This is a genomic window from Paenibacillus sp. JT22N12 (assembly GCF_056269365.1).
The window spans coordinates 576,715-634,385 of record NZ_JBWDNU010000002.1 but is presented as its reverse complement, the minus strand read 5'-3'; the positions used below and the strand labels follow the sequence as shown (position 1 = coordinate 634,385).

The following is a 57,671-nucleotide window of genomic DNA, read 5'->3' as shown; positions in this document are numbered from 1 at the left end:
ATCGTACTGGCTGGTTAGGCTCAAGACACTGATCGTTAGTATCGAAAATATTGGCATAAACGGGAGAAAAAGTACCGGGAACCCCCTGAGGGCCTTGAGGTCCAGGAATTCCCTGCTCGCCTGGAGCTCCGGGAGCGCCTGGGGTCCCCAGGACATTGTTTATGATATTTTCGATATTTTGGATTAATACATTGATTTGATTAATCTCTTGCTGTGGATTCTCTAAAATGTTCACGATATTGCTTAGTTCTATTACCATTTGTTCGAGATGTACGACAAGATTCATAGGCGGTGGTGGGCCCGGCCTCAGAATAGTTAAGGACAACTCCAAAATGACAATAAGTCGCGTTTTTTTGCAAATCTTTGATCTTCTTACAAGTCTATTTAATCGGCGCATTTGAAATCTTAATCGGCGTATGTTTTCCTCATCTTGATCCAGAACAACGGGCGGAATAATTTCTGCATTTTGCTTCAAAATATCTGAAAGCAGCTGAATTTCTTTTGTAGTTAATACATTTTTACAATTTTTCTTTTTTTTGCAGCAGCGGCTTACCATAACATATTTGCGTTTTTTTCCGTTTACAGCAGATGCTCTCTTCATTTTCTTTGTATTTTTACATTCTTTTCTCTCTGGGGTTGAACTCAATTGGACCACTCCTCAAGCTTGGATGACAACATAATATGGGAGGTAGTCATACATGCTCTATGCTAACGTCTTGACTATGAAAAAATAGGCAGATTAATAGGCAGCTGCCAATTGTAAATCTCTCAAAAAATAGTAATAGGTTTATATATTTAGACATCATGAAAGAAGCCTTCCCCACTTAAGAACGGCACGAAGGCTGCCGATATGGTCGATCACCTGATGAGTCAAAATAACCGTATTCAGCTTGTCGAAATTGACACCGGCCCGGCCGATCTCTGTTCGGACGGAGGATGGAAGAGCCACAATTCGCATACTTAAAACAGATCTTGACATTAACACTAGTGTCAAACTTTAGAATATCCAATGAACGAAACTATTTTGACAGGAGGCATTTCCAATGAAAAGAAATGAACAAAGCGGGGAAAGAAACAGCTGGAGTGAAGGAGCCCTGAGGGTAACGACCGCAGGCACCGAAAGCACAAGGGTTACGGTTATCGGCTTGGGTCCGATGGGGCAGGCGCTGACCCAGGCCTTTCTAAAAAACGGCCATCCTGTGACCATATGGAACCGGACAGCCGGGAAGGCAGACCGTCTTGTTATGCAGGGTGCTGTGCTGGCAGATACCGTTCATGACGCTATCGCTGCGAGCCCGCTTGTCATCATCTGTGTGCTGGACTACAACGCGGTTCACGCGATTCTCAGCCCCGCTGAAAATGTCCTTAAGGGACAGACTCTGGTAAACCTTACTGCCGATTCTCCTGAACGCTCACGCCAAATGGCCGCCTGGGCTGCCGGGCATGGAATCAGCTATCTTGACGGAGCGATCATGACTCCAACGCCGACCATTGGTACGCCTGCTGCCGTTATTCTGTACAGCGGACCAGAGTCCGTCTATCAAACCCATCAACCCTTGCTGGCGAGCTTGGGCGGCACGGCCTCTTATCTTGGCGCAGATCCGAGCCGGGCAGCGGCATATGATGTAGCCCTGCTCGACTTCTTCTGGACAACCATGACCGGCTATGCCCATGCGCTCACCCTCGCGGGCGCCGAGAACATTGCCCCTGGAGAATTTGCGGCTTATGCCCAGGGAATCATGGCCATTATGCCTGATATAATGAATTACTCGGCAAAACATGTAGAAGAAGGACACTATCCGGGCGACAAGTCGAACATCGCATCGGCCGCGGCAGGTATGGAGCATATTATCCATGCGGCGCAGCATCACGGGATGGATATCAGCGTTCTGAGCGCTGCCAGGGCCGTTGCGCTGCGTGCCGTCGATGCAGGCTACGGAGCTGACGATTTCTCGCGCTTGACGGAACTGTTACGGAAACCGACTGTGTAGCCGGCCGCTGAAAAACAGGCTCCAGACCTTCATATGGACCGGAGCCTGTCATTATTTTGAAGCTCCCATATGCTCCATTACTTTCAATCTTTGTTTTTCGCGCATTGTTGAGGTTTGTCTTTCCAGCCGCTCTTTTACGACTTCCAATCCGCTAATTTGTCTGTTGATTTGATCCAGCTTCGTTTGATAGGCGTCCAGCATCTCTTCACAAAATTCGTAATCGTCAGGAGTGCTGACCTCGCCTTTCAATATGTCCTCGATTTGCTCCGTTGTCAGCCCCAGACCCAAATAGAGCTGGATGATTCGTATACGCTCAATGGCAGATTCGTCGAACTCCCGATAATCATTGTCAAGACGGTCAGCGGCGATTAATTTTTTCTTCTCATAATGCCTGATGGATCGGGTGCTTGCACCTGTCCTTTCAGACAATTCGCTTATTTTCACTTAAACAGCCTCCTTCTACTTCGCCTGAAATAATAAATCGTATCAATGCTCTGCTTCTGACATCAGCACTTCAGTTTCCCGTGATGAATATTTGCCGTCTCCACCTGGATCGTAGTATGTTCAATATGAAATTTATCCTCCAGCACATGGATGGCATTTTGCAAAATGTCCTGACTGTCCTTCCGGTCCTCAATCAGAACGTGGCAGCTCAGCGAATCAAAACCGGAAGTAATGGTCCAGATGTGGAGGTCATGCACATCCTTAACCCCATCGATTGCGAGCAGCGTTTCTCTAACTTCGGATTGATCGATAGCAGTCGGGGTTCCTTCCATTAATATGTGAAGCGTATGGCTGATAACCCCCCATGCGCTTTTCAGGATCAGCACGGCTACAAGAATTGATATGATCGGATCTGCAATGTACCACTTGAATGCCATCATCAGAACTCCCGCCACAATCGCGCCCACGGAGCCCAAAGCATCGCCGAGCACATGAATATAAGCGCTGCGGAGATTGACGTTGTTCTTCACATCTCCTGAACGCATCAGCGCAAAGGCGCTTCCGACATTCGCGAGGAGCCCGATTGCCGCGATAAGCATCATGGATCCGCTTGCCACTGTCGGCGGGCTGCCAAAGCGCTGGATGGCTTCCCATACGATAAAGGCCGCAATGACAAACAGTGCAACACCATTGAAAAGCGCAGCCAGTATTTCAAAGCGGTGGAAGCCAAATGTCCGCTTCGAAGACGAGGGTCGCGCGGCAAACCACAGCGCAACCAGGCTTAGCGCAAGGGCACTGGCATCGCTGAGCATATGACCTGAATCGGACAAAAGCGCCAGGCTGTTCGTAACAAGTCCCCCGAAAAACTCCAAAAACATGATGCCGACCGTAATGGACAGCGCGATCGCAAGTCCTTTTTTATTGCCTGCTCTGGCGTGGTTGTGATGGTGGCCGTGATGTCCATGGTCATGGTCATGGCCATGATGATCATGCGCATGGTGGGAATGGCTGTGCATGGCAGTCGTCTCCTTTGTAAAAGTTCAAATGATCGCAGTGTTTTTGTTATTCATTACATATGAGCATGTATTCATATAATATTATGCTATTATTTCCCTCAGTGTGTCAAGTACTGTATATTTAGAAGAACTAGCAGCAGCCGTCTTTTGGCGGCACCGCATATGCTTCAGCAATATAAGCAAAAAACACCGCCGTCGCGATGTCTTTTCAGGGCGGTACTCATCATCGTCATCGATATGCTTTAAAAGGCTCTATAATAGGATTTCATCAATCTTACGTGCTAGCATTCCAGCACCTTTACCGATATTGCCGATTATATGAGCATGTATTTTTTCTTTCGCATATACGGATGATTGCATGATGACTCCGGGATCGCTGCCCATAACATAATATTTGAAAACAGCATTATCATATATTGATATCCATACACCATATCCATAATACGTGTGCTCGTCTTCTTTTACATGAGGCGTCAGTAATATAGGAGTATATTCAGAGGATAGCAGCTGATTATTCATCAATGCCTCCCAAAACTTGACCAAATCATAAACCGTAGTAAATGCTCCCCCATCAGGTCCGCCTTTAATTGGAACTGAATAAATATTAGTCCTCCATGTTTGATCATAATCTATATACCCGATTGCCGTTCGTTCAGGCAGCTGATCCATTCTAAAATATCCCGAGTCCAGCATCCCGCACTGTTGAAATATATTCTTCTCAACATACGTTGTGAAATCCATCCCCGTCATGTTCTCAACAACCAGACCTAGTAATATATATCCTGCATTACTATATGAAAAGTGATCGCCAGAAGAAAACTTCATGGGTCCATTCTGGAACAAAGGCAAAAAATCCTGAGGCGATTGAATGCTGTACATCGGCAATACCTTCCATAATTCCTCATAATCATTCATAACCTCTTCATCAAAATAATCCGGTATTCCTGAAGTATGGGTTAATAAATGGTGTATGGTAATGTTCGGATCAAAATTTGGAAAAGGGATATGAATGCAATCTCTCAAATGTGAATCAAAAGATAAAACTCCATCCTGGACAAGCTGACAAATCGCTACAGCAGTAAAGATTTTACACCCTGATGCCATCCCGAACCTTGTATTCATTGTATTTTGGATTTGCTCGGACCGGTTCGCATATCCAAATCGCTGTTCAAAGACTTTTGTTTTATCCCGGATCAATACTGTTCCTGAGAATGGCAGGGTTTCATTATGCTTCTTCAGAATTTCTTCTATTTTCGAAAAATTCATGGAACCTCTCCTTTCATTTATGTGCTGCTCACACATCTGCAGGACAAACCAGTCCATCTATCATACTTTTCATTATAATCTGGCTGCCCACAAATTGGTAAATATGAATTATAATTGAGTAAGGCCCGGCTTCCCGCCATAAATCGATTTTTAAACGGCTGAGTGCCAATTTTTATTTATATTTAATATTTCAATGTTACACTCTTACTGTAAAGTGATGCCGTCACCACCTGATAATTGTAAAATACCAAGGAGGAATCATTGATCATGAAAATCGTTGTAGCAGGCGGAGACGGATTTTGCGGATGGCCGACGGCCCTTTATCTATCGGCCAAGGGGCATGAGGTTACGATCATCGACAATCTGAGCCGCCGCAAATGGGACGAGGAGCTCCGCGTAGATTCGCTGACGCCGATTGCACCGATCGAGAAGCGTATTGCCCGTTGGGAAGAGCTGACGGGCCGTTCGATCGGGCTTTATGTCGGCGATTTGAATCATTACGATTTTCTCAGAACAGTGCTGCTTCAGACGAGGCCTGACGCTTTCGTTCATTTTGCGGAGCAGCGTTCCGCCCCCTATTCCATGATTGACCGGGAACATGCGGTGTTCACCCAGGTGAACAATGTAGTGGGCACCTTAAATGTGATTTATGCGATTAAAGAAATAGTACCGGATTGTCATATTATTAAATTAGGCACAATGGGAGAATACGGAACGCCGAACATCGATATCGAGGAAGGCTTCATCAAAATTACCCATAACGGGCGTGAGGATCTTCTTCCTTATCCGAAGCAGCCCGGCTCCATGTACCATCTCTCCAAGGTCCATGACAGCCACAATCTTATGTTTGCCTGCAAAGTGTGGGGACTGCGGGCCACCGATCTGAATCAGGGCGTCGTGTACGGTCTGCATACCGATGAGACCCTGCTTGATCCGCTGCTTGCCAACCGCCTGGATTATGACGGGGTATTCGGCACGGCCCTTAACCGTTTTCTAATTCAAGCGTCCATCGGGCACAATCTGACCGTATACGGAAAAGGCGGCCAGACGCGGGGATTCCTCAACATCAGGGATACCGTTCGATGCATTGAGCTTGCCGCGGAGAATCCGGCCGACACCGGGGAGTTCCGGGTATTCAATCAATTCACGGAGGAATTCTCCGTCCTGGAGCTTGCCGAGATGGTCCGCAGAGTTGCGCAGGATGAGGGAATCCATGTTCAGGTTGCGCATCTTATGAACCCCCGCGTGGAGAAGGAAGATCACTACTATTTCGCCAAGAACACCAGGCTGAAGGATTTGGGACTGGAGCCGCATCTGCTGTCGGATGAAGTGCTGCGGGGAATTCTGAGGACCGCCTTGGAGCATAAGGACCGCATTCTGGTCGATCATATTCTGCCGAAGGTGACCTGGAACTAAAGATAGGGAGTCTATGCCGATGAAAATCGTCATTATTACCGAAACGTTTCTTCCCTCTACGGACGGTATCGTTACCCGCTTGTGCGCGACGATCCGCTGGCTGCGGGAAAACGGGCATGACATCACCGTTATTGCGCCGGACCTGGGCGTCTATGATTTTGAGGGAGTCCGCGTGGAAGGGATTCCGGCGCGATATTTCTTTCTCTACCGGAGTAAAAAATTGGCGATGCCAAGCCGCAAGGTAGGCCGTCTTCTGCGCGAGCTTCAGCCGGATCTGGTCCATGTGGTCAATCCCGCCGTGCTGGGCGTAGCGGGAATTTATTACGGCCGCCGGCATCGTCTGCCTATGATTGCCTCCTATCATACTCAAATTCCGAAATACGCGGATTACTACCGTCTGCCTTTCTTGAAGCCCGTCTTATGGTGGTGGTTCCGGACGCTTCATAACCGCGCCCATCTCAATCTGTGCACCTCTCAATCCGTGCTGGACGAGCTGACCGCCAAAGGCTTCCGCAGCGTTCAGCTGTGGAAGCGGGGCGTCAGCGCGGATGAATTCGGCCCTGACCACCATAATCATGATATGCGGGATTTATTATCGAATGGACAGCCCGGAAAGACCATCCTGCTTTATGTAGGACGTCTCGCGGCGGAGAAAGAGATCGAGCGCATTCGTGAGGTTCTGGAATCTTCACCCCGGTATTGCCTGGCTCTCGTCGGAGACGGCCCCCACCGGGCTTCTCTGGAAGCTTATTTTCAGGGAACGAATACGACCTTTACAGGATTCATGCATGGTGAGCAACTGTCTCAGGCTTATGCCTCTTCAGATATGTTCATCTTCCCATCCACAACCGAGACGCTGGGACTTGTGATTCTGGAGGCCATGGCTTCCGGACTGCCGGTTATCGCAGGAATTAGCGGACCAACGTGCGAACAGATCGAGGATGGGATGACAGGACTGCTCTACGATACCGGGCGTCCGGGAGGGCTTACTGAAGCGGTATCCAGAGCGGCGGACCCGGAACTTCGTGAACGGATCTCCGGCAGCGCCCGCAATGCGGCGCGCCGTTTCGGCTGGTCCGAGCCTTCTGCTCAGCTGTTGAATTACTACCAGCATGTCTTGAAAGAGCAGAAAGAAACAGCCGGAAATGCCGGCCGCAGGGAGCTTGCCGACGAGGATGCCTAGCTGCTGAGTGCAATGGCAGTCTGATCTCTAAGCCTTTTGCAGATACAGCGTGTTCAGCCGAAATCCCTGCGGCACACCGCACACAAAAAACAGAGCAGCCAAAATCCGGCTTGCTCTGTTTTTTTAATCCCTTATATTCAGCTCGCCGTATTCTGCAGATTAAGCTGTTTTCTGTAGACAACCCTCGAAATTGTTATGCTGATTTCATACAGCAGGAATAGAGGGATGATTACGATAATATCCGACAGGATATCGGGAGGGGTGATGGTAACGCCTACGATCAAGAGAATAAAGTAGGCCATCTTTCTGGCCTTGGCCAGGCGCTCGGGATTAAGGATGCCGAGCTTAGTCAGAAACATCACAGCTGCCGGCATCTCAAAGAGCAGGCCGAATGGAAGAGTCATATGGATCATAAATCTGAAATATTTCTCAGCCGTATACATGGTGTCAAAATCCGCCTTAGCCATTTCATTCATGAAATGCAGCACCATGGGAAACAAAATGAAATACCCGAAGCTAAGACCAATGATAAACAGCAGGCTGATGCCCGGAATAAACCATAACGTTGAGCGCTGGATATTGGGCGGGATCGCGGGCTGGAGAAATTTCCAGGTCTGGTAGGCTGCTACAGGCAGGGAGATAGCAATGGCTGCAACGCATGTAATCATCAGATAAACCCAGATTACGTCGGATGGACCAAGCACCACCAGCTTCTGATCCAGATTTCTGACCAGCCACTGGTAGATATCCCGGACATAGATGAACGCTGCTGCCATAGCTGCGAGGAATGTGATCGCCGTCCGGATCAAGCGGGAACGCAGCTCCTCCAGGTGCCCGATTACATTCAGATCGTTTGGATTGCGCATTTATTTATTCTGCGGTACAGAAGGCTGCACCGGATCGGCATCCCTCTGTTTCTCGTCTTCTTCCCCGCCAACCAGATTCCGTGTCGCTCCTTTAAATTCGCTCAGCGTGCGACCGAAGGCGCGGCCAAGCTCGGGTAGCTTGGATGGTCCGAAGATAATAAGCGCGATAATTAGAATCAGGACCAAACCGCCAATACCAATGTTTCCGAAAGGCATGTTATCCCATCTCCTTCACATTATTTCCCAAGCTTGAAGCCGCTTATCGCCACCACAGCAGCGCGGGCCTTGGGGTCGCCGCTGCGATGCGGCCAGCGGCTTGTCGGCTTCTGCAAATCTTTCGTTTCTTCTCCAGGATGCTGGATAGACAGAAACAGGGTCTGCTCGTCCGGCGTGAAGAATGGACCTGTCATTTCGCTTTCCACTGGAGCGGAGGCGAATTGAAGCGCAATGCCTTTGCTTGGACCTGAAGTCGGAATGACGAACAGGCCGTTGTTCATAAAGGATTTGTATACGCCTTTGTTTTGGCTGGTACTGGAAATGTCGGTTACCACCCAGAGATCCCCGTCTGAATCGAATACCAGGTTGTCCGGCGAGCTGAAGCCCGATTGTCTGCCGCCGGCGGCAAAGATCTCGAAATCAAAGTCAAGCGCGCCAAGATCGTTGTTCGCTTCGAAAATTCTGGTGATGTGACCATGTATGTTGCCATGATTATCATTATTCGTGTGTGCGATAAACACCGTGTTATCGAACGGAGAAATTTCGATATCCTCGGGACGGTCCGTCGGCGTTCCCCCTACCAGCAGAGACGCTTCCTGGCACAAGGTAACGACATCGCCTTGCGTTTTGAATTTTGCCTGGACATCTGCTTTGCCTTCAGCTGCTTTTAATACCCCATCCAGCGTGATAGGAATCCATTTGCCCGTTTTCAGGTTGGCGACATATAGAGTGCCGGATTCCAGAAGAGCGGAGTTAGATCGGCCTTTGGATTTATCGAATTTGCCTTTGCTGATGAATTTGTAAACGCAGGCGTCTTTCACATCGTCTCCCATATATACGACTACACGTCCGTCTGCCGCAAGCCCCATCGCGGTATTCTCATGATTGAACCTGCCGAGGGCCGTATGCTTCTTCAGATATGTTTTGTCGAAGGGATCGATCTCAACAACCCATCCGTAGTGAGTCGAGGGCAGCTTGGACACTTCGGCGGTATCCGCATAGTTCTCTTCGCAGGAAAGTGCCGTGTTCCAAAGCGTTACGCCGCCGGAGCAGTTCGCGAACGTGCCCTGCGCGGTTGTCGCGCCGCCAAGCGCCGCTGTACCCCTGGCCGGTCCGGTCAATTCAAATTTGGTGAAGCCATTGATGCGGCGGGCATGCTTGGACTTGGTATCCATCTTCCACGTTCCGTTCTCATCGCGGTAAATTTCGATGACAGACATTCCCTGGTAATAGAGGTTCTTCTGTACTTGATCGGCTGTCATCTTGCCGTCTTTGATCAGGCCGATGCTAAATACACCCGTATACTCGTGGTTGTTCACCAGAAGGCCGCGCACATTCGAGCCTTCCAACGGGAAGAAGGCATTGTAATCGGAGCCGTCACCGAATTTTTCGCCAGCCGGGTTGATGACATCGTCCATGGCAGCGATTACATCGTATTTAAAGCCTTGGGGAAGAATCAATTTGTCTTCTTTGGAAGGAGCGATCGGCTCAAAGTAACCGCTGACCTTATTTGTTTTGAATCCGAAGAGATGGCTGGCGGACGAAGATGCGGCATTTACTTTGCTATCCAGTGTCCCGAGTCCCGTTGATGCAACTGCCAGAGCCGCTGCTCCTTTTCCAACATAGGATAAGAATGTTTTACGGTCGATATTAGTATTCAACGCATTCACTCCTCCAAAGAATTGATTAGACCTAAGTAAAACTATACTGCTGCTTTGTAAGAGGAAGGTTATCTCCATGTGGTAAATATGTAAATGTTTGGCTGGATAATCGCGTAAAATGGGCCAGGAGATCCGGAAAAATTAAAAACCACTGGCGTTCAAATCCACCAGCGGTCCTCAAGGGCGTAATCTATACATCATTCACTCGATTTTATAAGCTTTATGAACGGACCTTATCGGATATTTATTGGTGATTTTTGCCCGAAGGAAGGGAATCACCCACCGGTCGAATCCGAGCTCTGCCGCGTTCGAAGACGCCGCAAGAATCAGGATTTCCAATAGAACCATTTGCGGCCCTGTGCTTGTAGTTCCCGAAAACAGATAAGAGAAGTTCATAACTATCCCCATTAACGCGGCAATTGAAGTAAACATGCCAATTATTAATCCAAGCCCGACTAAAAATTCTCCCCAAGGAACCAGAAGATTAAATAGACCCGCATTCGGGATTGCAAAATAATTCAGAAAATCAGCCCACCATGGCTGTACGGCGGGGTTATCACCGTTCGAATGATTGACGGCGGCTCTTAGAAATCCGGTTGCGTCAAATTTCCCGCCGGAGATCTTGTCCCATCCGGAAGCTAACCACTGCCAGCCAAGATATATTCGAATAATGGTCAAAAGACAGGAAGCAGTAACACTTTCTCTCCAAAATTTAATAATCATACCAAAACCTCCTCGCATGTTATCATAATTGGCTGTTCCCTGCGCATACCGCGTTAAGTCGACCCGTTAAGCAGCCCTTATCTAGGTAAACGACATAAATACAAAAGCGGTTTGATCGGGAGAAAACTCCCCTATTTTAAGCAAAGGGGATTGTTATTCCATTATTCCTGGTAAACACTCCATTTCTTCGTGAATAATAAGACCCGGTTTATCACAATTTTACCAATTATTAACGTTAAATTGATTCCATCAACCGATGCTAGAGATGATCAGAATGAGTTTAATGGAGTGGCAGGAGATCTTTCCGCTGGACAGCTTTATGCTTTGTGAAGCACCAAAAAAGGCAAGAACCGGAATGACAGCGATGAATGGGTACCGCTGGACAAGGAGCAGGTTTAGAAGGATGCGCGTTCGGCGGCGGCAAAGCTTCATGCGCGGCTTGGCTGTTCGCCTTTGCTTTTTCGTTAACCGAATTCTTGTAAAGTATCTATATTGGGACAAAAAAAATGACAAGCCGGATCGTTGGATTCGACTTGCCATTATGAATTGGAGTACTGTCTTATTGATCCTGATTCATCAAGGCATTTGCGTCGCGAAGCAATACATTGGCCGCATCGACGGTAATATGCTTGTTTTTTTGCGCTTGAACATGTGAGATGAAGCTGTCGAGAGAACCGTGCTCCAGCTGCTTCAGCAAACTGTTTTCGATGCCGCCATTGTTAATCCATCCGGTATCGGCGAATCGCGTCACCAGCTCTTTCATGGAGGCGATGCTGGCTGCCGTCTGGAACTCGACCGAAGCATGCGATGTATTGCCGGCTAGATCGGTTGCCGTTACAGTCATAGTGTGCGCGCCAAGCGGCAGCGTGTACAGTTGAATCGGCGTTTCCTGCGGTACAGTTTGACCATCCACCGTAACTGTCGTAAGGGTGGTATCAACCCCGGCCGACGCATCGGTCACATTAAATTGCAGCGTCAGCTCGTCGGAATCAGCGTAAGCCTTGTTTCCGGGTGCCACTATCCGGATCTCCGGGGGAGCCGTATCCTGGATCGCTTCCGCGGATAAGCTCGCTTCCCCATAGCTGTCGGCCTGCTTCCAGTTATCCATCGTGCCGCTCCACATGAGAACGCCGGTGCGGCCGCTGCCTGTATCGTCGTCATTCGCACCGATATCAAAGCCTATTTTCATATTCGCGCCCGGCGTCACGCCGAAGGTGCTCCACGGGATCGCCATTTCGGCGGTATAGCCCGTATCCGTGATGCTGGACTTCGCTATTACGCCATCGCTGATTCTCCACGAGGTAACCGTCGTGTCCCCGGGTCCGACGGCCAATTGACTGTCCTTGGCGTTGTCCCAGCCGTTTCTCCCGTTGGCCATGTCCACGTAAACCTCCACGCCGTCGTTGCCGAAGGCATCCTGACCGGAAATAACGCTGGCATCCGTTACATCAGCTCCGACATACAGGTATTGATCGTCCCACAGCAGCCCATACTTCAGCGTATTATTCGAATCTCCGGGCAGGGTAGCGTCGTGAATGGACCGGGTTACGCTGTCAGCCAGCGCGCCCGCCCAGCTCGCATCATCCAGCTTCCCGTCCAGTTCCGGCGCCGCGGACGTCCGGTGCGCGGAAGTCTGCAGCGGCTCGTTGTACGCAACATGCAGGAGCTTGGAGTCGGTGTGTCCGCTGCCGTCGTCCGCAGCAACAGATATTTCATTGTTGCCGGGAGCGAGTGTCACCTGTGCGCTGAATTTGCCCGCGCTGACAGCCTCCGTAAGCGCTGCGCCTCCATTCACTTGAAGCTGCACCGACTGCGCATGGGTAACGCTGCCCGAAATCGTATAGGAATTGTGAGTAACAGTCCCATCCGCCTGATCGAGCGTAATGACCGGATTCGCCGCGTCTGCCGGGTCAACAGGCCATGTTACATGGCTAAACTGCGCGGTGGTGTACTTGTTATACTGATCGTCGGTGCCCCCGACGGCAAACAAGCCTGCCGTCAGCTCCGGCGAAACGGGGTCCGCCCAGCCCCAGAAGTCTCCCTGCGTGAATGGCGTCCAGTTCACGCCGTCTTCAGAGGAATAAGTGGCGATGCTCCATGGATTCGGTCCTCTTGTTATTTTCATCCATACCGGTAGAGTTACCGGCTGTGAGGCAACATTGTCGGAATAGTCGCCGCCCTTGCGGAAACGTCCCACCAGTTGGCCGTCCTGCACGAAAATATTGGCGTAAGCGGCATTCAGGGCGGTGCTCGTCCGAATCTGGATACCGGCCATGCCGTTCGGATTCTCCACCGTCATCGAATCCAGCTTGGCCACGATTGAGAAATTGCCCTTCAGCCCCATCTCGTACGTATAGCGCATCGCGTCTGGCGCCGACCAGAAATTGTAGCCCGAGCCTCTTAGCGTATACACGCCGCTGCTGTCAACCGTCGTACTGCCCGCATTCGCGGTTAATATATCCTGACTGATAATACCTGATGCCGACTGGAAGTTCGCGGTAATCGTCTTGTCCGCATCCATTGTAATATCGGCCGGATTCGCCGTTCCCGTCAAGTCGCCGGTCCACCCGGTGAAAATATAGCTGCTTTGGGCAGTTGCCGTCAGCGTGACGGTACTGCCTTCCGTGTAATTGCCCGTTGCCGGACCCGCGGTGCCGCCTTCGGTCGCGTTCAGCGTAAGCGTATGGGTCGGGATTAGAGAGAAATTGGCCGTGATCGTTTTGTTCCCGTCCATCCCAACCGTTGCCGGACTTTGCATTCCCGTCAGATCACCGCTCCAGCCGTCGAATACATAACCGCTGTCAGGCAAAGCCTCCAGGGTTACCTGTTCCCCTTGCTCGTAGGCCGCTTTCTGGGGGCTTTGCAGCACCTGCCCGCCGCTTGCATCCACATCAAGCGTATAGGTCGGGGCTGCTTCGTAATGAGCCGTGACCGACTTGTCCCCATCCATCGTAAGGACAGCCGGATTGTCCGATCCGCCAAGATCGCCGCTCCAGCCCGTGAAGCGGTAGCCGCTGTCCGGAACTGCGCGAACCGTTACCGCTGCGCCCTCGTTATAAACGCCCCCCGGAGGGTCAAAAATGAGGGTGCCATGATCGCCGCCGCCGGCAAGCGTATGAGTCGGCACCGCGGTAAATTCCGCCGTAATCATTTTATCCGCATCCATGGTGACTGCCAGCGGGTTGGCCGTGCCCGCCGCGTCCCCGCTCCAGCCGGTAAATTTGTAGCCAAGATCCGGCGCAGCGCTCAGGCTGAGCGGAGTTCCTTCCACGTACGATCCACCGGATGGGCTGATCCTGCCGTGCTCCGCCGCCGTCGTCAGCGTATGCAGCGTCGTGGGAATGAGAGGCAGAATCGATGCCGCATTCCGCGTCGCAATAAGGGTGACAAATTCATTGGTCGTATTCCAGGTGTCGGTGTAGCGGTACAGGGCCGGATAATCGGACAGAGCGGGGTACTGGTTGTTCACCCGCGCGCTGTTCCAGGCATCGTTGAAGTAGCTCGGGAATTTGCCGTCCTGCAGATCGGCGTTCGGAATTCCCGGAACCATCTCCTTCCAGCCGTCACTGCCCGCTTTATACTGCGTCCACTCGTATTGCGAAATTTCATGCGTCAGCCAGTGCGGGCTGCGCTGCGGATTGCCGAGCCCGCTGATGTAGGAGTTGCTGAGCGGGTTGGAACCGAGCAGGTAGTTCCAGGTCTTCACGATCTGATCCCGGTATTTGTCATCATGGCTTACGCCGTATGCCATCATCATCGGGAAGGCAATCTGGCTGCCCGAGAAATACCAGCCGACCTGTGAATACGTATCGTCGACCATCGGTACGCCGTACGGCTGATCATGCGACGCGCTCATCGCCGTATCCGCCCAGTCCAGAATCGCGTTGTACGCGTTCTGCCGGACCGTCGCGCTCAGATTCGTATCTTCGTAGAGGGAAAGGAACACTTCCATCCACGGTCCTTCATTGACCCAGCCCCACTTCTTCTGGGCCGAGCCGAGCGGGGAAGCAGGCATCTCGCTCGTAATCCAGTCCAGATACTTGGACTCTCCCGTAATTTTGTGCAGGTTGGCTGCCGCAATCAGCATTTCGTCCGACCAGGTATGCGGACCTTCGTCCGTAAAATGATCATCCTCCGGCTTCCAAAAGCTCGCGTCGTCCTTATGGGTTTCGAACGCATTGAACGCCCGAAGGGCCGCCTGCTTGTAGCCTTCCATCCTGTCAGGGAAATACTGCTGCATGAGCGGCGAATTGTAGGCCATCGCCAGAGCGCCCGCACCATAAAGCGTCTCCGCCTTCAGCGGACCGTGGGTCACATCGAAGAAGATTCGGCCTGTCTGGCCTTCAGGCGGCGTTCCCTGCTCGTAACCGTCGCTCGCCGGATGGATATACGCGGCAAGAGCGCCGTCCTTGGCCGTGTTCATCACCGCTTTGTCCAGAAAATCCAGCTCGTAGACCAGTTCGTCCAGATAATCGGGGATTCCGTTGCCTGACTCGGGAATTTCCAGAGATTCCCCCTGCGCCTCAATCTGATCGGGGAACAGATTAGCCGACGAGAGCATGGTACTGACCGTAGCGGCTACATTCCACGGATATTTGCCTCTGTCTCCGGCATCCATATGTCCGCCTGTCAAGTCGACATGCTGCCCTGTCGCTTCGTCGATAGCATCGTCCAGATGTGCGGCGGGGCGGTTCCAATGCGTGACATTCGGGTCGTCCAGCCCGTGATCGCCGTCGCGCTGCATCGTAATGCCGCGCGTCAGTGTATAGCCGATGGCATCCTTGTAAATCGAGCTGCTGATCTTAAAGGAATAGGAGCTGCCGACGCCCGGGATATACAAATGGTATTGTCCTTCCGCATTGAAGGAAGAAAAATCGAGCGAATAGAGATCGCTTTTTCCCCATTTCTCATCCGCTCCCGCTTCGTCGAAATGAACGCTCCCGGTGTAGACCGCAGCGCCAGTGCTTTCGTCGATCACCTGGTACGCCGGCGTGTCCGCGAAGCTGATCGAGCCTTGTCCCGTCCACCAGGACAGATACGCCACCTTCGGGCCGTCCGTGATATATCCGACCTGGTTCACATGAATGACGTCATTAGGCACGGAAGGATCGAAGGTTGTCGTCATGGGTTCAACATCGACTACGGCCGGATTGACCGTTACCGTGTAGGTCTTGTCTTCCTTCAGCTTTTTGGAAGCAGGGAGCTTCAGATAGATCCGGTAAATCTCGTTCAGGTGAGCGACATTGGAGCTGCCAAGCGAGTCGCTGTAGGGGCCGTCCTCCGGAAAATATCTGTTGTTGACGAGAATCGGTGCAACCGGAACGGAAAAATCCGGATCGTCGCTGCTCGTAATGGAATAATGGCCCGTATTCGAAACATCGCTCGCATTGTATGGCTTCTCACGCAAATAAAGCTGTATCCAGCCTGAATCGACGACGCTTGCCTGCGCGGCGGTCAGCACCTTCTCCACCATACCGCGTTCGTTCAATGCGAATGCCTGACCGGCCATTGCCGATGAAAAGACCGCGATCAGGGTAAGGATTACCAATAATCGCTTGTACCTTCTGCGCATTAACGGATACATAATATAAGTTTCCCTCCTTCAATATAGTGCCACGGCAGCCGGCTCTTCCCTCTTCGCTGCAAACCCTCTTCTTACGCTGTCTGCTGTAACTCCGCTGCCTGAACATGAACAAGCGACCTTACGTTTCAACGATGATAGGGCGTTCTTCATCACCTCCCCGGCGAGTAATCTGCTCCATGAATATCCTCCCCGGCAGGGAGAATTCCGGTTACTTGGGATGGATATAGACGGTCTCCTGCCCTCCATCCCATTTCACCACAAGCTCCAGAGCAACATTGGCGGCTGCCGTAAATTGCGGCCGCTCCGATCCCGAGGCGCGTTTCGAACAGGACAAATCAATCAGACCCTCGCTCCCGAAGGGATATTGCGACACGCCGTGAGCCTCCAGCAACCGGATGTCCCACACGAGTCTGGCTTGGCCGGCATCGGGCTGAAGGCCAAAAATATATTCAAACAGGACGGCGATAGGCGGCAGCCCTCCCCATCCAACGAAATCCGGTTTTGCCGGATTTCCCGGCGCCGCTTGCTCAGGCGCATAATTTTCCCATAGGGTTCCTGTCGTCTTGAATACGTCCACGACCTGATCGAGATGGTTCCGGGCGATCTCCTGCGCAAGCGTCTCATAGCCGGATTGGCGAAGGCCCCGCAGCACCATATAATTCGTCGGCGTCCATACGGCTCCCACCCAGTAATCGCCGGCCGGATTGTACGCCGGATGATCCGCTGACAATGAAGGCACACGATGCGGCCGGTTGAACGCAAGAGGATCGGCAAGATGCCGGATAAAACGATCCAGTCTGTTAAGCGGGACGATTTCGGCCAGCAGCGCCCAATACGCGCCGATATTTTTCAAGCCGGTGAGCTTCCCATCCGGCTGTTTGTCGTAATAATATGCGGTGCTCTCATCCCACAAGCAATCATTGACATAATCGGCCAAACGAACCGACTCACCGGCTATGTCCTGAATGTCCTGTTCTCTTCCAAGTACAGACGCCATGGATATCAGCAGCTTCGCGGCAAAAAGCTGAAACAGGCAGCTGTCGCACCAGACCAGATGGTAGTGGAAGAAGTTGTCCTTCTCCAGACTTGCGCTCCCCGGGAGTCTCGGCAAATTATCGGCGGAGCCCGACCAGCCATTGGCCCAATAAGTGCCGTCGGGCCAGGTCCGGTAATTTCTCAGCCAGCGGTGATAAGCGACCAGAACGGGAAATACAGCAGCCAGGCGTTCAACATCCGACGTAGTCCGAAAATATTCCCACTCGGCCCAGGGCATGACATTAGGTCCCGTGCTGGACGGATCGAAGCGGTGAAATACGTCCGTTCCATCCTCCTCCCGAATTTGCCGGCAGATGAAACCGTCAGGATGCTGCTTGGCATAGAAGTTGTCCAGGGTACGCTGAAAGTCAAACACGCGCCGCCCGTAAGCAGCAAACAGGACAATAAAGCTGCTGTCGTACATAAACAGATCATCATTAAATGCGGTATCGATATAATTCGCTATGAATCCGTTGTCCTCATTCGCCTGACGGAGATGCCCGAACGCGAGTTCCCAGGCTTTCCAATACGTCCTGATTGCGTCCTCATGTCCTTCCCAGAATGGCTGGGGCAGTTTGGAGGCTGAATCCGCGAATAAGGGAAGCTCATTGTGCCCCAACCTCATCCGCAGAAACCGATTTTCATTGACCAGCTCACTTGTGACGTACCTGTCATAATAATTCACGGCTACCGGAGCCTCCTTCAGAGGTTACTTTCTTCAGCAGTTGGCTTTGTTCCCTATCTATTAAAATTTTAAATCCAGCAGATTATCCATTCAATTCAAATATCCATCGAAAGATTATGGTAAGTATGACAGTTGATTCAAGCAGATGGTGATTGATATAAGCATTTTTGATACATAACTATATAAAATGAAAACCGGGGCCGAACCATCATGGTCCAGTTGGTGTATTCAAGGCTCGTCAATAAAAAAATACGACTGAACAAAAGTTCAGCCGTTGTTGGTTCAATTCCTGTTTAAAGTCCCTTTTTCAAAAAACACCGTTCCCCAAGAGACTGGAACAGCCTCCCCTTGCAGAGCTTCTAGGCGTTCAATTTCCTTTCAATCTCCAGGCTTCTGAAAGCAGTTCGCCGTTTATGCCCGCAGCAGCCAATGATCCCATTGATGCCGCCGTAATCGCCTGATACAGCTCCGTAGCCGCGTCGCCGGCACTATAGACACCCGGCACGTTTGTTTTGCCTGAGGCATCGACGATGATCGTCCCCGCTTCCGTGGCCTGACAACCCAATGCTTGCGGCAAGTCGGATCCGGGAACGAGCACAGGCGCAAAGAATATTCCTTTGCATGGAACGTCATTGCCATCCTCCAGCATGACCCGCTTCACCATACCATCGCTGGATTCGATATGCTTGATCGGCGAGTCAAATACGGGAATCTGATGCTGCATAAGCTCCTCGCGTTGTTCATCCGTCCATTCATCAGGTCCATTGGTGCAAATTGAAAATTGATTCGTCCATCCCGATAACATTTTAGCCGAATGCAGCGCCCTGGCACCCTTGACAATCAGCACAAGCGGCTGGTCTCGCAATTCCCAACCATCGCAATAAGGGCAGACAAAGGCACTTTTGCCATATACCTCTGTTAACCCGTCAATTTCGGGAGAGAGGTCCTTCATGCCTGAGGCAAAAAGCAGTTTTTTGCTCCGATAAGCTGCTCCCTGGGCCGTTGCGATATGAAAGTCCCCATCCGTTCCCGTGATCGTTACCGCTGTATCCTCCACGAAGTGGACGGAGGAATAGACGCTGATCTGCTCCTTCGCAATTTGCCGGAATTCGTCCGGACGGATGCCATCCCTGGTTAGGAAACCATGAATCTCGCGGGTAACCCGATTGCGCGGCCGTCCCTCATCAATAACCACCGCGCTTTTTCTTGCCCTTCCAAGCACAAGTGCTGCGCTTAACCCGGCAGGCCCGCCGCCAATAATCCCTACATCGATAAGCTTCTCCATGATAGCCTCCCTTTGATGATCCGCAATACGATTCACCTGCAGCAGAAAGTCCCACTATTAACTTCCCGCTCACATACAGACTTAAAATATCTATAATATCTATATTAGTCTCAAAAAAATAACCATTGCTTATAACTGCAATGTTATTTTCTTTGGCCGAAACGGTTCAATGAATTATTTAGCTTCGGCATTTGTAGACTTTATATATCTATAATAGATCTAATAAGCACTCTCGTCAAGTTTTGCTCTGTTCAGGGCAAATCTTTTTAGAAAAGTAATAAAAACCGCTATGATTGCGCCTCCTAGAATCAACCAGCCGAACCAGTCTCCCCATCTGCTGTAAAGCGTCTTAAGCGGCGAAACAGGAACGTCGGCAACGACGGAGGCATCCTTATAATCAAAAGTTGATTGCTCCGCCAATATCCGGCCGTATCTGTCCGATACCGTTACCAGCCCCTCCTTGGACGGGCGGGCTACGGCGAAGCCATTTTCGATCCCCCGAACGATGGCCATCCGGGAATGAATCCGCTCGGATCCTTCCCAATCCCATGCCGGCACCAAGAGCATTCCGACATTCTCTCTTCCATACTCTCTAATCGTTCCCGGGAAATCCATGTCCTTGCAGATGACTGTTCCTATTCTCTGGTTAAACCCGTTAAACCGCGCCGTTTCATGCCCGGCAACGAACCCGTCTTCCAACCCGGGAACCAAATGAATTTTGTCGTAGTCCACAATCTTTTTGCCGTCAGGGGAGAAGATCCACGCTTTATTATAGACGCCATCCTCTTGCTTCAGCTTTACGCCGACTTCCAGGAAAACCTGGTTATCCGACGCCGATTTGGAGAATATTCCCTCGATCACTTGCTGATCGGCAGATGCAACAAAAACCAACTTCTCGGGAAGAACAACGATTTTAGCGCCCTGATCCGCCAATTGCGCAGCATGGTTTACATATTCCTTTATAAATGCGATATTCTTGCCTGAATCTAGCGATTCCTCGAAGGGAACCGTATAATTGGAAGCCGTCAACCCTACCCTCACGGCTTCTTCGGCATGCGGAGTCTGAATACGGAAAGTCCCCCACCCCGCAGCTGCCAGGATGCACAGAATAAGAATAGATGCTCTCGTCGACCTGACCCGGTTCCAACCTCTTTGCCTTAGAAGGTAAGCGATGCAGGCTGGAAATAGACAAACAAGAAATACGATGCCATATATGCCGGATATCGACGCATTCTGCATCAGGAACAGATAATCCGTTTGGGTATAAGCCAAGCTGCCCCAAGTCCCTTGGGGAGAAAACAGCGCCACCACGAACTCGAACGCCGTCCAGCCTATGGGGAATAACCAAACAATCGTCGTTTTGCGTACCCAGACCATGATAAGGGCAAAAACCAAAGCAAACAGCAGATGATATCCCAGGAAAAACGGAACCGACACAACAAAGCTCTCTGCCTTCCACCAGCTCATGCTTCCTGACCAATAACTCAGCACCGAACCCATGAACAAGAATCTGCCGGACAATCCGGGACCGATCACCATAATGGGAAGCGGGGCAACCCAGGCCAGCCAGCCGTAAGCTCCTGAAAAATAGAAGCACACTGCGGACAACAAAAATGCAAGCAACAGATACACGGGTTTATACATAGTCTCACTCCTTGCTTTACAGCTTAGAGGAACCGGATACTGTTCACTTGACAATTCTTGCTAATGTAAGCCTTGGAATTTACCTTTTTTGGACGGGGATATGGATATCAATGACCCGCCTACCCTCAGGGTCAAAACGATAAAGCTCCAGTTCTGGCCCATATACAAGCTCAAACTGGGCCTCCGAAAGCCAATTTCCGACCATGTACTTAAACAAATGCGGCAGATCCGCAAGAGAGCCCCAGTGGGAACAAACGGCATAGGTTCGTTTAGGTATGCTGAACACTTCCCAATTCCCGGGAAAGCAGTGCGGATGCGCCTGATCCGTCAATAGACCTGCCAAATAATCGAAGCGTGTTCCGCCTGCCGGAATAATGACTCCGGCCTGCTCCTGGTGAAACTCCACCGCAGGATGAATGGACCTCCATAAACATTCGATTTCTTTTTGATTGATCTCCATGCTGATTGAGGCAGATATATTCAGACCCTTCAGGCGTAAACCGGTGACTTGCAGCGAATTCAGGGAGATGATGCGGACATCGGGAGTTGTGGGGAAGGAAGCTGTGGAAAACAATTCGTTATCTGTGAAGGAGAGCATGGGGTAATGAAAGGTTGACAATCCACGAATCCGGTATTGCTCCGGCGTTATTCCGGTCACCTGCTTGAAGGAACGCGTAAACGCTTCATGACTTGCAAAACCCAGCTCCACCGCAATTTCAATGATCCGTTTTTTCGATTCCAGCAGCTCCAAGGCCGCTATGGAAAACCGGCGTTTCCGGATATACATGGCCGCGGGCTCCCCTGCCACCATACGAAAGAGCCTGTGGAAATGCCAGGGGGAGATATGTACATGTCCAGCTGCAGCTTTCAGCGATAATGGGTTAAACAGATTATCTTCGATAAATAGAATGGACCTCTGGATCATGTTAATATAGCTCATCTGGCACACCTCCGGCTTTGCAGACTTCGAAATACATGCGGGAAGGGCTGCTTCACGAAAGCGGTGAATGTCCTGCTGAATGCCCCCGGGCTCGGAGCTAAATACGAGGTCTGCAAACGGCAAACTACAGACCGCTCCCCCTCCCGGTTTCAGCCCTATCGTTTTTTCTGTTTGCCTTCCAGATTTTCTTTTGCTCGATACTTGACGAGCTCGCTTACCAATTCCAATGGGATCGGTTTATCGGCAGGAAATTTAATCGTGGTTTTGGATACCTCGTAGGGCGACAATTCTTGTTTGAAAAACTCCAAATACTGTAAATGGCGGCGGAAATGACAACGAATAATGATCTTTATAGGCGGAGAAATAGATCAGCATCCCATGATATTTAAATGCCGGCAGTTGATAGCTTATCACTTCCTCCGCTTCAGGCACGGCGTTTTTAATGGTTTGCCTGATTTGTTCCAGCGAGTCTTGAATCTCCTTTTGAAAGCTGCCGAAATATTCGTCTGCCGTCTGAAAATTGCTTTTTTTGGTGGATGTCATATTTGCCCCCTCGCATTGTAAAGGATTGAAAAACACAGGTAAATTATAGCATAATGAACCAGCTTCGATTACCTCCAGATTGCTGTTTATCCGTAAATGGAATAAAGGGCTGCTGTTTGCAGCCCTCTGTTTGCTTCATGTGCGCTCAGCGCGCTCTAGCGTTTGTATTGTATCGACGGCGCCAGGCGCTGTCTTAAATCATAGAGCCGATGAAGGCTGGCGAGTGCCCGCTCCTCGTCCTGCCTGGCCATAGCGACGGTTAACGAATCGACCAGCGCAACGGGCGCCACCATCGAATGAAACTCTCCGCTCTCCCCCCGGCAGGTATAAAGAACAGCGTCGGCCATATCCACCAGCTCGGACACCATCGCATCCGTCACCAGGACGGAGGGGCAGTTCGCCTGCCGCGCCAGTTCCAGCAGCACCTTCGCTTCCGGGGGAGTATTGGCGAAGCCAAACACGATGAGGACATCGGATGCGCCAAGCTGGCCGGCCCATTCGAACAATTCAGACCCGCCGCGGGAAATATGATTCACCCGGTACCCGAACCGGTTCAGCCTATAATAAAGCAGCTCGCAGAGCGAATGGGAAGGTCCCGAGCCATAAACGAATATCTGCCTGGCCCGGATCATGCTGTCGACGGCAAACTGGAAATCCTCGCGCGACAGCCTCTCCATCGTGATGGCCAGATGACGGATTTCCAGCTCCAGCATTTTGCCGGCCAGATCATCGTCGGCGACCTTGCGCAGCTTATCTGCCATTTTGCCTGCCGGCGTCGGTGCGGCATCGCCTTGAAGCTGCCGCTTGAAATCCTTGAAATTGGCGTAGCCCGCAGACTTCCAGAACCGGGATACCGTCGCGACGCTGATGCCCGTCTGCGCGGCCAAATCCTGTTCCGTCATATAAGGGATGTTCTGCAAATGCTTGACGATATAATCGGCGATCTTCCGGTGGCCTGCTGTCAACCGCTCAGCCTCGAACCGAATTTGATGCATGGCAATTCGACTCCTCTCTTACACGTTCTACCATAACCCGAAGGAAATCTCAACTTGTTTTGATAATTTTATTTCATATTTCAAATTAATGAAATATTTTTTACAAAACGAACACACTGCGTTAACGCTCCCGTGATGCTCCTCTCTTATGATTGCATGGAACGAACTATGGGAGGGTGAAGAAAGTATGGAAACCGCAGCCTACAACCGGAAACCGCAGAATCAGTCCCAAAATTTAATGGTGTTTGTATTATCGATGGCGCTCTTTGGACTGGCCGATCTGGTCACCGAAATGATTCCCGATGTGGAGATCGGTCCGATCGAGATCGGCATCCCGTATTTTGGATTCGTCGGGCTCATTCTTGTCGCCTTGTTCAACCCGCTTTATGCGGCGCTTGGAGCCGCGGTCGGCGAAGTCATCTTCGGCGACCTGCTGATGGGCGATTTCGGGGGCATCGGGGAGCTCGAAGGGGTGCTGACGCTGTTCATCGGCTTGTACATTGCCGGCTTGCTGGTGAACAACCCGAAGAACAGGCTCAATATTGCGATAGCGGGCATGATCGGCATCGGCATCGAGCAGCTTCTCGGGGGAGTAGCCGATGTCATCAAGGTTTCGGTAGGCGTCAGCGAGCTTGAGGCCGTTGAAGGGCTGCCTCAAAGCATCGTTCTTTTGGAGCTGGTGGAGAATGTGAACGAATGGATCATATCCGGCATTATCGTCGGCATCCTCCCTGCCATGTTCATGCTTCCGCGGCTGCACGGCAAGCTGGAGCCGCTGCTGGGCATCAAGCCGCGCACAAATTCTTCCTACCGCGCCGCGGCGGGCAGTCTGCTCGCGCTCAGCGCAGGCATCTTCATCATCGCCGTATTGTTCGGCGTACTGGGAGAATCGCTGGAGCTTGGCGCCTGGGAGCCTGACTTCATCGATCAATACGGCGGAGGCTTCGTCTGGGTCGGGATCGGGATCGCCGCTCTCGTTGCAATCGCGGTGATGCTGATTGCCTTCTCCTCCCGCAAGAGCATTCCCCGGCAGGCCGAAAAGCTATGATCGCAGCTCCCATTATTGAAATGTCCGGGGTCTCGTTCCGTTATCCGGGCGATGAAGGAATGGCGCTGCGCGGAGTCCATTTATCCATCGGCAAAGGCGATTTCATCGCCATTATGGGCAGCAACGGCAGCGGCAAGTCAACCCTCTGCAAGTCCCTTAACGGACTTATCCCGCATTATTATGCCGGGGATTTTGAAGGGTCGGTCTCGGTGGGCGGCATCGACCCGATGACGCGTTCGGTAGCGGAAATGTCCAGGCTTGTCGGCTATGTGTATCAGGATTTTGAGAACCAATTGATACGGCCCACCGTCTTTGATGAGCTGACGTTCGCAAGAATGAACTTCGGATTTGCCGACTACAAGGTAAAGGCTGAGGAAATGCTGTTTCGATTCGGTCTTGAGCCGATCCGCAATAAATACATTTGGCAGCTGAGCGGAGGGCAGAAGCACAGGGTGGCACTTGCAGGCGCACTCGCGATGGAACCGGAAATTGTCATCGTCGACGAACCGGCCGCCCAGTTGGACCCGCTGAGTGCCGTCCATATTTATGACACGCTCAAAACGGTCAATGAGCAATTCGGCACAACGGTTATTGTCATTGAGCACCATACCGAATTTATTGCCGATTACTGCAAGCATGCCGTTCTGATGGAGCAAGGATCGGTCGCCTGGAAGCTTGAGACGGCAAGTGCCTTGAACGAGGTGGACACGCTGCTGGCGCACCAGATTCATCCTCCTCAGGTGACGCAGGCCGCATGGCGGATATATCCGGAGCGCAAGCCTTACCCGATCAGGCTGGAGGAGGCGAAGGAATGGTTCGCGACGGACCGGTCTTCCGATGCCGCTGCAGCCCCTGGCAGCGCAGCTGCAGGCGATGACGCTTCCCCCCTGATCGAACGGGCTGCCGTCGCTGAATTCCGGCATGTGACCCATCGATATATGACGGTCGAAAAAGGAAGGAACACCGTGCTCAGCCAAATCGACTTGACCTTTCGCGAAGGGGAACGGGTTGCGCTTGTTGGCGGCAACGGAGCGGGCAAGTCCACGCTGCTCAGACTCATCACCGGCCTGGCAAAACCGTCGGAAGGCATAATTGAAGTATTAGGGCGGGATATACGTACCGTTACGCCCGAAGCGCTGGCGGAATCGGTCGCTTTCATCTATCAGCAGCCGGAAGAAATGTTCATCGCCGACAACATCCGCTCGGATATCGCCTACTTCCTGAAAGCCCGCAAAACCGCCGATTACGAGGCCTTCGTTGACCGGATGATCGCGCAGTTCCGCCTGCAGGACATTCAGGACAGGGATGGCCGGCTGCTCAGCGGCGGCCAGCAGCGCAGGGCGTCGCTGGCCATCGGGATCGCGATGCGCCCGCAAATTCTGCTGCTGGATGAGCCGACAGCCAGTCTCGATATATCAAGCCGCAAGGAGATCACGGGCATGCTGGAGCGGCTGGATACTTACGTCAAGACGGTTATTGTCGCGACGCATGACATGCAGCTTGCTGCCGACTGGGCCAATCGCATCATCGTGCTCCAGCATGGCCGGGTGCTGGCGGATACGGACGGCCAGGCGCTGTTCGCCGACCCCGCCTTGATGAGGGCGGCCAATCTTCAGCCGCCGCAAATCGCGCTGCTCAGCCAGGCGGCCGGCTTCCAGCCGCCGGCGCTGAGCGTCGAGGCGTTCTGCCGTCGGTGGCCCGCAGGAGGAAAGGAGGCGAACGATTATCGACAAGCTGTTGCAGCGACTGTCGCTGGAGCGATTGAAGCTGACGCTCATGAACATCGCCTACGCCAATAAGCGGACGTTTCTGACCCGGTTCGACCCGCGCATGCTGCTGCTCTGGTATTTGATCTTCGCCACCATGCCCTGGTTCATCTATAACCGGACGGTGCTGGTCCTGCTGTTTCTCACGATGCTGGTCCTGACTGCCGTCTCCCGCGTCAGCGGTCTCATAATCGCGCTGATGGCGTTCAGCACCTTCTGCAACCTCATCTATCTGGTCGTTCTGGCGCTGGTGATCGGCGGAGACCTTGAGGCTTTCGCATCGATGCTGACGCTGACGTTCAAGCTGCTCGCCGTCGCGCTTGTCAGCGTCGCCGTATTCGCCAGTCTGGACCCGGAGAAATTCAGCGACGCCCTGCTGAGCCTGAAGGTTCCGGGGCAGGTTTGCTTCGGCATCTCCTACGGGTACCGGATGATACCGATTCTGGTGGAGCAGTATCAGCAGATTATCAGCTCTTACCGGTTAAGAGGGCGGATGCCGACAGGCGGAAGATGGCTGCGCAGCCGCAAGCTGTTCTACCTGGGCCGGATCGCCGTTCTTGCTTTTTACCCCATGCTGCTGGGCACGGCCAAGCGGACCCGCACGACCGTCGAGGCGCTGGAGATCAAAGGCTTTACGTACGCCCTGCACAACCCGGAGGCGAAACGGCTGAAGCTCTCCTATCTGCGGCTTACCTGCCGGGACGCGCTGTTCGTCGCCGGAACCGCATTGTATTTGACCATCATCTTTGCTCTCGGACGGATGTTCCCGATCTAAGGCGGAAAGAGGCGAAACACACGATGTGGATCGATTTTCACACGCATACGAAAATGTCAAAAAAGCTTGAGTTTTCCATGGACTATTTTCATAAAATGATTCGCAGCGCCCGCAGGAACGGGCTCGACGCCCTGGCGCTCACGGAGCATTTCAACACCCTCCATTACAGCCGGATATATGAGACGCTGGACCGGCATTATCCCTACAAGCATGACTATTATGATGTGGATGGATTTAAGGTTTTTACCGGGATGGAAATCGATATTATCGAGACGGGACATATTCTGCTGATCGGCAACAAGGCGCAAATCCGCGCGATACACGATAAGTTTGCGGATCGGCAGGAGAAGCCGCGTTTTCCAACCTTCGACGAGGTGCTCGATACCGCGGACTCGTTCGCCGTGCTGAAGATCGGCGCGCATCCGACGAGGAACTCGACGCCCCTGCTTCACCTGGGCGAGGAACGGCTGCGGCGGTTCGACGCGTTCGATCTGAATGGCAAGGATCTGGCCAAGCAGCCGGATACGCAAGCCAGGCTGAGCGAGCTGGGCGCCAAGCTGGGCAAACCGGTCGTGTGCGGCAGCGATTCGCATTTGCCGATCCAGTTCGGCTGCGTCAGGAACAGGCTCTTCCGCGATTGCCTGACAGCCGAAGACATCCGCCGCTGCCTTCAGGAACGCAGCTACGAGATCAGCGTCTCCAGCTACGCCTCGCTCAAGGTGTTCGCCGCACGCATGACCAAGCGGGCGATGAAGCTGGCCGGCCAGTGCTGATCCTGATGACCGTAGGAATATGACCGGGCATTCCTGTTAATCTCGTTGCATTGTCTTATCATCAAAGAGAATGGAAGTGTGATATAGTAATCGGTGCAGGCAGGCTGGAAAAGCCTCTGACTTAAAGTTAAAGGAGTTTTCATATATGACTGAATCCTTGACAGCAGCCTATAACCAGACCAAATATAAATTGGGCAATCACGGCAAACGCGATATCCGGGTATTAAAAGAGGCCTTTCAAGACATTGAGGGGCAGCTGGAAAGCGACAGATATGGCACGGGAAAGATCATTGAGGATTTTCAAGCGAAGATGGCCGCCCTACTGGGAAAGGAGCATGCCGTCTTCTTCCCGAGCGGAACGATGGCTCAGCAGATTGCTCTGCGAATTTGGTGCGATGAACAAGGCTTAAGGAAAGTTGCCTATCATCCGCTGAGCCACCTGGAAATTCACGAAGAAGATGGCTTGAAGGAGCTTCATCAAATCAAAACGGTTCTGCTGGCTGACAAAAGCCGCGTCATCGGGCTGGAAGATGTTGTGGATATGGAGGAGGGCATAGCTTGTATCCTGCTGGAGCTGCCTCAGCGTGAAATCGGCGGCCAATTGCCAAGCTTTGAAACGCTTCAGCAGATTTCGGAATATTGCCGCGACAAAGCCATTAAGCTGCATCTGGATGGGGCACGACTTTTGGAAATTCTCCCTTTTTATCAAAGGTCGGCCGCTGAGGTTTGCGCTCTTTTTGACAGTGTCTATATCTCGTTATATAAAGGAATCGGCGGGATTGCAGGAGCGATTCTGGCAGGAGATCAAGCGTTTATTGCGAAGTCCAAGGTTTGGAAACGGCGCCACGGCGGCGATTTGATCAGCTTGTATCCGTATATCGTCTCTGCGGATTATTATTATAATTTACGGTCACCTAAAATGGAGCAGTATTTTGAAGCAGCAAAGGAGCTTGCCGCCCTGTTCAATTCCTGCCACGGCGTTTCGACGCTGCCGCTTATGCCCGTTTCGAATATGTTTCACGTCCATTTCCATCTGGCCAAAGAGCAAGCGGCATCTGTTCTGGCAGAGGTTCAACAAGCCACGGGTGTTGGCATCACGAGCTATTTGACAGAAATCGATGAACATACCTGTTCCTGCGAAATCAGTTTGGGCGATTTGTATGCGGAACTGCCAAGAGAAGTCGTCATCAAGGCATTCCAGGTGCTTGATGAAAAAATGAAGCAATAATTCGTGATTCCTTGCTGTGTGGCGTAATGGAAAAGAGGAGCTTCCTAAAGGAGGCTCCTCCCTAATTAAACCTGGTTGTTCGCACGAGAAGCGCTGCATTTCAACAAAGTCTGAGCTTGATATACAGGAAGCAATGTCATAATTCCGCGGCGAAACCGACGATGGCAGTTCCAGTCTTCGTTATCGTGTATTCAACGGTTTTGCCGCTCCAAAAGTGGAAAGTCAGCACGACTTCGCCGTCATTCACTTCATTAAAGAAGTTTTCCGTGAGCTCAATCCCGTTCGTGTCGTACGAAGGCGAGAAAGCGTACGCGAATTCCTTGAAAGACGTCCAGTTCTGCGGGCCTGCGTTGCCTCCGGCAGCGTACACGGCTTCCATCGTAGCGAGCCGGTCGCCGTTGAACGCAGTCGGGATCGAGAACTCGTTCGTTGTTCCGGCTGCGTCCTGCAGCACTGGTGTATCGTAGACGATTATGTCAAACGTCCAGTCCTCGCCCTTATTGAAATCCGCAGTGATCTCCGCGTTCTCGCCGTAAGCGCCTGACGCCGTCAGCCTGGAGAGTAAGCTGGCCTTCACCGTCAGGAGGTCCCCTTCCAGCGAGTAGTCGCTGCCTTTGCGAAGCGACTTGCCATCATGGCGAAGAGCCGTCAGCCGATTGCCGTTCAATTCGAGCCGGATAACAGCGTCCTGCGCTTCCGCGCCTTTGGCCAAATAAATCAAATCGGTTTCCGCGGCTGCGGAGCGGCCCTTCCAACTGGCTTTCAACATGCCATATAGCTGCGGATCGTTCCATTGCAGCGCATTGCGGTCGAGATGCTGCCCGTTGTCCCACAGCATATGGGTAATGCCTCTTTCTTGAACGTAATGAAGCAAGAATTCGAAAAATTTAAGCTTCTCCCCTTGTTCGATCGTACCCGTATTTTTGTCGAAGCCGAGCAAACCGTATTCGCCTAGAATGACGGGAATACCCTTAGCCACCAGCGAATTATAGACGCGGTCGAACGTTTGGACAATGTCGTTTTTCGTTTCTTCGTTGAAGCGGGTGAAGCCGGCAATGTTGACGCTGAACGGCCAAAAGCCGTAATAGTGAACGGTTGCAATCAGGTTCGGGTCGCCGAGCGCGGCGAACGTGTCCGCCAGTGCGTCGAGCCGGTCCTGATTCGCGTTCGTCTCGAGCGTAGGCAGTACGAGCGGGCGCTCGGAGTTGTTGCCGCCGGAGGCGCGCACAATCTCATGGAAGGATGCATTCAATTCTTGCAGCATCGCGAAATGGGCTTCGCCGCTTTCACCCCAGCCGTCAGTGAAACGAGGTTCATTGATGCTCTCGAATGACAGCTTCTTCGAATAGTTTTTGAACCGCTCTGCGATTTGCTTCCATGCTGCGTTATAACGGGCAAGCACAACGTCATGCTCCGTACCCATCCGGTTAACCCACAGCCAGGAATCGTGGTGCAGATTGATCATGACGTACAATCCGGCGTCCAGAGACCAGTTCACGACCTCTTCAACGCGGTCCAGGAATGCTGGTTCAATCATGTAGTCCGGCGCCTCGCCCATCCGCTGATCCCATGTGATCGGGATGCGAATGCTGTTGTATCCTTGCGAGGCGATATGCTTGATGAGCTGCTTCGTCACGCGTGGATTACCCCAGGACGTCTCGTCTGCTCCGGTTGCGTCGAACGTATTGCCAAGATTCCAACCGGGCTGCATGGCTTCGACGTACGATTGAATCTTGCTCTTCGGAACTTCGATCGCTGGCCGCTCCTGCATGGCCGCGCTGGCGAAAGAAGGAACGAGCATGGTTAACAACACCGATACCGTCAGCAATATACGAATGAGCTTGCTGGATGAAAACATAATTCTGAATACCTCCTCCTGGATTATGTTCTGAAACAAATGCGGGCAGGTTGATCAGATGCCTCGGCGTGTTCCTCCTCTTTATGAAAACGTTATCAAAAACCTGTGGCAGTGATGATTTTACCGGATTATGGTTTTTGGAGAAACCCCGATAATTAGTGGATAAATCAGATGAAAATCGAGACTCAGGTGTTAGCAGCAGAGGGGAATTAATCAATCACTGGCCTGGTCGTCAGCTGCCTGGACGCGGTCTTCTCAGGAAGGAAAATCTCGCCCATGCTAGCTGCGGTCTCTGTAATCCTGCGGCGTAATGCCGAATTCCTTTTTGAACACCTTGATGAAATACGGCGGGTTCGTGTAGCCGGTCTGCTCGGCAATCTGATAAATTCTGCAGCCGGTGTTTTTCAGCAGGTACGCGGCTCTCTCCATCCGATACCGTAACAGGTAGTCGCTCAGCATGCTGCCGGTCTCCAGCTTATAAACACGGGACAAATAGACTGGATGCAGATGAACATGGACCGCGATTGCCTGCAGCGACAGGTCGCCAGCGAGATGGTCTTCAATATACTCGTGCACCTGCTTAACGACACTGCTGCGTGTATTCTTAACCTCGTTCTCCATGTCGGTCCGGATGCGCTCGACCGATGTTCGGGTCCATTCCTGCAGCTGAGCCACGGAGCGTGGTGAACCGCCCCCGGCGAACATTTCGAACTCTTGCCCGATCAGGTTTTCCAGCTTGCGGCCGTTCTTGTGAGCGATATGGGAGAGCACCGCCGCGATGGCGAAGAACGTTTCCACCAGATGCTCAAGCGAGCCATCGAACCTCTCCTGCAGCTCCTCAAAAATGTGGCCAAGCTTCTCTTCCGCCGCTTCCCACCTTCCGGCTTCGAATAAATGGATGAGCGCTGGCGGTTCATACAGGCTCTTGAGCGTATTGACCGTGCCGGAATCATCCTCGCCTTCCCTCAGCGTCAGGAAGAATCCCCTTTCCGAACCGACTCTCCGGCGCAGCGACGCGACAGCGGATGCGTACTGATCGCCTAACTGCGCTGGAAACGGTCCCCATGCGCTGGCTACCAGGCTAATCGTGCCTTTCAAATACAAGCTGACAACCTTCTGGAACTGGGCGGCGATGTGTGCGATCTGCGCATGCTGTTGACTCCGCTCACCCCTTGCTTTCACGACCATTACTAAATTTTCATTCCGGTCCTTTGCGGTCCACAGCCGGAAATCGTTCCCGAACATCTCCTCCGCCATGTTGCCGATTGCAAACTCGAAGAGGGACAGGCTTCGCGGATCGAACTGTGCGAATTCGTCTTCGAGACGGATCAAGAGCACAGCGGTTTCATCCCCCATTGTATAGGGCAATTCCAGGAGCTGAAGCTTTTCTTCCAATACATGTGAAGCGTATTCTCTACCCTCCAGCAGTTCACGCAGCAGATGTGCGCGCATAAGCGGCAGATTCGCACGCAGTGTACCGACTGCCCGTTCATACGAGCTGATGGCCGCCCACTCGGTCCTGATCTGCTCGATCGCACCCTCGACGGAGGCCCGCAGGTCTTCGTCCCGCACCGGTTTCAACAGGTAATCCGACGCACAATGGAGCAGCGCTTCCTTCGCATAATCGAATTCGGAGTATCCAGACAAAAGAATGGTTCTCGTCCGCGGCCAATCCTGCCGGATCCGCTTGATCAGATCAATGCCCGTAATGCCGGGCATCCGGATGTCGGTTATCACGATATCAACAGTCCTGCCTGACAGAATGTCGATTGCCTTCTGTCCGGAATATGCCTTATGCACCTTATCGATCTGCATCTCCTCCCAGGGAAGCGTGCCCGCAATCCCGTCCACCACGGACTGTTCGTCGTCGACAATCATCAGCTCATACATACACCTGCACCTCCGGTAAAATCATGCTATTCTTGCGTCCATCTTCGGCCAGCGAAAGCTTACCGTAAGTCCGCCATCTGCGGATGGCCTGATCGATAGTGCGGCCTCCTGGCCATATTGGTAGACGAGCCGCTGGTTCACGTTCCACATGCCGCAGCCCATCTCTTCATCAAGAGGCTGGCTGATTTTTCTTCGCAGCAGCTCCAGCTCCTTTGCCGGAAGGCCAACGCCATTATCCTCCACCTGAACTTCGTAGTACGCCTCTGACTCTCGCCCTGCGATCCGGATCCGGCCCTCACCTACCTTGGGCTCGATGCCGTGAACGATGGCGTTCTCGACGAGCGGCTGCAGCAGCAGCCTTGGTATCACGATCGGAAACATCGAATCCGGCACGTCGATTTCGTAACGGATCCGCTTCATGCGCAGATTCTGGATTTCGAGGTAGTTCCGAAGAAGGCTTATTTCTTCCTCCAGACGCGGCGTCTGCTTCTCGTGCCGGGTCATATAGCGATAGTATTCGCCGAGATTAAGCGCCATTGTTTCCACTGCCACTCCCTCGCCGAGCCGCGTCATATTCTTGATATAGTAAAGGCAATTATATAGAAAATGCGGATTAATCTGCGCCTGGAGCTGTTTGAGCGTCGCTTCGCGGGAACGCAGCTTCTCGGTATAGACCTTCTCGATCAGCTCCTGGATCTGCCGCGCCATCGCGTTGAAGCGCTCGTACAGGATGCCAAATTCACTCCGCGGCCTGTGCGTGATCCGCGCAGAAAAGTCGCCGATCCGGAGCCGCTGCATGTTGAGAAGCAGCTGCCTGACCGGCACTTGGACATTGCGGTACAGCATGAGCGCTGCCCCAAGCCCGAGCAGAAGCAGCAGTGTCAGGACGATGTAGAAGGAATTCCGGCTCTTCGTGATGGGCGACAAAATTTTCTCGAGCGGCACATAATCGACCAGATACCAGCCCACGCTGTCCAGCGCAACCACATTCACTACATACTGCTCACCCTTGACCTTCTTTAACCGGTTAAACGCTGGCTGCGTATGGTCTGAATCCAGCATCCGGCTAAGCTCGACGAGCGTATCGTCCTTGTATGTGCCGAACCTGATCACGTCTCCGCCGTGACGGTAAAGGAACGGGTGCCGCTCGCCGTCCGTTTCATAAGCACCGAGCATATCCATGATCCGCTGCGCCGGGAACCGGGTCTCGATAATCAGCTTGGCTTTCAGCGGATTGTCCGAGCCCCCCTGCGGCTCAGCTGCGTACCAGACAAACTCCTGCCGCTCTTTCTCGTATTTCCAGCCCCGTCCGACATTTCGTTCCAGGTATCCGGATTCATAGCTCACCGTATTGTCCGTCGATATGACATCCTTGATCTGGGGCGCGTACACCGAAATCCGGTTGATCCATCCGCTCATGGCCTGTTGGAGGCTGATCCGGTCAAGAACCGTATTTTTGACCCGGATGACATCCGTATAGTTGGGATAAAGATCGACATAGCGGTAATCGTTTAATGAACGATCCCGGATCAACATAATGGAATATGTAGCGATCTCTTCGATCTTCTTATCCATCTGACTGGCGAAGAAGATCAGTTGGTTCTTGTTTGACTGGTAAATCTCCGCTTTCACCACACCTACCGTCTTCTGGTTGGCATACGTGTAGAGCACCACGATCGGGGTCAGCAGCAGCAATATGAGCAGCATCAATTTCTTATAGACGGTCAAACGCACGTTTCCCATCACGGTCTCTCCATTCCCTGCAATCGGTTAACAAAGTAACATCATTCTTCACAGGTTGTTCTGGATTATGAAAGCGCTATCTTATTACAATGGAAGTAATCGGCATAGACCGCTTCACTGCGGCCATTCATCCCTCTAAAGGAGCGACCTCCCATGCAAGCAAGCACAGGCAACCCGCAACCGATTAAAGCGCCAGCGGCGAGAAAAGCTGCCAAGGTCAGGAACAGGTGGAACTTCAAACGGACATGGCCGCTGCATTTCATGATGGTGCCCGGCGTGATCTTCACCCTTATCTTCGCGTACCTCCCGATGGGCGGCATCGTGATGGCGTTTCAGGACTTTAAGCCGTGGCTCGGCTTCTTCAAGTCCGAATGGGTTGGCATGGAGCATTTCCGCTATATGTTCCAGCGTCCCGACAGCGTGCAGGTCATTATGAACACGCTCATCATCGCGTCACTCAAGATCGTCTTCCAGCTCATTACACCCTTGATCTTCGCCCTGCTGCTGAACGAGGTACGCGCGATGGGCTTCAAGCGCTCCGTACAGACCCTGGTCTACCTGCCTCACTTCTTGTCCTGGGTTATCCTCGGCGGCATCCTGCTTGACATGCTGTCCCCTGAAGGCGGTCTTGTCAACCGGGCACTCGGCGTTTTCGGCATCGATCCGGTGTTCTTCCTCGGCAACGGCGACTGGTTCCGCTTCACCGTCGTCGTCAGCGATGTCTGGAAAGAATTCGGATATGGCACAATCGTTTTCCTGGCTTCGCTCGCCGGCATCAATCCTTCGCTCTACGAAGCCGCCGAAGTGGACGGCGCCGGACGCTGGAAGCAGACGGTATATATCACGATTCCTGCGCTGATTCCGATTACCATTGTGCTCGGAACGCTGTCACTGGGCAATATTCTGAATGCGGGATTTGATCAAATTTTCAATCTGTATAACGCCCTTGTCTACAGCAAAGGCGATATTATTGATACTTTCGTCTACCGGATGGCCATCCTGAACGGAGAAATGAGCTTCGGCACAGCCGTCGGCCTGTTCAAATCGGTCATCGGCATGGTTCTGATCATCTTCGCTTACCGGCTGGCTTACAAATTCGCGAATTACCGGATTTTCTGAATTACCTGTTTGCATGTATAGAAAGGAGGTCGTCATATGCGCCGCCAGTCCGTTTCTTACCGGATTTTCTCCGGCTTCAACTATGCTCTTCTGCTTGTCGTCAGTCTGCTCTGCATCATGCCGCTCATTCATATTCTGGCCGTTTCCTTAAGCGGCAAGGCGCCGGCAAGCGCCAACCTCGTCGGCTTGTGGCCCATCCAGTTCACGTTCGATGCCTATGAGAAGACACTCGTCAACGATAACTTCCTTCGCGCACTCTGGCTGGCAGTCGAGCGGACGGCGCTCGGTACCGGAATCAGCATGCTGGTCATCTTCCTGACCGCCTATCCGCTCTCGAAGGAGGATTCGTTCTTCCGCGGCCGATCCGTCTATGCCTGGTTTTTCGTTTTCACCATGCTGTTCAGCGGCGGAATGGTGCCATCCTATATTCTCATCCAGAAGCTTCATATGATGAACACGATGTGGGCGCTCGTTCTGCCGACCGCGGTCAATGTGTGGCTGCTGATCCTGATGTTGAACTTCTTCCGTACCGTTCCCAAGGAACTGGAAGAAGCGGCGCTCATCGACGGGGCCAGCCATCTACGGACGCTCGTCAGCGTATATCTGCCGATTTCGCTGCCTGCGATCGCGACGCTCTCGCTGTTCAACATGGTGGGCCACTGGAACTCCTGGTTTGACGGTATGCTTTATATAACGGAGTATGACAAATACCCGCTCGCGACGTTCTTGCAGACGATCATCGTCCAGCAGGACCTCAGCAAGGTCAACGTCCGGCCTGAGGATCTTGAGAATATTGCCCAGCGTACCGTCAAAGCGGCGCAGATTTTCATCGGCGCACTGCCGATCCTGCTGGTGTATCCGTTCCTGCAGCGGTACTTCGTCAAAGGGATCGTGCTCGGTGCGGTCAAGGAATAGAATGGCGATGGAAACCGCCGGTCTGCTGCATGCAGGCAAGCGGTTTTTGTTGTGTAAAGCCTTAAAATCCGATCCTTGGAATCTCCTCGGCTTCTTCGCGGGTCGGCACCAGCCGCCCGTCCGCAATCCCGTAAATGCGTCCATGGGTTGCGGCGACCCGGTCGGTAAACGGCTGATAAGGCCGATGGCAGACATCGACGGCGCCAATCTGGAAGTTCTCTCCATCGAAGCGGCCCAGCAAAGCCTGGTCATTGAGGATAAAATAATGTACCCCGACGAGATCCGTCAACGCGGCCGCATGCTCCACATAATGGCTGTATGCCTTGCCGCGCTCCTCTTGCGTCGATACGCCGCGAAGACCTGTTGCCAGCAGGCCGGCGTCAGGCGCTCCGAAGTGAAATTCACCAATCATGACAGGCAGCCCGGTAAATGCTGCGATCTCGTGAATTTCGTCTGCATCGGGCTTCATTTTGTAGCCGTTTATCGAAAACACGTCGAAATGATGGCTTCCCTTGAACAGCTTCGGGGATGAAATCCATGCGTAGCGCATGCCCAGATTCAAATGGTTCGGATCCACTTGGCGGCATGCCATGGACGGAATGGCATTATACACTTCGATCATGAGCTCCGTAAACAGATCGAGATCCTCCGCTGCGCCTGCCGATGCAATGACTGAATCAGCTTCGAACGGCTGCAGCAGCCCGTCGAACGACATGAGTGCCGTTCCCCATGCCTCATTGAGCCGGCTGATCTCACCTTCATAACGTTCCGACAGGAACCGGATCATCTCCCGCTTGCTTTCGAAGGCGGCATCCAGTTCCAGCAGCTTTGCCGCCAGATTAACATCGCCTGCGAATGCCCAGAGCGGTTCGTTACGCAGGAAATATCCGATCAGATACGGATCGTCCGCGTATGCTTTCAGCTGCTCTGCAAACTGCTCAGCCCCAGCGCGGAACTCCTCGCTGAATACATCCGGAAAGTCGCGAAAGATCGACCGCTGCGTCATCGGAAAATGTTCCAGCGGCAGCACATACGGCATCGCCGCCCCCCGGATGAACGCCGGATCGGACCAATTGCCCACCGTATTAAAGCCCCATCCCAGCAGCCGGTTGCGGGTGATAAGCGCCCAATCCTCGTACCATGTGCGTCCGAAGGAGCGGATCAAATTGGCGACGGCATAGTTGAAATAGCGGCCGTTCATCAGATCCCCTCGCCCGTTGGTCACACTCCATGCCTCCGCATAATCACCGTCCTGCGGAGGCAGCCGGCTAAGCAGCGGCTCCATGCCGTTGACCTTCATGGACTCGCCGGGATTGACGCAGTCCATGCCGAGACTGTAGAATGCGGAGCCGTCCGGATCGACCAGCCACCACCTTCTGCCGTCATGCTCCGTCCGGAAATAACCGGACGCCGCGAACATCTTGCCCTTCCAGCCGCCGAACCGGCTTCTCTCTGCAGCTATGCTGGCTGAACTGCTTTCCCGTTCGCTCTGCAGATAAGTGGCGAGCTCAACCGAATCCGCGGTTTTTCCCGGCCAGCTCTTGCGCGTATACTGTCCCAATTCGTCCACAAGGCTGATTGGCTGCAGCGTATAATCGGGCTCCGCCATAGATAGATGGACGTTCGACACGTTAAACCTCCATCCCTTGGCGGAAGAGAGCGTGCCGATTGCATACGCTGCGACCTCAGAGCGCTTCAAGCCTTCACCCGAGACAAGCGTCTTCAGCTTGCCCGGCGTCCGCGGCAGGAACACGGCTTGCGAATCGAGCGCGTCCAGCGGGAATGCAATGCGCGTCAGCACACCCGGCAGCACGCCCGTGAAAGATTGCAGCGACGGCTCCCCGTCTATGTGTTTATAAAATTCAAGCCCAAGCCCAAGCACTTCAACCTGCTCGTGATACACATCCATAACAAGATAAGGCGCCATCTCCCAAAGCTTGCGGCCGCTGTTCGCGACGGGGAATAATTTCCGCCCGCCTGCGGGGCCGATTGTAAATTCCTGGTCGCCTGCAAGCGGGCAATTTTCTCTGCTGCTCATTTCGCTTCGCCTCCCGGGTTTATGAATTTCACATATACCGCAATTGCAGCCTTTGGTACCATAAAGACCCGGCCATTGGAATGACCGGGCTTGCTGTCCGCCGCATTTGCTTATTACTTGCCACCTACGGCTTTATACCACTCGTTGGCTTCGGTGTATATTTTGTCGCCGCCGTTCTTGTTGTAATCCTCAACGAACTTATCGAACGCATCAATTCCAAGCTCCCCGTAGACGATCTTGCTGAAGATTTCCTTCTCAAGCTTCTCCAGGAATTCGCGTTTATCCTTCATCGTAGGCGTCGCGGAACCCGTAAACATATTTTTCATGGCGATATCCTTTTGGTCGACGACGATCTTGGCTGCCTCGAGGACAGCTTCCGGCGCCATTTCCTTTTGCAGCTTCTCGAACGTCGTTGAAGGTTCTTCGCCCGAGGCGATCTTCGCCAGCGCATTCATGGAGAGCGAAGGAATCCGCGCACCGTCGAACGTAAGCGTATATTTATTGGTTGCGAAGCCGTTTTCCCCTTCCTTCAAAACCACTTTCTTGCCGTCTTTCTCATCCCAGTCATAGCCCTTCGACAAGCCGTATTCGAACTCGCTGCCTTCTTTGGGATTGGCGTAGTTGTCGAACAGATAGTTCTGGTATGTGAAGAACACTTCCGGATTCTTCATATCCTTGTTGATCAACACCACGCCGTTGTTGTTTGGCGTACCGTGGCGCCCGGCTTTGCCATCCGGTCCGGCCGGGATCGCATACGCCTTATATTCCGCACCTTTTACATTCTTCTTCACATCTTCAAGCGGCCACGAAGGCATCCAGTGCGGACCTGCTACGATACCTGCTTTGCCGGAGGTGAATGCTTCGGTCGACTTCGTTTCGTCCCATAGTCCGGCTTCCTTGGGGATGTAGCCCTTCTTCATCCAGTCGCTTAATTTCGTCAGACCGTCCTTCATGGCAGGATTGATCGAGCCGTATGAGATGCCGCCCTGACCATCGGAGTTCCACTGGTTCGGCATTGTGCCGTAAGCGCCGAAAACCCAGCCCGCATCGCCCATCCATGTATTCAACCAATTCTTGAAGCCGATCGTCAGGCCGAATGTATCCTTCTTGCCATTGCCGTCCGGATCATTGTTTGTGAAAGCTTCCAGGATCTGTTCAAGGTCCTCAATTGTCTTCGGTGCCTGCAGATTCAGCTTTTTCATCCAGTCCTCACGGATCCAGAGCACTGGGTCGCCGTTGTATGCATAGTCCAGGATCGGAAGGCCCACCCGCTTGCCGTCGCGCATATACGGGTACCATACAGTAGGATCCTCGTTCATAGCGTCCTTCCAGGTCTGGGAGGCATACTTGTCAAACAGCTCGCCCGCATCCTGGAAGCGGCCGGAATCTATGAGGTCGTCGACCACGTCTGCTGTAGTCCGCAGCGGCAATATATCCGGGAACTCCTGGTTGGCGGACAGCGCCAGACGGAGCTTTGTCTTGAACGCATCGTTCGTATCCACTACAGTCCACAGATACTTCAGCTCGATGCCGAGCTTCTCTTTCGCCCATTTAGTGTGAACGTTGTTCTCCATCGACTCGCCGTCTTTGAACTTCACCTCGGCACCGATGCCCCGCACCACCGTAATGGTTACGGGCGGATCGAACTTCCCGTCTTTTATCGGTGCACCGCTCTTGGCCGGATCCGTATCCGCGTTGCCCGTACTTCCCCCGCTGCCGGAAGAGCCGTTGTTGTTTGGAGAGTCGTTATTGCCGCCCGTGCAAGCGGCCAAAATGCCGATCAGCACGGTAACCAGTAAAAGAGCAAGAGATTTGCGCAGCTTTCTCATCGTGGTTCCTCCTATAACGAAATTAATGATAACAATCAAATTGTAAGCGATTTCGTAAATGGCGGACAGAAAAAGGTATTAACATCTATACCACTTTGTTAACTTCTTGAAAGCACTTCCATTTAAAAGCAGATCATTATATTATCTGTTAAAAACATGGATATTGGCGTCAAAGGCCGGCGCGTGGATAAGGGTGAATGGGCGAATAGAAGCAATCTTCGCTCCCGTTACAAGACAAACCCCTCCAGAGAGCGCTCTTGCGAGTCGCGGTCTGCTTGGAGGGGTTTGTTCATGTGTCAAAGCGCCCAGTTCAGATAAATCAATTCACTTTGGTAATGCGATTTTCGGTTTTGGCGGTAATCGGCCCGCCCGGGAATTTCGTTTTCACGTATGTGATCGTCGCATCCAGGTCGACAGGACCCGCCTCGCGGTTCGTCCCTTTGACGAGCAGCGTATAGCTGTCGCCCCCGGTTGCCATAAAGTCGTTCACGACGATTGTATAGAAAGCCGCGTCCTCAAGCGGGGTACCGTCCGCTTTTTTGAGCTCGATAATCTTCTGGCCGTCCGGCTTGCTGTCATCATAAGAGTACGTGAACCCGGATACTTGGCCGATCTTTGTTCCGGTCTCGCCCCACTGCTGATTCAGCAGTTCTTTCATCTGGCTTCCGGACAGCGTCATTTTCACAAGCACGTTGCCGAAAGGCTGGATGCTGAACATGCTGCCGTACGTGACAGAACCTTCCGGCATGTCGCTGCGGATACCGCCGGAGTTCATAAACGCGAAATCCGTCTTCATCGCCTCGCGCATGCCGTCCGCAATCAAGTTGCCGAGCGCGGATTCGCCGGATGCTGCCGCGGTGCGGGTGATGGCTGCGTCCGTTTTACCGACCGGCGCATTCATGACCGGCGCGTTCAATTCCTGGTAGTTTTTGATCATTTTCGCGATTTCGGCATCCGGTTCGATGCCCTCTCGTTTGACATCAACAACCTCGCCTTTGGCCAGCACGATATCATGCGTGGCGCGGTCGATCTCCAGATCGATGTCGGAGAAGGCTGTGCCGTAAGAGTAAGCCTCGATGACCAGCTTGCCGTCAATCACTTTGTTCAACCCGCCATGGTTGTGGCCTGCGAAGATGACGTCCACTTCGTCGTCCACATTGTTGGCCAAATCGACGACTTCACCGGTCGGCGCGTCGGCGCTGCCCTCAAAGGGATCATGGGCCAGAATGACAATCGCTTCAATGCCTTTAGCCTTTAATTCCGCAACGGCCTTATTGACCGCCGGAGCCTGCTCGATGAAGCTCAAGCCTTCGATGCTGGATGCTTTGACAATCGTAGGCGTGATGTTCGTTACGACGCCGATAAAACCGATTTTGACCCCTCCGACTTTTTTGATGACATAGGCATCAAGGAGCGGTTTGCCATCTTTATCCACGACGTTGGCCGCCACGTAAGGGAAGTCCGCCCCGGTAAAATCTTTGCCGGATACCGGATTTTTGCCCCCGTTGATCAAACGCAGCGCTTCCTCTGCGCCCCTGTCGAATTCGTGGTTGCCCACCGTACCGGCATCGAAACCCAGTCGATTCAGGAAATCGATGGTCGGTTCGTCCTGCAGCAAAGCGGAAACCGGAGCGCTTGCGCCTACCGCGTCGCCAGCATGCACGAGCAGGGTGTTCGGGTTAGCCGCTTCGCGCTGCTTCAGATAGGCGGCCAGGTAATCGGCTCCGCCGAGCGTGGCGGTAACGTTCCCCCCGGCATCCTTCACTGTCTTGCTATAATCCAACTGGCCATGGAAATCGTTTATGCCGAGCAGTTGGACGGAGACGTTGCTGGTCAGAAGGCTGATCACTTTGGCCGCTTCGGCACGCGTGGCCGCCGCTGTGGGGTTAAACTTGCCGCTGCTGCCGCTCATCACGCCGCGTTCGACGGTTATGTCGACGCTTGCGCTTGCCCCGGCACTGATGGCCGAAGCGTCCGTGAATTTCGCTTCGCTTTCCGCTTTAAGGGTCTTCCCTGCCTTCAGATTCAATGCCCTGCTGATCATAATGGCCATTTGCTCGCGGGTAATGGTTTGATCCGGCGCGAACCGGTCTTTGGTAATGCCGCTGACAAGACCGTTCTCCGAGGCGGCCGCCACCGCGCCGGCATACCAGGCTGATGCAAGGACATCCTTGAATTTCGTTTTACTTTTGGCGGTCAATTTCAACGCTTTAACCAGCATGGATGCAAACTGCGCCCGGGTTACCTTGGCATTCGGATCGAATTCCGTGTTGCTTGTGCCCGAGACGATTTGTTTGGAGGCAAGCTCGTTAATCGCGGAATACGCCCAGTGCGACGAGGGTACGTCCTTGAACGTTTTGCTTACATCCAGGGAAAAGAGGCCGAAGCCTTTGTCATCCATCCTGTTCAAATAACGGATGTTTGGCGTCGATTTCACGTACTCGGCCGCTTTCGGGGAAGACGTAATCGTTACGTTCACTTCTCCGGAAATCGGTGCAATCGACCAGTTGTTATCGATCGAGGGATCAATCGATTTCTGCGATAAAATATAATCCATCAAAATTTGACGGTTCTCATCGGGCGAGTCGATGACGTATCTGCTTCCTTTCACGCCCGGGAAGCTGCCGCCTCCTCCCGCACGGTAGTTGTTAGTTGCGACGAGGAAATCCTGATTCGGGTCGATTGGTTGGCCGTTATAGTTTAATTGGACGATCCGGCTGGAATTGGCGTCGTTGATCGTGCCGTCCGGTTTATATTTGGCCGGCTTCGTTACGTCGATCTGGTACGTCACTCCGTCGATGACGTCGAAGTTATAGACCGGGAATGATGGGTTGAGCAGCGGCTGCTCTTCTTTCTTGTCCGGATCGATCTGATTGAATTTGCCCGCGGACATTTCGAGCCATTCCTTGACAGCTGAGCCTTTCACCAAAATCACTTTTAACGTGTTGTCATACAGGTAAAGGTCGCCTGCGCTCTTGATCGCGAGAGGGCCGGCTTTAATTTCTGTAAACTCGTCCGGACCGTTGCGTCCCGCTTTAAAAGGTGCGCCAACGGACAGGATCGGCGTGTTTTTATACTGGGGCAGGTTTTTCTGCACATAATTCTCGACGTACCACTTTTGCGCATTCGTTACGATTTGGATGGAAGGGTCGTCCTGCACCAGAGAGAAGAAGCTGTGGATCGGCGCGGTCGTCGTCCCGATCGGGCTGTTCGCATATTGAATTGTCGCTTCATGGTCGGCCTTCACCGCTTCAACGATAGCAGGCTCTGCTTCAACCAGCGGCTTTTGGGCCGCGGTATCGTAAATCGCTTTTGTGGACGATTGGGAAGCGGCCACCTTCCACTTGCCGGCCTGCCTTTCCAGCGTCAAATCGATGATGCCGAGGTTGTTCCCGCCGTATCCCGCTTGCACCGCAGGCACTCCGTTGATCATTCCTTTGGCGTTGTCAACGCCCGGTAACACGCTGCCATCCGTGTCCTTGAATAGCGGGTCGAGCGATTTATCGTCCACCGCGGGAAAAACCTTGTGGGTATGGGAGAACGTAATGGCATCGATACCCGCCACTTTGCTCAAGGGCAGCACGGCATCCTCCGCATCCCCATATGCTTTGGCGGATCCGTTGAAACCCGTGTGCGCCAAGGCGATAATAAGATCGGCTCCTTCAGCGCGCATCTTCGGGATGAATTTCTCGGCCGTCGCGACAATGTCCCGAGCCGCAACATGGCCTTCGAGCCATGATTTGTCCCATTGGATAATTTGCGGAGGAACAAAGCCGATCACGCCGATTTTCAGAGTTTGCTCCTGTCCGGATTCGTCTACCAATGTTTTGGTAATAATCTCATAGGGATCAAAACGATTGACGTCATTGTCCGGATTGCCGTCTTTGTCGTCCATATACACGTTCGCGTTAACATAAGGAAAGTTGGCGCCCTTCACGGCTTCATCCAAATAATCGAGTCCATAGTTGAATTCATGATTGCCCAGTGTGGCGGCATCATACCCCATAAGGTTCATTGCTTTGTAAACGGTATGGACTTCGCCTGTTTTCAGTGGAGCTACAAGCGCCTTGTAAGTACCGAGCGGGGTTCCTTGAATCAGATCGCCGTTATCGACCAAAAATGTATTTTTTGCTTCCTGGCGGGCGGTTTTGACCAATTGGGCCGTTTTGGCCAAGCCTACCGTGTCTGAGGGGGCATCCTTGTAATAATCGTAAGAGAGAATATTCGTATGAATGTCCGTCGTTTCCATGATTCTCAGCTTTAAGGCCGCGGTGCCCGGGTCAGCCGCTGCCATAATCCCATTAAATGGCAGGGCGATCAGGCTCACCGTCAAAGATGAAATAATGAATCTGCTTAATTTCCTCCTCTTGATCCAGTCTTTCATATGCTACCTCATCCTCTCATGTTATGCATGCTAACATTTTTATCATAAGGGAAAAGGTGGATGGATTACTAGAATTAAGTTTTTAAAACTATTAAAAAATAAATATAAACGATATCAGACCAATACGAATTGCACACACTCCGAAACGCAGCACAGCACAAAGACGGCCGGGAACCCTTTCGTCGGGGACTCACGGCCGTCTTTTATTTTTTGTGAAAGGCTTGCTTATAATTACAGCTTCTTATCATCAACACCGCTCAGCCAATTATCTATGTCCCCCATGACTGATACGACACAGCCGTCTTCGAACGGGGATATGAGACCGGCCACCTTGACGAGCTCCAGGAACGACTTGCTTCCGCCCTGCTGGCACAATTTCAGGTAATCGGCCCAAGCTGCTTTGTAGTCTTCGTTCATCCGCTTCCAGAATTGGAACGCACAAATTTGCGCAAGGGTGTAATCGATGTAATAAAACGGCGAGCGGAAAATATGCTGCTGCTTCTGCCAAAAACCTCCGCGCTCCAGATAATCGTTTTCATCGTATTTGCGGTGCGGCAGGTATTTCTTCTCAATTTTGCGCCATGCTGCTTTGCGCTCGTCCGGCGTTGCATCCGGATTTTCATAAACGAAATGCTGGAATTCATCCACCGAAACGCCGTACGGAATGAATTGCAGCGAGCTCGCCAGATGATCGAAACGGTATTTATCCGTATCCTCCTTGAAGAACAGCTCCATCCACGGCCAAGTGAAAAACTCCATGCTCATCGAATGAATTTCGCACGCTTCATAAGTCGGAAACCCGTATTCCGGCACTTCGTAGTTGCGGCTCTCAAACACCTGGAAGGCATGCCCTACTTCATGCGTCAACACGTCGATATCTCCTGAGGTACCATTGAAATTGGAGAAGATGAAAGGAGCTTTGTAATCCGGCAAATACGTGCAATATCCGCCGCTTTGCTTGCCTTTCTTGCTGACCAGATCCATCAGCCCATTATCCAGCATGAAGGTGAAGAAATTGTCGGTTTCCGGAGACAGCTCCCGGTACATCCTCCGGCCGTTCTCCACGATCCAGTCGGGATCGCCTTTAGGCTTAGCGTTACCCGTTTTGAAACTGAATCCTTCGTCGTAATATTGCAGTTTATCGACGCCGATCCGGCGGAGTTGACGCTCTTTGAGCTTAGTGGTCACCGGCACCATATATTGGGCCACTTGATCGCGGAAATTTTGAACCATCCCCGCATTGTAATCCGTTCGGCTCATCCGTGCATATCCGAGCTCGACAAAATTGCGGTAGCCCAGTTTCCTGGCGATCTTGGTTCGCACTTTGACCAGATCGTCATAAATGCGGTCCAATTCCTGTTCATGGTCCGCCATGAATTGATATTTGGCGTCCGATGCCCGGTGCCTCATGTCCCTGTCCGTCGACAATTCAAACGGCGTCAACTGAGCCAGCGTCCGTTCTTCTCCTTCGAACGGGATTTTCGCGGATGCGATGAGTTGGCTGTACTCCGTGGATAATTTGTTCTCCTGCTGCAGGTCTTCAATAATTTCAGGGCTGAATGTCTTGAGCGACATTTCCGCCAGACGGAACAGCTGCCCGCCCCATTTGGCTTCGAGCTCCTGACGGAATTTCGACTGGGTTAACGCACGATAGTAATCCGTTATGTACTCTTGGATAACCGGATTAATTTCATCGAAATAATCTTGCTCGGCCTTATAAAATTGATCTCTTGTATCTACGGAATGGCGTATGGAGACCAGCGTCTCCTGTGTGTTGTACTCATTGCGCAATTGATTGATGGACTCCATCACCTGGTTTTGTTGTGCTGCGCCTTCAGCCTGGTTGAATGATGCAAGCAGTTCCTTAAAACGCTGTTCAATCTTCTTAACATCTGGACGTTCATATTGATATTCATTGAAAGTCATGAATCCGACCATCCTCTCTGTTCCATTTATTTACTATTATTCATCATACCCAACCGAAATACATTTTTCCATGTCGATATCGGCCTGGACCGCCCCACAGAACCGCTCCTTTATCGGGATATTGAACGACTGTCCAGAAACGTTTGGTAGTTCAAATAATAGCAATCTATCCATTTCTGAAAAGTGCCAATATAACCGGTTTCGAAGTCCCAGGGATCCTTAATTCGACATTTAAGGAGGAATCGGGGACGATATGGATCGGCGCGATCTGCAGAAAGGACAGGCGAATGATTACCTTCTACCCTCCCTGATATATTCATCCCTTTGCAGCTCAGGAACTTCAACCTGGACCGTATCCGGATATTTCACTCCAGCTCCGGTGTTTAAAGCAACAACGGTCTCTTCTTCTCTGATCCATCCGTTCTTTCTCAAAATTCTTGCGGCTGCAAAAACAGCAGCGCCTTCCGGGCAAATAAATGCGCCTTCCATTGAGGCTATTCGCTGCTGCTCTTGCAAGATACTTGGATCATCAACAGCAATAGCGCAACCGTCCGTCTTATAGACCGCATCCAATACTAAAAAGTCACCAAGGGCTTTCGGCACATTGATTCCGAATGCAGCAGTAGTTGAATTTTCCCAAAATTCCGATACTGCCTTTCTTTCTTCCCAGGCTTTGACAATAGGCGCACACCCGGCTGCCTGGACAGCGACCAGACGAGGGAGCGGACCCTCAATCCAGCCTAAGGCCAGCAATTCCATCAATGCTTTATAAATACCAATAATACCTACTCCGCCACCGGTTGGATAAAGAATGACGTCAGGCATTATCCATCCCATTTGTTCAGCTATTTCAAGTCCCATCGTTTTCTTGCCTTCAATACGGTAAGGCTCCTTTAAAGTCGAAGCATCAAATAAATTAAAATCCTTGACCGCCTGTCCTACAATCCTGCCAGCGTCGCTAATTAACCCATTGACCAGATATAAATTTGCCCCTGAAACCGCACACTCATTTCTTGTAATCTTAGGGGCATCGAGAGGCATCACAATGATAGATTTAATGCCCGCTCTCGCTGCATACAGCGCCCATGCGGCACCAGCATTTCCATTCGTCGGCATAGCCAGCTCTTTAATTCCCAGTTCCTTTGCTTTAGAAATACCGACAGCAGCCCCTCTTGCCTTGAAGGTTCCGGTTGGTATGATGCCTTCATCCTTCATAAACAGGTTGGGAATAGCAACCGATTTACCAAAATTCCGCATTGGAATTAATGGCGTCATTCCTTCTCCCAATGACACAACGTTCTCTTCCTTCAGCACCGGAAGCAATTCATGATACCTCCAAAGATCAGCTGGTCTTCCCAATAAATCCTTTGGTTTAAACTCCCTTTTCAATTCATCCAGATCATAGCTGACCAGTAAAGGCGAACCGCATGTACACAACTGATGCTTTTCATGCAAATCGTAGATTTTATTGCACTTGGGACAGTTAAGGTGGGAAACATAGCTAAACTTCATTTATCTTGCCTCCATTTTTATGTAATTCATCGTAATAGAACCATTCTGTACGAATGGTTTATTAATTTAAGAGTACAGGATGAATTCCTTTTATGGAATTAAAATTAATCTGCCGCTTCCCGAACCCGGCCTGCATGAAGCTCGAACCCCTGTACGAGCAAATAAAAAATGGCCTTGTTCGCATCATTTGCGAGCAAGGCCATCTTTCATTTTCGGATTATTTCGGATTGCCGTTCTCCGGCTTATTTAACAAATTGGAACCAGCCGAAATCGAAATGGCTTCCCGGCAAAAAGATGAAGGTTACTTTTTGGCTGCCCGTTATTTTCTCCAGGTCATATACCCGCTCTTCATATCCACCGGATTGCGTGAATTCGATGAGTTGATTGCTTTCGCCATCCTCGTTTGCGAACCGGATATGAATGGTATTTTTATCAATAGGCGATTGGCCATATACGACAAGCTTCGTCGCGCCTTCACTTGTAAAATCCATTTGTTCAAACTCCAGGGAAACATTATTCCCAATGCCTTCAACGCCATTATCCGTTACGGTGAAGGTATCTCCATAGATACGGTCGCATTCCGCAGCGTTATTCCGCTCAAAGGCCCGATTCCTTTTATCAAATGAGAAGCCCTTGATATGCACTTTCTTCTGAAGGACAAAACAAATCGAAGTGATACCCGTGAGTCTTTTGGACAAGCGGTATGCCGCCTCTTGATACACATTCCACCTGGATGCTTTTTGATACATGACATCGGCCAGTAATTCACTGCCCTCTGCCTCGGGATTTCCCTCCCAGATTTGCAGTTCATACGCATCGCTGGTCAAGGCAAAAATTGGCATGGTGATCAGATCAGAGCCGTAGGGGCCAAAGTCAATATTGCTGAAGCCTACCCGGGTTTCTCCGTCTCTGCTGGTCGCTACCCCTCTTTCATTCCCATTTCCCACTTCGCCCTTACTGAAATCGTAAAGTCCCGCCGATATGAAGTCGTAAGGATCCTTGTACGCTGTGCCCAGACCGGAGGCCGTAAATTCCAGCTGGGAAATAAGCTTGGTCTTGTCGCTGCCGTTCCTGCTCATGCAGCGGACCCGAAACTCCCCATCACCCAGCGCCGTGATCTTCGCTTCACGACCGGAAGCTTCTATGCGGGCAAGGTTGGATACGATCCCCGCCTCGTTCACTACGCTCCATTCCACCTCTTGATAAGAAGTGTGTTCAGGATACAGATTTGCCCGCACAACTGCCTCTTGTCTTGATTCGTTAAACAGCTGTCCCGAATCGCTTACAATTTCAATTTTGCGCAGCGGGATTTCTTCCATGCTTCCCATAACACAGGACAGATCCTGATTTCTCATGGCTGCGGAAATCCCCTCCAACGCTCCATCCATCGCCGGAAGCGACTCAAACTCTGCAGCGCCGCTTTCCAGACCGGCCGAAGAAACCTCGATACGAATCCTGCCAGGCTCCAGCGAAGCCGCGATGATGGCCATCAGTTTTCCGCTGAACAGCCTTCTGCTTATCCCTTTATAGGGATCATAGTCCGTACTGTCTCCGTTATCCAGACCGATCAGGCGGCCTGCTCCCGTTACCTGTACATGCACCCGATTGTTCGCGTTCTCCACCGGATTGCCGTCCTCATCCTCCATGGTTATTTCCACAAATATCAAGTCGGTCCCATCCGCAATAAGGGTCTCCTTATCCGCATGCAAACCAATCTTCCTCGCATCGCGAGGGGATCTTCTGACATCCGTCGCAATGACATGGCCGGCTTCATCATAAGCGATCGCTTTGATTTCCCCTTCTTCATAAGGAATCTTCCACCAGCCGGCAAGCTGCGTTCCATGCTCATGATCAATATCATAGGTTCCGATTGTAACGCCGTTGCACTGCAATTCGACCCTGGGCGCATTCGAGCATACGCGGATATCAATCATTTGACCGTTATTGAAATCCCAATAAGGAAAGAGATGTACCATTGGTCTTGTCTTGTAATCCGTCCAGGCCGCTTGATAGATGTAATAGGAATCCTTCTTGAAGGTAGCCGTATCGATCTGCCCGAAATAAGAGTTCTTCGTATGGTAAGGGGTCGGCTCGCCGATATAGTCAAATCCGGTCCAGATAAACTGGCCAAGGGAAAAGGGGGTATCCCTTTCTGCAAGAATGCAGGCCTCTGCGGACTTTGCGCCCCAGCTTGTTGAGCTGTTTCCTAATGCGGAGCACTGCTCGTCGTCGTCGGCAAGAATCGATCTCTCGAACGGGAAGTGATAGATGCCTCTGCTTTGGACAACGGAGGCTGTCTCGCTGCCGTATATAATCCAGTCCGGATGCTCCGCATGATGGCTTTGATAATACTTCTCCGCGTAATTGTATCCCGCAGCCTTCACGATATCCGCGCATTTTTGGGCATTCTCCCAGGGCATATAATTCGAGCCGATCGTAACGGTGGCGTTGCCTTTCGGATCATACCGAAGCACTTCATCCATAAGCATCCTCGTTACATCCTGCCCTTTTGGATCGGCATGGGTATCGTAAATTTCATTGCCGATGCTCCACATCAGCAGGCTCGGATGATTGCGGTCGCGCATGACCCAGCTTTTCACATCGATACGGGCCCAATCCTTGAAGAATCTCGCGTAATCATAAGTCGTTTTCGGTCTCTCCCACATATCGAAGGCCTCCGAGACGACCAGCAGCCCCATCTCGTCCGCCAATTCCATAAGCTCGACTGCAGGCATATTGTGGGCTGTGCGGATCGCGTTAACGCCCATATCCTTCAAGATGTTAAACCTTCTTCTGAGGGCGTTTATATTAAAAGCCGCCCCTAAGGCTCCCAGATCATGATGCTCGCAAACTCCGTTTAATTTCATTTTTCTGCCGTTTAACTGAAGACCTTGATCGGAACTGAGTGCGATTTCCCGAAACCCGATATTCTGTGTGACGGTTTCGATCATTTCCGTCTGTTGATTCGCGTCCCCATCCGCTGCAGCCAGGTGCAATTCGGTTTTCAATTGGTATAAATGAGGCTCATCCGTGCTCCACAACAGCGGTTTATTTACCGGCAGCCTTACCCAATGATGTGCGGCAGGAACACTGCCAGCCGCAATTCTATCGGTGGCGGAAGCAATCACTTCGCCCTTGTACAGAATCGTATGCGAGAGCTCCGCGTCCTGATCAAGATTCATTTCGGTTTCCACTTCCACCTGCCAGCTATCGCCATCGCGGTTGGTGGTTATATAAATCCCATCCGTAACAAGATGATTGCGGTCTCTTGTCTTCAGCCACACATTCCGGTAGATGCCGGCACCGGAGTACCATCTGCTGTTCGGGCTTTGGTGCACGACCTTCACCAGGATTTCGTTATCCCCGTCTGCGACCGCATCCGTGATCTCATGTTCGAATGACGAATATCCGTATTTCCATTCTCCTGCAAATTGACCATTCACATAGAGGGTAGAGTCCATATACACGCCATCGAAGCATAACAGGATCCGGTCAGCGCGATTGGCAGAGGTAAATTTCTTGCGGTACCAGCCTATACTATTTTCATATAGATTTAACGTATCGTAGATCAGCCAATCGTGGGGGAGATCGACAGGCTCGAACTTCAAATCCGCACTATCCGCAGCTTCCAGGCTGCTTTTGGCAAATTCCCATCCATCGTTAAACAATGTCTTCTTATTCACGGTTTCATGGCTTCCTTTCCGATTGCTGAATTTATCCCTTGGTCCCCGTAACCGCAATTCCTTCAATAAAATACCGCTGGGCGAACAAATAGATGATAATAATCGGAACCAGGGACATGGTGGTGGCAGCCAAAATAAGCGGATAGTCAGCACCGTTCACCTGTTGAAAATATCGGATTCCCATCTGGATGGTGTACAGATTTTCTTTGCTCAGGTAAATCAAGGGCTGAAGAAAATCATTCCATGACCCCAGCAAATTGAATATGCCTAACGTCACGAGCGCCGGCTTGGCCAAAGGCAGTACAATCCGAAAGAATATGCCGAATTCCGAACAACCGTCGATCCGGGCGGACTCGTTCAAATCATGCGGCAGTTGAATGAAAAACTGCCGGAGCAGAAAAACGCCGTACGGACTGAACAAATGGAGCAGAATTAACGCCCAATGGGTATTGACGAGGTCCAGATTCTTCATAATGGTAAATTGCGGTATCATAATCGCCTGGCCGGGAATCATCATCGTCGCCAAGTAGAGCAAAAACAATTTGCTGTTCCCTGGGAATTTCAGCTTGGCGAATGCATAGGCGGCAAGCGATGCGGAGATAAGCGACCCGGCTGTCGATATTACCGAGACTTTAACGGTGTTCCAATAAAAAGTGCCGAACGGAATTTTACTCCATACGTCGCTGTAATTCGACCATAATGGCTGCGTGGGGATAAGCTGCATGGAATGCTGGAAAATCGTCGCCTGATTTTTAAGCGAGCTGGACAGCATCCATATGAAAGGCAGGACGGTCACAATGCATACAACCAGAAGCAGGATATAGGTCGAAACGGTCCGAAGGACCTGTTTCTTGCCAAGACCCAATCTCTTTGGGCTTTCGCCCGCTGTCAGTTCCACAATCCGCGCTCCTTTCTATTCGATCAAGAATCTTTATGCAAAAGCGCCACTTTATGGGGTTATCTTTAATAGGTGACCCAACGTTTTTGAACCCTTAACTGAATGAGCGTCAAGATCAGGATGATGACGAACAAGACGTAGGACATCGCCGAGGCGGCGCCGAAGCGATAGTTCAGGAAGGCCGAATTGTAAATATAATACACGAGAACGTTCGTCGATCTTCCCGGACCGCCCTGCGTCATGGCCATCACGGTATCAAAGACCTGGAACGAGCCGATGACCCCTGTCACGGCGCTAAAGAAAATAACCGGCGACAAGCCTGGAAGCGTTACATGCAAAAATTGCTTGAACCGGTTCGCTCCGTCCAGCTCCGCCGCTTCGTACAGCTGGCGGGGCACGCCCTGCAGGCCGGCAAATAAAATGACGGCGTTATAGCCGACGCTTTTCCAGATGCTGACCAGCATGACGGCCGGCAGCGCCAGGGAGGTCGAAGCCAGCCAGCTTGGCGGATTACTGACGCCGACAAACCGCAGAATCGTATTAATCGGCCCGTATTGCGTAAACATCGCAGCCCAGATAATGCCGACAGCGATGGAGGCCGTAATATTCGGGAAGAAGTAGAGAACACGGAACACTTTTATTCCCCGCACCTTCACATTCATTGCAAGCGCGAGCAGAATGGACAGCGCAATGGTGACCGGCACGGTAACGACCGTGTAATAGATATTATTCCGCAAAGAAATGCCGAAGGTCTGATCTGTCAACAAATCCCGATAGTTATCCAGTCCAATAAATTTGATTGGTGTTAATCCGTCCCATTTCGTAAAGCTTAAATAAAGCGAATCCAGAACCGGGTATAAAATAAACACAAGCAAGCCGATCAGACTTGGCGCCAGGAACAAGTACGCGATACTGTATTGTTTAAAGCGGAGCATGTCTTCCCCCTCTTTGCTGTAAAGTTACGGCTTTGGCAGCGCCCTCTGCCCGCGGACGGGCAGAAAACGGTTGCGGAAATTTAGTTTATCATTTGACTTCTTTTTTGATGCGGTCCTGGATGTTCTTCATGGTTTGATCCAGCGACTGCGTCTTTAACAGATAGAGAGAAGACTCTTCTTTCACAATGTTGATTCCTTGATTGTACAGCGGATCCATCGGCACTTGACTCAGAACCTTGGTATCGTCCGAGAAGACGCTGACATGCTCCGGCGTTGTCACCTTGGTCAGATACGCCTGCTTCACGGCATCGGTGCTCCAGACCGTCAATAGTCCATTGCCGGCCATGATTTTCGCCGCTTCCTCCGAAGCGATAAATTCAGAGAGCTTCTTCGCCTCATCCATATGGCTCGTCTGCTTGTTCACCATGACGGCGGCGAACGAGCCTGTCGTAGCCGGCTCCGAGTCTTTCCAATGCGGCAGCGGAGCGACATCGTAGTTCAGCTTCACGCCTTTCTGCTGAATGGCGTCGTTCAGCATCTGTACGGCCCAGTCGCCGTTCCACATCATGGCTGCGCTTCCCTGAAGGAAGCGTCCCGCAAAATCGGCGCCCGCATTGCCGACCAGCTCGCCGAACGGCTGCTGTGCTCCGTCCGTATAGGTCAGGTTGTAATAGTACTCCAGCACCTGCTTGAATTTCGGCAGTTCTTCGGGGTTCAACGGGTTATTCGCCCCTTCGATGTTAGCCAGAACCCTCCACCAGGTGTTATCGGATTGATAACTCATGGAACCGTAAGTTTTATTCTGACCGCTTCCGCTTGTCAGCTTCTTGGCAGCCTCTTCATATTGATCCCATGTCCATGTTCCGTCGGGATATGGGACGCCCGCCTTGTCGAAGAGATCCTTGTTGTAGTAGAGCACCCACTTGCTGGTCCGATAGGGAAGGCCGTAGATGTGGTCGTCGTATTTAACCTGGCTGATCGGATCGGCAATTCCGGCCAGTTCCGGCGAGCCCGCCAGATCGTCCAGCGGCTCAAGCACCTGCTTGGAGATGTATTCAGCGAGATTTGAGGTGCTTTGGGTAGCGAATACATCCATATCTCCGCCTCCCGTCGACAAATTCACAAGAATTTTCTGGATATAGTCGTTGCTTGGCACATAGCTGGCATTGACTTTAATAGTCGGATATTTCTTCTCGAAAGCGCTTATAACTTGATCCATATAAGGCTGCTCATCGGTCCAATCATAGTAATTAAGCGTGACCTGTTTGTCGCCGGCTGCAGCAGAATCGGACCCAGCCGAGTCCGGCTTATCCGACGAGCAAGCGCTTAACAAACCGGTACCAACGACCATAAGGCCAACCAACAACGATAATGTAAGCCGTTTCATATTAAACCCCCATCTTTCGATCCCATAATCTTGATGTCGCGACCATCTGCGATTATTGTAACCGTTTTAATTTCCTATGGAAACGTGTTAACATTCGGAATAAGGAACAATTCTTCAGGTCTTTCCGCACCTGGCGAACAACCCGCCGATTCGCCGATAGAGCATTTTATGATCCAACTCCTTCAGAAAATTCAGGCAAAAAAGAATAACCCTCCAATCACATTGGAAGGCCGGGATGCCCCGTGTTGGCTATCAACTTTGAATACTGCGGTATTCCGTCGGCGTCATTCCCAGGAAACTCTTGAACATTTTACTAAAGGATCTCGGATCCTTATAACCCAGATATTCGGATATGTCGTTAATCTTTATGGTCGGGTCCATCAGCATGGTTTTGGCTTTTTCGATTTTTATGCGGGTTACGTATTGTATGAAGGTTTCCCCGCTTTTTTCCTTAAAGTATTCACTGAAATAAGTAGGGTTAAAATGAACATAATCCGCGACCTCGGCAAGCGTCAGCTGCTTCTGCAGATGAGTGTTGATGAATTCCTTGACCAATTTAATGATCTTATGGTCGCCTTTCTCGTTTCCTTCGATCTGCTTGATATAGGAAAACCGGATTTGGATCGCATGCCGGATATGGGATAAATTGCTCAGATCATTCGATGTAATAGGTAAATCCTTATCGAAGCTCTGGATGCGGTACTTACTGAAAAAATGATTCGTAATCCGCAGGATTTCATCCACATACTCCGTGATGGTCATCCGATCGCTTAACAAAGCCTGTCCATCCTCTATTGCGCCAAAAACACGGTCGGCGTCAAACGACTCCAGCGCATTCAGAAGCTGGAACTCAAACTGCTGAAGATTGGCATGCTGTATATCGGAACGCATGTTGATGCTTAAAAAATCCTTCTTGAAGCTTGTGAAAACGGCCAGTATGTCCTTGTCATGAATGGGCTTTAATAAATAATCATAAGCCCTTAAACGGAGCGCGCTCTGCATGAGGGCAAACTCGTCGTACCCGGTCAGAAAAACAACCGGAATCCGATAGCCCTTCCGGGTTAATTCATCCAACGTTTGAATGCCGTCCAATCCGGGCATCTTGATGTCGCAAAAGATCAAATCAAAGGAAGCTTGCTTGATCCGCTCGATCGCTTCTATACCGTTTGCCGCCTGTTCGACTAACCATTCGGGGCTCAGCCTCTCTACCATTCGAACGATTCCGGTACGAATCAGCCATTCATCATCAACCACCAATAAACGATGCATATCCGTTTTCTCCCTTCCCTTGGTCCATCAAATCCGTGTTCGGAGCTCGACTCTGGGGATTTTGATTTGAACGGTCATCCCCTCCCCATACTCGCTGATGATGGTTAAACCGAACTGCGGCCCGTACTCCAGCTGAATTCTTGAATGCAGGTTTTTAAGGCCGATTCCCGAGCTGCCAAACGTCAGCTCAGCTGCCTCATCGGCCAGATAGTCGTTCAATTCCATTTGATCGCTGGCCGTCATGCCCGTTCCGTTATCCTGCACCATGATGAATATACCGCTTTCATACGGCTGAACCGCAATCTTGATTTTTTTCGGTCCGTTCACTTGATCAAACCCGTGATGAATGCAATTTTCGACCACAGGCTGCAGCAGAATAGGAATCGTCATGCAATTCAAAAGCTCTTGATCCAGGTCATACTCGACGATCAGGGAATCTCCCGAACGAATCTGCTCTATTTTAAGATAATTCCGGATCTGATGAATCTCGTCGCGAAGCTCGACCTTCGAATCTTGTTTATTCAGACTGTAACGAAGCATGCCGCCGAGGGCTGAGGTAATCTCCACGATCCCCTCCCTGTCACCGATTTCCGCCAAAGCCCGGATCGCCTCAAGGTTATTAAACAAGAAATGAGGCCGGATTTGAAGCTTGAGATTATTGAGCTCCGCTTCCTTTTGCTTAAAACGAATTTCAAGCACCTGGTTGATCAGCTCATCAATTTTCTGATTCATTTTATTGAATGCTCTTCCGACCAGGCTGATTTCCAAATTACCGTTCAAGGAATGATAGGCCACGTTAAAATCACCCTTCTCCACCTTGCCCATCAGCATGCGGAGCGTCTTTAAAGGCTTCGTGATCGTATCGGACAACAAGACGGAAACAATGACGATGACCAGAACAATAAAAGCCATTACCGTGAGAATGGTTTTATATAATATGGCCTTTCCTTGATTCATCTCGGATTCAGACACCATTCCGACGATCTTCCACCCCGTATCCGCAGAATCGATATGATGAACAATCAGTTTATCGCTGGCCGTCTTAATATCCTGTATCCTGTCATTCGAGGCATCGATATTCGGCAGCGCTTCCATATAACGGTTATTTTTGCTGTAGATGGTCTGATGGTGGTCATCCAGCACAATAATATTCGAATCCTTGCCCAGATCCACAGGCTTGAAAATACTTTCCAGACCGGTAA

The 57,671-nt window shown here is 51.6% G+C and carries 39 protein-coding genes and 1 pseudogene (2 of these 40 only partly in view); 10 read left to right on the top strand and 30 right to left on the bottom strand.

What is annotated here, in order from left to right; all coding sequences use genetic code 11:
* Together AC0YOA_RS08330 and AC0YOA_RS08325 are read right to left on the bottom strand one after the other, a co-directional pair.
* Positions 1–646, bottom strand: the 5' portion of a protein-coding gene (locus AC0YOA_RS08330; protein WP_475786208.1) for a hypothetical protein. Its footprint begins 413 nt before the window's first position; only the first 646 of its 1,059 coding nucleotides appear in the window; it begins with the start codon at positions 644–646; its stop codon lies beyond the left edge, outside the window.
* Positions 647–823: 177 nt separating this feature from the next.
* Positions 824–916 (bottom strand): annotated as a pseudogene (locus AC0YOA_RS08325) (MBL fold metallo-hydrolase); the annotation flags it as partial.
* A gap of 127 nt (positions 917–1,043) precedes the next feature.
* Here AC0YOA_RS08325 and AC0YOA_RS08320 point away from each other — a divergent pair.
* On the top strand, positions 1,044–1,991 hold the full coding sequence (locus AC0YOA_RS08320) for an NAD(P)-dependent oxidoreductase (protein WP_475786207.1): 948 nt from the start codon (positions 1,044–1,046) through the stop codon (positions 1,989–1,991).
* Positions 1,992–2,042: 51 nt separating this feature from the next.
* Here the strand turns inward: AC0YOA_RS08320 and AC0YOA_RS08315 are convergent, their stop codons facing one another.
* The 3 genes from AC0YOA_RS08315 to AC0YOA_RS08305 all read right to left on the bottom strand — a co-directional run bounded on the left by AC0YOA_RS08315 (position 2,043) and on the right by AC0YOA_RS08305 (position 4,717).
* Positions 2,043–2,435: a MerR family transcriptional regulator gene (locus AC0YOA_RS08315; protein WP_475786206.1), complete on the bottom strand. Its 393-nt coding sequence runs from the start codon at positions 2,433–2,435 to the stop codon at positions 2,043–2,045.
* A 62-nt stretch (positions 2,436–2,497) separates the two neighbouring features.
* Positions 2,498–3,451 carry a cation diffusion facilitator family transporter gene (locus tag AC0YOA_RS08310; protein WP_475786205.1) on the bottom strand — a complete coding sequence of 318 codons (954 nt, stop codon included), beginning with the start codon at positions 3,449–3,451 and terminating at the stop codon, positions 2,498–2,500.
* Positions 3,452–3,703: 252 nt separating this feature from the next.
* The gene (locus tag AC0YOA_RS08305; protein ID WP_475786204.1) at positions 3,704–4,717 is read right to left on the bottom strand and encodes a serine hydrolase domain-containing protein; all 1,014 of its coding nucleotides are present in this window, start codon (positions 4,715–4,717) and stop codon (positions 3,704–3,706) included.
* A 267-nt stretch (positions 4,718–4,984) separates the two neighbouring features.
* On the opposite strand from AC0YOA_RS08305, the gene AC0YOA_RS08300 reads away from it, so the two are divergent.
* On the top strand, positions 4,985–6,133 hold the full coding sequence (locus tag AC0YOA_RS08300) for an NAD-dependent epimerase/dehydratase family protein (protein WP_475786203.1): 1,149 nt from the start codon (positions 4,985–4,987) through the stop codon (positions 6,131–6,133).
* Between the two features lie 19 nt (positions 6,134–6,152).
* Positions 6,153–7,316: a glycosyltransferase family 4 protein gene (locus AC0YOA_RS08295; RefSeq protein ID WP_475786202.1), complete on the top strand. Its 1,164-nt coding sequence runs from the start codon at positions 6,153–6,155 to the stop codon at positions 7,314–7,316.
* Positions 7,317–7,453: 137 nt separating this feature from the next.
* Here the strand turns inward: AC0YOA_RS08295 and tatC are convergent, their stop codons facing one another.
* The 11 genes from tatC to AC0YOA_RS08240 form a co-directional block, all read right to left on the bottom strand.
* Positions 7,454–8,182, bottom strand: a complete 729-nt coding sequence (gene tatC / locus AC0YOA_RS08290; RefSeq protein WP_475786201.1) for a twin-arginine translocase subunit TatC — start codon at positions 8,180–8,182, stop codon at positions 7,454–7,456.
* A complete protein-coding gene (gene tatA / locus AC0YOA_RS08285; protein WP_210037848.1) occupies positions 8,183–8,398 on the bottom strand; it encodes a twin-arginine translocase TatA/TatE family subunit in 216 nt (71 codons plus the stop codon).
* A gap of 20 nt (positions 8,399–8,418) precedes the next feature.
* Entirely contained in the window at positions 8,419–10,059 is a 1,641-nt protein-coding gene (locus AC0YOA_RS08280) for a PhoX family protein (protein WP_475786200.1), read from the bottom strand.
* Positions 10,060–10,260: 201 nt separating this feature from the next.
* Positions 10,261–10,782, bottom strand: a complete 522-nt coding sequence (locus AC0YOA_RS08275) for a DoxX family protein (RefSeq protein WP_475786199.1) — start codon at positions 10,780–10,782, stop codon at positions 10,261–10,263.
* Between the two features lie 559 nt (positions 10,783–11,341).
* Entirely contained in the window at positions 11,342–16,366 is a 5,025-nt protein-coding gene (locus AC0YOA_RS08270; RefSeq protein ID WP_475786198.1) for an InlB B-repeat-containing protein, read from the bottom strand.
* A gap of 208 nt (positions 16,367–16,574) precedes the next feature.
* On the bottom strand, positions 16,575–18,086 hold the full coding sequence (locus AC0YOA_RS08265; RefSeq protein WP_475786197.1) for an MGH1-like glycoside hydrolase domain-containing protein: 1,512 nt from the start codon (positions 18,084–18,086) through the stop codon (positions 16,575–16,577).
* 367 nt (positions 18,087–18,453) lie between these two features.
* The gene (locus AC0YOA_RS08260) at positions 18,454–19,371 is read right to left on the bottom strand and encodes an NAD(P)/FAD-dependent oxidoreductase (RefSeq protein ID WP_475786196.1); all 918 of its coding nucleotides are present in this window, start codon (positions 19,369–19,371) and stop codon (positions 18,454–18,456) included.
* A gap of 219 nt (positions 19,372–19,590) precedes the next feature.
* On the bottom strand, positions 19,591–21,015 hold the full coding sequence (locus AC0YOA_RS08255; RefSeq protein WP_475786195.1) for an apolipoprotein N-acyltransferase: 1,425 nt from the start codon (positions 21,013–21,015) through the stop codon (positions 19,591–19,593).
* Between the two features lie 79 nt (positions 21,016–21,094).
* Positions 21,095–21,955: a helix-turn-helix domain-containing protein gene (locus tag AC0YOA_RS08250; protein ID WP_475786194.1), complete on the bottom strand. Its 861-nt coding sequence runs from the start codon at positions 21,953–21,955 to the stop codon at positions 21,095–21,097.
* Positions 21,956–22,207: 252 nt separating this feature from the next.
* Positions 22,208–22,498 (bottom strand): iron chaperone, encoded by a 291-nt coding sequence (locus AC0YOA_RS08245; RefSeq protein WP_475786193.1) that lies wholly within the window; start codon positions 22,496–22,498, stop codon positions 22,208–22,210.
* A gap of 155 nt (positions 22,499–22,653) precedes the next feature.
* On the bottom strand, positions 22,654–23,493 hold the full coding sequence (locus AC0YOA_RS08240) for a MurR/RpiR family transcriptional regulator (protein WP_475786192.1): 840 nt from the start codon (positions 23,491–23,493) through the stop codon (positions 22,654–22,656).
* A 187-nt stretch (positions 23,494–23,680) separates the two neighbouring features.
* Here AC0YOA_RS08240 and AC0YOA_RS08235 point away from each other — a divergent pair, with 187 nt between their 5' ends.
* From AC0YOA_RS08235 to AC0YOA_RS08215, 5 genes are all read left to right on the top strand, one after another.
* Entirely contained in the window at positions 23,681–24,541 is an 861-nt protein-coding gene (locus AC0YOA_RS08235; protein ID WP_475786191.1) for a DUF8171 family membrane protein, read from the top strand.
* Positions 24,538–26,340: an ABC transporter ATP-binding protein gene (locus tag AC0YOA_RS08230; protein WP_475786190.1), complete on the top strand. Its 1,803-nt coding sequence runs from the start codon at positions 24,538–24,540 to the stop codon at positions 26,338–26,340. Before AC0YOA_RS08235 ends, AC0YOA_RS08230 begins: the two co-directional genes overlap by 4 nt.
* Positions 26,318–27,082 carry an energy-coupling factor transporter transmembrane component T family protein gene (locus tag AC0YOA_RS08225; protein ID WP_475786189.1) on the top strand — a complete coding sequence of 255 codons (765 nt, stop codon included), beginning with the start codon at positions 26,318–26,320 and terminating at the stop codon, positions 27,080–27,082. The genes AC0YOA_RS08230 and AC0YOA_RS08225 overlap by 23 nt, the downstream gene beginning before the upstream one ends.
* 23 nt (positions 27,083–27,105) lie before the next feature.
* Entirely contained in the window at positions 27,106–27,855 is a 750-nt protein-coding gene (locus AC0YOA_RS08220) for a PHP domain-containing protein (protein WP_475786188.1), read from the top strand.
* 145 nt (positions 27,856–28,000) lie between these two features.
* Positions 28,001–29,083, top strand: a complete 1,083-nt coding sequence (locus AC0YOA_RS08215) for a threonine aldolase family protein (RefSeq protein WP_475786187.1) — start codon at positions 28,001–28,003, stop codon at positions 29,081–29,083.
* 136 nt (positions 29,084–29,219) lie between these two features.
* Here AC0YOA_RS08215 and AC0YOA_RS08210 read toward each other — a convergent pair whose 3' ends face one another.
* The 3 genes from AC0YOA_RS08210 to AC0YOA_RS08200 form a co-directional block, all read right to left on the bottom strand.
* Positions 29,220–30,941: a cellulase family glycosylhydrolase gene (locus tag AC0YOA_RS08210; protein ID WP_475786186.1), complete on the bottom strand. Its 1,722-nt coding sequence runs from the start codon at positions 30,939–30,941 to the stop codon at positions 29,220–29,222.
* 279 nt (positions 30,942–31,220) lie between these two features.
* Positions 31,221–32,831, bottom strand: coding sequence for a response regulator transcription factor (locus AC0YOA_RS08205; RefSeq protein ID WP_475786185.1), 1,611 nt, complete (start codon positions 32,829–32,831; stop codon positions 31,221–31,223).
* Between the two features lie 21 nt (positions 32,832–32,852).
* On the bottom strand, positions 32,853–34,574 hold the full coding sequence (locus tag AC0YOA_RS08200; RefSeq protein WP_475786184.1) for a sensor histidine kinase: 1,722 nt from the start codon (positions 34,572–34,574) through the stop codon (positions 32,853–32,855).
* A gap of 261 nt (positions 34,575–34,835) precedes the next feature.
* On the opposite strand from AC0YOA_RS08200, the gene AC0YOA_RS08195 reads away from it, so the two are divergent.
* Together AC0YOA_RS08195 and AC0YOA_RS08190 are read left to right on the top strand one after the other, a co-directional pair.
* Positions 34,836–35,693 carry an ABC transporter permease gene (locus tag AC0YOA_RS08195; RefSeq protein WP_379114116.1) on the top strand — a complete coding sequence of 286 codons (858 nt, stop codon included), beginning with the start codon at positions 34,836–34,838 and terminating at the stop codon, positions 35,691–35,693.
* A gap of 36 nt (positions 35,694–35,729) precedes the next feature.
* Entirely contained in the window at positions 35,730–36,608 is an 879-nt protein-coding gene (locus AC0YOA_RS08190) for a carbohydrate ABC transporter permease (RefSeq protein WP_210037869.1), read from the top strand.
* A 61-nt stretch (positions 36,609–36,669) separates the two neighbouring features.
* Here AC0YOA_RS08190 and AC0YOA_RS08185 read toward each other — a convergent pair whose 3' ends face one another.
* The 11 genes from AC0YOA_RS08185 to AC0YOA_RS08135 form a co-directional block, all read right to left on the bottom strand.
* A complete protein-coding gene (locus AC0YOA_RS08185) occupies positions 36,670–38,646 on the bottom strand; it encodes a beta-galactosidase (protein ID WP_475786183.1) in 1,977 nt (658 codons plus the stop codon).
* A 113-nt stretch (positions 38,647–38,759) separates the two neighbouring features.
* Positions 38,760–40,475 (bottom strand): extracellular solute-binding protein, encoded by a 1,716-nt coding sequence (locus AC0YOA_RS08180; RefSeq protein ID WP_475786182.1) that lies wholly within the window; start codon positions 40,473–40,475, stop codon positions 38,760–38,762.
* Between the two features lie 319 nt (positions 40,476–40,794).
* Positions 40,795–44,859, bottom strand: coding sequence for a bifunctional 2',3'-cyclic-nucleotide 2'-phosphodiesterase/3'-nucleotidase (locus AC0YOA_RS08175; RefSeq protein WP_475786181.1), 4,065 nt, complete (start codon positions 44,857–44,859; stop codon positions 40,795–40,797).
* 231 nt (positions 44,860–45,090) lie between these two features.
* Positions 45,091–46,785 carry a M3 family oligoendopeptidase gene (locus tag AC0YOA_RS08170; protein WP_475786180.1) on the bottom strand — a complete coding sequence of 565 codons (1,695 nt, stop codon included), beginning with the start codon at positions 46,783–46,785 and terminating at the stop codon, positions 45,091–45,093.
* 291 nt (positions 46,786–47,076) lie between these two features.
* Entirely contained in the window at positions 47,077–48,297 is a 1,221-nt protein-coding gene (locus tag AC0YOA_RS08165; RefSeq protein ID WP_475786179.1) for a threonine synthase, read from the bottom strand.
* A gap of 242 nt (positions 48,298–48,539) precedes the next feature.
* Complete coding sequence (locus AC0YOA_RS08160) at positions 48,540–51,980, bottom strand: glycoside hydrolase family 2 TIM barrel-domain containing protein (protein ID WP_475786178.1); 3,441 nt, start codon at positions 51,978–51,980, stop codon at positions 48,540–48,542.
* Positions 51,981–52,011: 31 nt separating this feature from the next.
* Positions 52,012–52,878: a carbohydrate ABC transporter permease gene (locus AC0YOA_RS08155; RefSeq protein WP_475786177.1), complete on the bottom strand. Its 867-nt coding sequence runs from the start codon at positions 52,876–52,878 to the stop codon at positions 52,012–52,014.
* 65 nt (positions 52,879–52,943) lie between these two features.
* On the bottom strand, positions 52,944–53,813 hold the full coding sequence (locus AC0YOA_RS08150; protein WP_210037879.1) for a carbohydrate ABC transporter permease: 870 nt from the start codon (positions 53,811–53,813) through the stop codon (positions 52,944–52,946).
* A gap of 88 nt (positions 53,814–53,901) precedes the next feature.
* Positions 53,902–55,200, bottom strand: a complete 1,299-nt coding sequence (locus AC0YOA_RS08145) for an ABC transporter substrate-binding protein (protein ID WP_475786176.1) — start codon at positions 55,198–55,200, stop codon at positions 53,902–53,904.
* A 252-nt stretch (positions 55,201–55,452) separates the two neighbouring features.
* Positions 55,453–56,469 carry a response regulator transcription factor gene (locus AC0YOA_RS08140; RefSeq protein WP_475786175.1) on the bottom strand — a complete coding sequence of 339 codons (1,017 nt, stop codon included), beginning with the start codon at positions 56,467–56,469 and terminating at the stop codon, positions 55,453–55,455.
* 27 nt (positions 56,470–56,496) lie between these two features.
* Positions 56,497–57,671, bottom strand: partial view of a sensor histidine kinase gene (locus AC0YOA_RS08135; RefSeq protein WP_475786174.1) — the 3' portion only. It continues 604 nt past the right edge of the window; the window shows 1,175 of its 1,779 coding nt (coding positions 605–1,779); its start codon lies off the right edge, out of view; it ends in the stop codon at positions 56,497–56,499.

Coding starts and splice junctions, on each gene's coding strand:
- AC0YOA_RS08320 (WP_475786207.1), top strand. CDS start 1,044: ATGAAAAGAAATGAACAAAGCGGGGAAAGAAACAGCTGGAGTGAAGGA.
- AC0YOA_RS08310 (WP_475786205.1), bottom strand. CDS start 3,451: ATGCACAGCCATTCCCACCATGCGCATGATCATCATGGCCATGACCAT.
- AC0YOA_RS08305 (WP_475786204.1), bottom strand. CDS start 4,717: ATGAATTTTTCGAAAATAGAAGAAATTCTGAAGAAGCATAATGAAACC.
- AC0YOA_RS08300 (WP_475786203.1), top strand. CDS start 4,985: ATGAAAATCGTTGTAGCAGGCGGAGACGGATTTTGCGGATGGCCGACG.
- AC0YOA_RS08295 (WP_475786202.1), top strand. CDS start 6,153: ATGAAAATCGTCATTATTACCGAAACGTTTCTTCCCTCTACGGACGGT.
- tatC (WP_475786201.1), bottom strand. CDS start 8,182: ATGCGCAATCCAAACGATCTGAATGTAATCGGGCACCTGGAGGAGCTG.
- tatA (WP_210037848.1), bottom strand. CDS start 8,398: ATGCCTTTCGGAAACATTGGTATTGGCGGTTTGGTCCTGATTCTAATT.
- AC0YOA_RS08275 (WP_475786199.1), bottom strand. CDS start 10,782: ATGATTATTAAATTTTGGAGAGAAAGTGTTACTGCTTCCTGTCTTTTG.
- AC0YOA_RS08270 (WP_475786198.1), bottom strand. CDS start 16,366: ATGTATCCGTTAATGCGCAGAAGGTACAAGCGATTATTGGTAATCCTT.
- AC0YOA_RS08260 (WP_475786196.1), bottom strand. CDS start 19,371: ATGGAGAAGCTTATCGATGTAGGGATTATTGGCGGCGGGCCTGCCGGG.
- AC0YOA_RS08255 (WP_475786195.1), bottom strand. CDS start 21,015: ATGTATAAACCCGTGTATCTGTTGCTTGCATTTTTGTTGTCCGCAGTG.
- AC0YOA_RS08250 (WP_475786194.1), bottom strand. CDS start 21,955: ATGAGCTATATTAACATGATCCAGAGGTCCATTCTATTTATCGAAGAT.
- AC0YOA_RS08245 (WP_475786193.1), bottom strand. CDS start 22,498: ATGACATCCACCAAAAAAAGCAATTTTCAGACGGCAGACGAATATTTC.
- AC0YOA_RS08240 (WP_475786192.1), bottom strand. CDS start 23,493: ATGCATCAAATTCGGTTCGAGGCTGAGCGGTTGACAGCAGGCCACCGG.
- AC0YOA_RS08235 (WP_475786191.1), top strand. CDS start 23,681: ATGGAAACCGCAGCCTACAACCGGAAACCGCAGAATCAGTCCCAAAAT.
- AC0YOA_RS08230 (WP_475786190.1), top strand. CDS start 24,538: ATGATCGCAGCTCCCATTATTGAAATGTCCGGGGTCTCGTTCCGTTAT.
- AC0YOA_RS08225 (WP_475786189.1), top strand. CDS start 26,318: ATGAACATCGCCTACGCCAATAAGCGGACGTTTCTGACCCGGTTCGAC.
- AC0YOA_RS08220 (WP_475786188.1), top strand. CDS start 27,106: ATGTGGATCGATTTTCACACGCATACGAAAATGTCAAAAAAGCTTGAG.
- AC0YOA_RS08215 (WP_475786187.1), top strand. CDS start 28,001: ATGACTGAATCCTTGACAGCAGCCTATAACCAGACCAAATATAAATTG.
- AC0YOA_RS08210 (WP_475786186.1), bottom strand. CDS start 30,941: ATGTTTTCATCCAGCAAGCTCATTCGTATATTGCTGACGGTATCGGTG.
- AC0YOA_RS08205 (WP_475786185.1), bottom strand. CDS start 32,831: ATGTATGAGCTGATGATTGTCGACGACGAACAGTCCGTGGTGGACGGG.
- AC0YOA_RS08200 (WP_475786184.1), bottom strand. CDS start 34,574: ATGGGAAACGTGCGTTTGACCGTCTATAAGAAATTGATGCTGCTCATA.
- AC0YOA_RS08195 (WP_379114116.1), top strand. CDS start 34,836: ATGATGGTGCCCGGCGTGATCTTCACCCTTATCTTCGCGTACCTCCCG.
- AC0YOA_RS08190 (WP_210037869.1), top strand. CDS start 35,730: ATGCGCCGCCAGTCCGTTTCTTACCGGATTTTCTCCGGCTTCAACTAT.
- AC0YOA_RS08185 (WP_475786183.1), bottom strand. CDS start 38,646: ATGAGCAGCAGAGAAAATTGCCCGCTTGCAGGCGACCAGGAATTTACA.
- AC0YOA_RS08180 (WP_475786182.1), bottom strand. CDS start 40,475: ATGAGAAAGCTGCGCAAATCTCTTGCTCTTTTACTGGTTACCGTGCTG.
- AC0YOA_RS08175 (WP_475786181.1), bottom strand. CDS start 44,859: ATGAAAGACTGGATCAAGAGGAGGAAATTAAGCAGATTCATTATTTCA.
- AC0YOA_RS08170 (WP_475786180.1), bottom strand. CDS start 46,785: ATGACTTTCAATGAATATCAATATGAACGTCCAGATGTTAAGAAGATT.
- AC0YOA_RS08165 (WP_475786179.1), bottom strand. CDS start 48,297: ATGAAGTTTAGCTATGTTTCCCACCTTAACTGTCCCAAGTGCAATAAA.
- AC0YOA_RS08150 (WP_210037879.1), bottom strand. CDS start 53,813: ATGCTCCGCTTTAAACAATACAGTATCGCGTACTTGTTCCTGGCGCCA.
- AC0YOA_RS08145 (WP_475786176.1), bottom strand. CDS start 55,200: ATGAAACGGCTTACATTATCGTTGTTGGTTGGCCTTATGGTCGTTGGT.
- AC0YOA_RS08140 (WP_475786175.1), bottom strand. CDS start 56,469: ATGCATCGTTTATTGGTGGTTGATGATGAATGGCTGATTCGTACCGGA.